Here is a 51717-nt window from a genome sequence, read left to right on the forward strand (position 1 = left end):
GGCGAACGCCACCCGTCGTGGCATCGGCACGTGGTACAGCACCGAGCTGTGGAACACCACCAGCGTCGCATCGGGTGGGGCCTGGGCGGCCAGGGCCGGCAGGTCGTCCACCAGGTCGCCCCGTACGAGCAGCGGCGGGTCGGCTGCGACGACGGCCGCGGCCGCCCGAAGTCTGGCGCGGCGGTGCGTGTGTTCGGGCCAGACGAGGGCGTCGAGCCAGGCGAGATCCGTGGGGTCGGTCACGTCGAGCGGGTTCAGGTCCAGGCCGGCCCGCCACACCACCTGGGGCAGGCTGGTCGGCGGCGCCAGATTGGTTGGCGTGCAGGCGACGACCGGGTCACCGGACCCGACCGTGTGATCGCCGTAGCGGTAGCCGTACCGGTCGGGGTAGAGGCACAGCCCGGCGGACGCGCCGACCTCCAGCAGCGCGAGCGGCTGCGGGAGCGCGTTGAGCACCGGCAGCAGGACGGCACATCGTCCGGCCTCGTTCGTCTGTGTGGTCCGGGTGCGCATCTCCGCCTCGATCACGGGCCAGTTCGCCACCGTGTACTCGTGGAACGCGGCCGGATCGTCGACCGGCCCGCCGAGCAACCGGACCACGCCGAACAGCAGGTTCGGCTGCCGTTTGGCCGGCGGAAGCCCGGCGAGCAGGGCCAAGAGGTCGAGATCCCGCGTCACCGCAGATGCCAGGCGTTCGTACGTGGGCGACACACCGTACGCCTCGCGCGCGGCGAAATCAGCGTAGACCGCAGCGATCGTCATACTCCGATGATGGCAGCGAACTCCTTCCTCACTCAGCGGGACGCGGTCCCGGACACCGGATGAGGGCGAGCTGGGATTGCCGGACAGCAAGTCCGCGGCGCCGCGGCTGGGGCTCGCGTTGCTGTTGAAGTTCTTCTGGCCGGCGGGCGAGCCATGTCCGAAGGAGATGTCGCGCGATCGGACACTCCCTAATGGCCGCTGCGGGCATGGTCGTCCTGGGCGTGCGGGAGCCGGCGCACGGCGGCGGAGGCCAGCGGCAGGACGGCCGCCGCGGCGTAGACGATGCCGGCGGTCGCGGCCACCTGGTAGCCGTCGAACCCGTCGGCGAGCAGTCCCACACCCAGCTGGCCGACGGGGATCGCGATGTAGGACAGCAGGTCGTCGTAGGACGAGACGCGCGAGAGCATGTGTGCGGGAACGTGCTCCTGCAGTGAGGTTTCCCAGCTGACGGTCGCGACCGAGGAGCCCAGTCCGGCGACGAAGGCGACCGTGATCAGCCAGGGGGCGTCCAGGTGCGCACCGAGTGCGAGCAGGGGGATCGCGCCGAGCGCGCTCATCAGCTGGCCCAGCCGCAGCAGGTGCCTGACCACCAGCCGGTAGATCAACGCGCTCATGACCAGCATGCCGACGCCGCGGGCACTGAGCACGAACCCCCAGGTCTCCTCGCCGCCGAGCTGCCTGGTCAGTACGGGTCCCAGGATCTGCCAGGTGCCGACCTGCACCAGGTTGACCACGCAGAAGCACACGGACACCGTCCACACCCAGCGGATGCGGCGGAACTCGGTCCAGCCGTCGCGGATGTCGGCCGGCATCCCTGCGGAGGGCCGTGGCGAGGTCGGCGCCGCGGTGCGGGACAGGCGGGCCAGGCATCCGGCGGCCAGGAGGTAGGTCAGTGCGTCGAAGGCGATGGCGGGGCCGCCGCCGACGACGGCGACCGCGATCCCGGACAGGCTCGGCCCGAGGATCTTCGTGGCGTTACGCACCGATCCCAGCAGGGCGTTCGCCTGCCGTATCCGGCCCCTGGGGACAAGCTGGGGCACGATGCCGCGCAGGGCCGGCGTGGTGAACGCGGCGAGAGCGCCGTTGAGGAACCCCAGCGCGGCCACCGGCAGCAGCGCGTACCTCCCGGTGAGCAGCAGAGCGGCGACGCCGCCCTGGGTGAGGGCTGAGCCCAGGTGGACGGCCACCAGAACCGTCCGGCGCGGGAGGCGATCGGCGACGGCCCCGCCCACCAGGAGAAAGGCAAGCAGCGGCACCATGTAGGCGGTCAGGACGACGCCGAGGTCGCTGGTATTGCCCGAGGCGTCCAGAACCCCGAACGCCAGCGCCACCGGCGCCATCGAACTGCCCAGCAGCGACACCGCCTGCGCGGAGAGGAACCAGCGGAGATCTGTCTGTCGCAGGAGGGCTGAGAGCATGGGCAGGAGTCTGCAGACGTACCGGATCGCACACTATCGTTTCGGCAGGAGGCGAAAGATGACGCTGTTGCGGTTGAGCACTCTGGCCCTCTCGCGGTCCCGGTTCGCGTTGTCCCCGCTCGCCGAGACGCTGGGATCGCTGATGGTGCTCGACAGGCCCTGCACCGATCCGTGGCTGGCGTCCTGGCATCGCCTCCACCGCGGCGCGTTCCGCGCCGTCCTGGAGGCGGACCCCTTCGCCGAGGGCCTGGTCAGATTGCTGAGCTCGACCAAGTGGCTGCCGAGCCACGTGGTGATCCCGCCGGCGGGCGGCATGCGCACCACTCTGGAGAGCGAGCTCGCGTCGGTCGCCCAGGTGTCCGACGCAGAGGTGCGAACCGAGTTGGAGGAGTCGGTGGCGCACAGCTGGAAGCAGCACGATCTGGCCTGGCTGACCGGACGCGGCTGGGCGGCCCGTACCGCCGGCCTGCTCACGTACGTGTGGGAGGCTCATGTGGCCCCCGACTGGCCGCGCCGGCGGGCACTGCTGGAACGCGACGTCACCTACCGGGCGGGGTTGCTGGCCGCCTACGGGTGGCCGCGCGCGCTGCAGCACATGAGCCGCCGCAGCGCCTGGGTCGGCGATGACGCCATCCGCTTCAGCGACCAGGCCTCCCCTGACCGGGTCGTCGGCGACGAGGGCATGCTGTTCGTCCCGGTCAGCGTGCTGAGCAGCGGCACGTGGCTGTGCGAGGCGCCGCCGACGTCGTACGCACTGGTCTACCCGGCCCGCGGATCCGCTGACGGCGCGGCGCGGTCCCCGCGCGCCCGGTCGCTGGAGCGGCTCATCGGTGCCGGTCGGGCGGCCATCCTCCTCGAACTCGAACACCCCGCGACGAGCAGCGAACTCGCCGCACACCTTGGCCTGTCACTCGGCACCGTGGGCGGCCACCTGGCCATCCTGCGCGATGCGGACCTCGTCGTCGGCACGCGGGCCGGTCGGCGCGTGGTCTATCGACGCACCGAGACCGGTCACCTGCTCGCGGGTTCAGGAGAGAACTGAGCAGAACGACGTACCGCTCAGGGGCTGATCAACGGAGATGAGTGCCCCTTGCGTTTTGCTTCCATGCGACGGATCATTTCGATCACCGGCTGGGCTGCTCATGAAGCCGAGGAAACGTTTGTGCTGCTTCGCGCTCAGGAGGGGCGTGCGCACCGTACATCCGGACTGGTCCGACACCCTGTAGCTGATTCCCCCGTTTCCCTGCGAATCAGGAAGGACGATCCATGATCCGTCGCGTACTGGCCGTCGCGGTCCTGGCCGCCGCCACGCTCGCCACCATCCCGGCCGCCGCGCAGGCCGTCCCTGCCTGCCCGGCCGGTTACCTGTGCAACACCCAGTACTTCTCCGACGCCGCGCGCACCAACCTGGTGGGCGTCAGGACGCAGTTCTGCGATGGTTCGGTCTCGACCTGGGGCAGGCTCAGCGGCTACATCACCTGGTCCTCCAGCCCCTGCAACTGATGGAAGGCATCCGGCAGGGCCCGTGCCGGCGGCCCTGCCGGATGCGTTCGATGGCCGCGCTCCGGCCGCCGGCACTCCCCCGGCAGCGGGGAGGGTGGGTTCATTTCAGCCCTGGGCCGTCCACCACCCTGGACTCCAGCCGGGACGTCAGCGTGAGCGGTGTGCCCGCCTTGATGAGGTGGTTCGGGGCGTCGGTGTAGTCCGTTGAGCTGGTAGACGGCCTGGAAGAGCTGCTCGTCCATGGTCAACGGCCCTCCTTGGTGAGATCGGTCGCCCTGCTGTCTCCCGCAGGACGCGACCAGGTTCTCGATCCAGCCGAAAATGTGACGTACGGGCACAGGATCAGGGAGCTGTCCTCGTGCCGGAGCTTTGCGGAGGCCGCGGGCGGCGGCGCGGGCTGGGTTCGCGGCCGGGCGGCTGATGGATCTGCTGCTCCGGCGCCGGCCGCGACGGGTTGGGCCGGGTGACCTCCGTCCCGTTCAGGACGATCTGCTCGCCGTGGTGGGTCACCGTGATCGACGGCCCCTGCAGCAGCCGGTAGACCGTCGCCTCGGGGGCGACGCCGACGCTCAGCAGGCTGCCGCGGTAGCGCAGCCGGAAGGCGAGCCGGCTGATGCCGGGAGGGAGCGACGGGGCGAAGCAGATCCGTCCCTGACCCGCGCGCATCCCGCCGAAGCCGGAGACGAGGGCGATCCACGCCCCGGCCAGCGAGGCCATGTGCACGCCGTCCATGGTGTTCTTCTCCAGATCCGCCAGGTCCATCAGCGCCGCCTCGCCGAGATAGCGATAGGCGAGCTCCAGATGGCCCACCTCCGCGGCGATCACCGCCTGGGTGCAGGCCGACAGGGACGAGTCCCGTACGGTCAGCGCCTCGTAGTAGGCGAAGTTGCGGGACTTCTGCTCCGGCGTGAAGGCCTCCCCGCGCAGATGCATGGCGAGCACCAGGTCCGCCTGCTTGACCACCTGCTTGCGGTAGAGGTCGAAGTACGGGAAGTGCAGCAGCAACGGATACCGGTCGGGCCTGGTGGCCGCGAAGTCCCAGGGCGCGTGCTGGGTGAAGCCCTCGCACTGCGGATGGACGCCGAGCCGCTCGTCGTAGGGCACCGACATCGCCTCCGCCGCGTCCCGCCAGCGGCGGATCTCCTCTGCGGTGACCTGGAGTCGCTCGGCCTGGCCCGGATGGCGGTCCGCGGCCTCGGCCGCCGCGCGGAGGTTCTGCTGGGCCATCAGGTTCGTGTACACGTTGTCGTCGACCACGGCGGTGTACTCGTCGGGGCCGGTCACACCGTCGATGCGGTAGCGCCCGGCCGGGTCGTGGTGGCCGAGGGCGCACCACAGCCGGGCCGTCTCGACCAGCAGCGGCAGGCCGGTCCGCTGTTCGAACGACATGTCCTGGCCGGCGTCCACGTACTGGGTGGCCGCGTGCGCGATGTCGGCGTTGACGTGGAAGGCCGCGGCTCCGGCGGGCCAGTAGCCGGAGCACTCCTCGCCGTGGATGGTCCGCCAGGGGAAGGCGGCGCCGTGCAGGCCGAGTTGCTTCGCGCGCTCGCGGGCCAGGGGGATCGTGGTCCGCCGCCACGACAGCGCGTCCGCGACGGCTGCGGGATAGGTGTAGGTGAGCACCGGCAGCACGAAGATCTCGGTGTCCCAGAAGGCGTGCCCGTCGTAGCCGGAGCCGGTCAGGCCCTTGGCCGGGATGGCGCGCTCCTCCAGGCGCGCGGCCGACTGCAGCAGATGGAACAGCCCGAAGCGCACCGCCTGCTGCACCTCGGCGTCGCCCTCCACCTCGACGTCCGCGCCTTCCCAGAAGTCGTCGAGGAAGCGTCGCTGGTCCGCGTGCAGGCCGTCCCAGCCGTCCAGGCGGGCGGAGGCCAGCGCGGCGGCCACCTGGTCGTGCAGCGCGGCCCGCGAGCGCTGCGCCGACCATCCGTAGGAGAAGAACTTGACCAGCCGCAGCGTCCGGCCGGGCGACAGGTGGGTGGCCACGGTCGTCCGGCTGACGTCTTCGCTGACCTGTGCCTCGACCCGGGTGCCGTCCGGCCCGTCGATCTCGTGGCACATCCCGGCGGCCACGCGCAGGCCGCTGGCCCGGGTGCGGTGAACCATGATCGCCGTTCCGTCGCTGCAGGGGACGTTCTCCTCAGCGACCAGCGGCGCGTGCAACGGGGCGGCGGCGCGCGGGTCGCCGCTCTCGTAGGTCTGGGTCTCGTTGGCGATCAGCTCCGACTGGACGACCACGCGCAACGGCCGGTCCACGGCCTCGACCTCGTACAGGATCGCGGCGACCGCGCGGTGGGTGAAGGACACCAGCCGGGTGGACCTGATCCGGACCGGAGTGCCGGTCGGGGAGCTCCAGTGCGCCGTGCGCGTCAGGGTGCCGGCGCGCAGATCGAGGACCCGCTCGTGCTGGTGCAGCGTCCCGTACCGCAGGTCGAACGGCTCGTCGCCGACCAGCAGCCGGATCACCTTGCCGTTGGTGACGTTCACTACCGTCTGTCCCGATTCCGGGTACCCGTAGCCCGCCTCCGCGTACGGCAGCGGCCGCACCTCGTAGAACCCGTTGAGGTACGTGCCCGGCGCCCCGTGCGGCTCGCCCTCGTCCAGGTTGCCGCGCAGCCCGATATGGCCGTTGGACAGCGCGAACACCGACTCGGTCTGCGCCAGCACCCGCAGGTCGAGATGCCGCTCGCGGACCGCCCACGGCTCGACGGTGAACGCCGGATGCCGGATCATCCGGCCTCCCGGGACGGCGCGTCCCGCTCCAGCAGGTCGGCCAGGTCGGTGACCACGACGTCTGCGCCGTGCTCGCGCAACGCGTCCGCCTGCCCTGCCCGGTCGACGCCGACGACGAAGCCGAACCCTCCCGCCCGGCCGGCCGCGACTCCGGCCAGGGCGTCCTCGAACACCGCCGCCTCGGACGCCCCCAGCCCCAGCGCCTCGGCGCCCGCCAGGTACATGTCCGGAGCCGGCTTGCCGGCGAGCCGCCGATCCCGGGCCACGACGCCGTCGATCCGGGCCTCGAACTGCGCGGAGAGCCCGGCGGCGGCGAGGACCTGCTCGGTGTTGGCGCTGGAGGACACCACCGCGCGGCGCAGCCCCGCGTCCCGGACCGCGGCCAGGTAGCGGACGGAGCCGGGGAACACGTCCACGCCGTCCCGGTCGATGATGGCCTGCACCAGGTCGTTCTTGCGGTTGCTCAGGCCGTACACGGTCATCATGCCGGGCGGGTCGTCCGGCGTCCCCTCGGGCAGGCTGATGCCCCGGGCGTCCAGGAAGCTGCGCGCGCCGTCCGCCCGCTTCCTGCCGTCGACGTAGCGGTCGTAGTCGGCGCCCGCGTCGAAGGGGACGAACGCGGCCCCGGTCTTCTCGCTCCAGGCCCGCAGGAAGTCGTCGAACATCGACTTCCACGCCCTGGCGTGCACGGTGGCGGTACGTGTCAGCACACCGTCCATGTCGAACAGGCACCCCCGAATCCCCTCAGGCAGCCCCAGCATGGATCCCCCGTTCCCCCTCACACCAGCTCCCACCTGCGCATACCCCTCCACCTTCGCTCCTCACCCGCGCGGAGTTTGTGCACTTCGCCCAGGGGCATGTCGGCTGAACGGCGTGAGGTGCCATCGGTGCACCGCATCGGGGGGAAGGGGAGCCCATGCCACTCGTCAACGTGAAGGTGATCGAGGGTGTGTTCAGCGCCACCCAGAAGGCCGAGATGGTGAAGAAGCTGACCGACGCGATCGTCGCCATCGAGGGTGAGCACATGCGTCCCCTGACGGTGGTCGTGGTCGAGGAGATCAAGAGCGGCGACTGGGGCATGGGAGGACAGCCGATTACGGCTGCGGACGTCAAGGCGCTGGCCGCGGGCGGATGACGTCCTTCGGGCGTACGCGTAACCGCGATCGCGGCTAGTGGCTCAACGCCTTATGAAACAGGACCTAGGCGCCCAGTGCGGCCAGCGTTTCCCGTAGCCAGCCGATCTCGGTCCTGCTGGTCGCGGTGGCGATCGTGAACAGCCCCTTGCGGAACGGGTCGTCGAAGTCGGCGGCCCGCAGGGGCCGGTCGCCGTCCCAGAAGAAGCTGGCCGGTTCGGTGAGGAAGGTCAGCCTGCGTCGCAGCACACCCGCCTGGAGCGCGGGCTCGTCGAGGTGGCGCAGGAACGCCAGCATCGTGAACCAGCGGTTCTCGTCGGTGATGAACGGCTCGTCCGGTTCGGCGAGCCGCCGCCGGAGCTCGGCGCGCCCGGCGTCGGTGAGGCTGAGCACGTGCCTGGGCGCGGCCTGAGCGCCGGGCTGGAGGTCACGTCCGAGCAGGCCGTCGCGCTCCAGGCGTTTGATCGCCGGGTAGAGGGTGCCGTCGGCGATGGGCCGGACGTGGCCGGTCAGGGCGGCGACGCGTTTGCGCAGCTCGTACCCGTGGAGCGGTTCGTCGTGGAGGAAGCCCAGGATCGACAGCTCAATCATGTCGCTATGCTATCTCGATGTCTTGGTATATCGACATCTAGGTATCTCGGAGGCGATGGTTGTGAGAGACGTGCAGGTGCTGCCGGACGGGAGCCGCATCCGCTGGGCCGAGGTGGCCGGCCGGCAGCCGGTCCGCGTTTACGTGCACGGGCTGGGCGCGGCGGCGGCGCCGTACTTCCTGGAGGCCGCGAGCCGGCCGGAGCTGGCCGGGCACCGGAGCCTGTTCGTGGACCTGCTGGGGTTCGGGACCAGCGACCGGCCCACCACGTTCGGCTACACCTTGGAGGAGCACGCGGACGCGCTGGCGACCGCGTTGCGGGCGGCGGACGTGCGCGCCGCGCAGGTGGTCGCGCACAGCATGGGCGGGACGATCGCGGTGCACCTGGCCGAGCGGCATCCGGAGCTGGTGGCCGAGCTGGTGCTGGTGGACGCCAATCTGGACCCGACCGAACCCGCGCTGCGGCCGGGCAGTTCGGGCATCGCCACCTACACCGAGGAGGACTTCGTACGGCACGGCTGGGACGAGACGCTGACCCGGGTCGGGCCGCACTGGGCGGCCACGATGAGGCTCGCCGGACGGGAGGCGCTGCACCGCAGCGCGGTCCACCTCGCGCGCGCGGACGTGCGGGAACGACTGCGGAGGCTGCCGATCCCGCGCGCCCACCTCTACCCGGAGGCGGACGGCGAGCTCGACGGGGCGGCCGAGCTGGTGGCCTCCGGGGTACGGCTGATCGCCGTCCCGGACGCCGGCCACAACATCATGATCGACAACGTGGACGGGTTCGCCAGGGAGGTGAGCGGCCTTCTCACCGGACGGTGAGCAGCTTCACCGCCGGCTTCGTGTGCTGGTCCGCGACATCCGGCGAGGACGTGTCAGCGTCTCGCGAGCTGCCCGGTTGGCGAACCGGCCGATCCCGCATCAGGGCGGGACGGCGTCACACCCAGGCTCCTGCCCCTAGCATCCCGCTTCATGATGATCCGCGTGCCGGCTGCCACGGCGGCCGGACTGATGGCGTTCTCCGGGACGGCAGCCGCCTACCCGATCAAGGGCGTTCCCGAGCTGACCTGCCGATCCGCACCCAGGTCGTCCAGGCATGGAGCGGCGTGGTCATGGGCCAGACGGGCATCGGTGAGGCCTACTGGGCCATGCCGAACGACGCCAACGAGAAGCAGCTCGACGAGCAGGGGCGTCGCTTCGACATGCAGCGGCTGTGCCTGTCCGGCGTGACGCTCAAGGCCCTGGGCGCGAAGTCGAAGAACTGGAAGGCCACTCTGAAGGCCGAGGAGCCCACGCCGAAGGACAAGCGCCGGCGCGACCGCTTCAGCAAGGACAAGCTCAGCGCCAATGATCTCTACTGGTTCACGCAGGGCTACACCAAGGGCACTCCTGGCGCGTGCAACACCTGGAAGGCGCCCGAGTCCAAGGTCGCGTGACCGACTCCGCCCCCGGCCTTCTCGTAGACGGCGGGATTCCCGCCCGGCCTGCCCGCGTGCTGTCGTGGATCTTGGCTCTTCATTTGTGAGCAATGCTCATGTATGGTCGCCGTCACTATGAGGAACCGCTGGTTGTCGCCGATCGCCGTCGTGGTACTGGCCGCCGTCATCACGCTGGGAGCGGTGTTCGACCCGTCGGGTCTGGCCGCGCCCTACACCTGGACCGGCGCCGACCTGCTGCCCGTCGCCGGGCTCTGGCAGGTGGCCGCGCCGGCCGTCTACGTGCCGCTGCTGCTGGCGGGGGTGGGAGTGCTGACGTGGGCGGTCGCCCGAGGACGCACCCCGCTGCGTACGGCGCTGCTGGTGTGGGGCGCGGTGGTGTGGTCGGCGATGGCGGCGAAGCTGCTGATGTCGCTGGCGATGACCTTCGATGACGCGGTCTACCTGATGTGGTCGACCGGCTTCACCGGAGTCAAGGCGGCGGTCTTCGGCCTGCCGGTGGCGGCGGCGACCTGGGTCGCCCAGCTCCTGCACCGCCGCCTCGTCCCACCTCCTCCGGCGTCGGCCTCCGCGGGGTCCGGCGCCGGGCCCGCCGCGGCCTCGGGGACGGCTCTCCCACGGTCGTCGGCGGCGGGATGGGCAGCGGCGGGAGTGTCCGTGGTCCTGGCCGCGTCGGTCGGCGGGGTGTGGTGGGGCGGCTCACCCGTCGGCTATGCCATCGGCGACTCCCCGCTGGCCCCCGCGCCCGAGGCGGGACCGCTGGGCTGCCTGGCCGCCGTCACTCTGCTGGGTGTGCTGACCTGGGCGTCGAACCGCCGGCTCAGGGCCACCACCGCGCCCCGGGCCGTCGCGGCCGGACTCTCCGCACTGGGCGCGGCCGCGACGCTGGGCCTGGTCGAGGTGGCCATCGGGATCCCCGGCGACCTGGCGGGCGGCGACCTGGCGGGCGGCGACCTGTTCTGGGCGCCGGCGATCATGCTGCGCCTCGCCCCCGCGCTTTCCTTCGGCGCCCTCCTCGCCCTGGCGACGGCGGTGCTCGTCGCGCTCCTCCCCGCCACCCGGCCGGCGCGCAAGGGGGTCGCCCTGGCCGCACCGATCCCGATGGCGGTCGTCGTGGCCGCGGCGGCGCTCGCCTTACCGCTCCTGCCGTCCGGCGCCACCACCGCGCAGCCACCGCGCACCAAGGGGCTGACCCTCTCGGCCGACCGCAGGATCATCGACGCCGACGGCAACGAGGTGCTGCTGCGCGGCGTGAACGTCAACCAGCTCGAAGACTATTTCCAGCAGCGTCCGGACAAGGCGGTGACGCGACCGCTCACCGAGGCCGACTTCGCCGGCATGGAGCAGATGGGCTTCAACGTCATCCGTCTCGCCCTGTCCTGGTCAGCGCTGGAACCCCGGCCCGGCCACTACGACCCGGCCTACCTCGCCAAGATCTCCTGGGCCGTCGGGACCGCGGCCCGGCACGGCCTGCGCACGGTCATCGACATGCACCAGGACGCGTGGGGTAAGGGCGTCGACGCCGCACCCGGAACCACCTGCCCGAACGGTTCCCCGATGCACGGCTGGGACGGCGCCCCCACCTGGGCCGACCGCTTCGACGGCGCCCCCAGGTGCGAGTTCACCGGACGCGACATCTCACCGGCCGTCGCCCGCGCCTTCACCAACTTCTACCAGGACCGGGACGGCATCCAGACCCGCCTGGTCGCCGCCTGGGGCATGCTGGCGGAGCGGTTCGCGAACGAGCCGATGGTCGCCGGATACGACCTGCTGAACGAGCCGGGCTTCGGCGAGGCGCCGCCGATCACCTCCGGCGTCCTGCTCGGCCGGTACTACGACCGAGCGATCAAGGCCATCCGGGCGGGTGAGCGGCGCGGCTTCCCCCACCTGGTCTTCTTCGAGCCGTCCGTGCTCTGGTCGGGTCTCGGCTTCGAGGTCCCGGTGCCCAAGGACTTCACCGACGACCGGCTGCTCGTCTTCGCTCCCCACCTCTACAACGAGTCGATCACCATCGACCAGGGCACCGGCCTCACCGTCACGAGCATCGAGCGCGGCTTCGAGCTGGCGAGCCGGGCGGCGGAGTACTACGGCGCCGGGCTCTGGTCGGGTGAGTGGGGCTGGTTCGGCGACCCCGCCGCCGCCCCGATCGCGAGATACGCCGACCAGGAGGATCGGCACCGCATCGGAGGCGCGTTCTGGGTCTGGAAGCAGTCCTGCGGCGACGCCCACGCCGACGCCGGGTCCAGGACCGGCGGCAACCTCATGATCGAGGACTGTGTCACCGGGAAGGACCTGCCCCCGCCCGCCGAGTACGTCGCCGAGCTGTCACGTCCCTACCCGCGCTCCGCCCCCGGCCGTCTGACCGGCCTGACGTCGGACCGCGCGAGCCTCACGGCCCGGGGTGAGGGCAGCGGGTGCGGCCTCGACGTCTGGTTCCCGGGCAACGCCCGGCCGGTCGTCCGCGGCACCGGACTCAGCGGCGTCGCCGTCCGGCAGGCGCCGGGCGGCTGGCGCGTCACCGGCTGCACCGCGGGCCTCTACAGCCTGACCGCGGACGTATGACGCTCCCCGGTGGGAGCACCTGATCGGCCGTGAGGACCGGCCACGTCACCGGTCTTCGCCGGCGTAGAAGGCGCGGGCGGCGAAGCCGATCCACTCGGGACGTTCCCAGGTGCTCCAGCGGGCGCGCGCCTGTTCGTCGATCTTCGCGGCCGTCTCGTCGGCGGAGGCTCCGGCCGCCCGCAGCCGTGCGACCTCCCCGTGCACGTGGTCGAGGTAGTCGCGGACGTCGCGGATCAAGGAGACGCCGCCCACCTCCCCGTGGCTGGGCACGACGACCTCGGGGCCGCGGGCGATCAGGTCATCGAGCACGCCGATCCATCCGGCGCCGTCCACGTCCACGTCGTACGGCGGGAAGTACGGCGCGATCGGGAAGATGCGGGTCTCGATCAGGTCGCCGCCGAACAGCACCCGGTCGTCGATGACGATGACCTGGTCGGAGCCCGTGTGTGCCGGCCCGACCGCCCGCAGCGCCGCCTTGCGCCCACCCAGGTCGATCTCGGCCCGGCCCTCGTAGACCAGGTCGGGATCGACGAGCTCGACGCCTTCGAGCTCGGCCGCCGCGGCGGCGCTCAGCCCCTTGAACATCTCGACGTAGGCGGCGCCCTTACGGTGCAGCTCCGCGCGCTGGGAGGCGTTGTAGACGATCGTCGCGGCCCCCTTGAACGCCTGCGCCCCGAACCCGTGCTCGGGGTGGAAATGCGTGATGGTGAGGTACAGCCGCCGGTCGCCGGCCAGGCGCCGGGCCTGCTCCAGGACGTAGTCGCCGTTGCGGCGGCCCATGCCGGTGTCGACGACCAGCGCGGCGTGCTCGCCCACGACGATGCCGACGTTCGGGACGAGCTCGACGCGGTTGTCGGGGATGACGTACACGCCGTCGGACACCTCGACGGGCTCGCCGCGCACGACCGGCGGCGGGCTCGTCCGCACGTCGGGAAGATCGCCCAGGTCAGGGGACGGGTTCGGCGTCACATCGGCGGGGCACATGATCCGGCTCCAATCTGAACACTGTTGAGATGCTTGCGAGCGTAGCAGAGATCTGATCAGTGTTAAGATCGGGCGATGGCGAAGGGGCGATACCACCACGGTGACCTGCGCAGCGCGCTGCTCGATGCCGCCGAGGCTCTCGTACGCGAGCGCGGCGCCGACGGCTGGTCCCTGCGCGAGGCCTCGGCACGCGTCGGCGTCAGCCCCAGTGCCGCCTACCACCACTTCGCCTCCCGCGACACGCTGGTGCGCGCCCTGTCCGAGCGGACGCTCGCCTGGCTCGGGGAGCGCCTGCGACAGGACTGCGAACGCGCGCCCGGCCAGGAGGACGACCCGCAGCGGCGGTTGATCGCCCTGGGGTGCGGCTACGTGCGCTGGTCGCTCGACGACCCGGCCGTCGCCCGGCTCGTGCTGCGCGGCGGCGCCACCGCCCCGGACTCCGCCATCTCCCCCCACCCGCACGACGTCCTCACCACGGAGCTCGACCGGCTCGCCGAGGCCGGCGGCCTGCCGGGGCCCGCCCGCGAGGGGGCGGAGTTCGTGGTGTGGGCCGCGCTGCACGGGCTGGCCGTGCTGCTGGCCGATGGCCTGGTGCACTTCGACGACCCACGCGCGGTCGACCTCCAGACCACGCGCGTGGTCCGCACCACGCTCAACGGCCTGGCTCAGGAGGCGTCGCACGCGGCGGGCCGCCCCGCGGGCCGCTCGGCGCACACCGAGCGCCTGGCCCGCCGCTCCCCCGGCTGACCCCGGCAAGGGATGCGTGCGCGTACACCGATCGGTGTACGCGCAGGTGTCTGCGCATGGACGACGCCGGGCACCAGAGGCCGCTCGTAACGTCTGGGCCATGAAGAAGACAGTTCTTGCCGGTGTCGGCATCGGCGTCGCGGCATTCGCCATCTCGGACGTGGTCAACAGGGAAATGAGCCCGATCGGCGAGACGATCAGCAGGTTCGTCAACACGGGGGCCGGCTGGTTGGTGCCGGTCGGGCTGGTCGCCCTCGCGCTCGGCGCGGCGGCGCTGACGGTGGCGGTGGCTCGTACCCGCACCAGCCGCGCGGGCACCTGGCTGCTGGGCGTCTGGTCGCTGGGGCTGCTGGTGGCCGCGATCTTCCCCGCCGACCCGCCGGGGCGGTGGGACAACCCGTCGGTCTCGGAGAGCGTGCACGGCTTCGCCGCCTGGGCGGCCTTCGCCGCCTTCACCGCCGCCGCCGTGGTGCTGCCCAGGGCGTGGCCGCGGGACGGCCTGCTCACCGGTGCGACCGTGGCCTTGGTGTCTGGAATGATCCTGTTTGTGGTGACTCTCGTCGATGTCATGGTCTCCCGGTCGCTGCCTCCGATGGTGGGACTGACCGAGCGCATCGCCATCGCCGCCAGCGTCGGCTGGATGGCGCTGGCCGCCGTCCGTCTGCCCGGCGCCGGCCGATGATCTCCGCTGTCCTGACCGTCGTGCTGCCGGGGCTGCTCACGACCATCGCCGTCCTGACCGGGACGGCGGCGGTCGGGGCCCCGATCGGCTGGCCGGTGGTCACGATGGCGCTCCTGCTCGGCGGCTTGCTGGTGGTGCGGCGGCGCCGGCCGGTCGGCGTCCTGCTGGCCTCGGCGCTGGTGCTGGTCGCCTTCCAGGGAGCGGGGCTGTTCGAAGGCGGCTGGGTGTGGCCGCTGACCGCGGCCGCCTACACCGTGGCCGCGGCCGGACGGACCCGCTGGGCCGCCGGCGTGGGACTGTTCCTGCTGCTGTACGCGCTGACCTGGGACTGGGCCGTCGCGGGCGGCTCGCCTGCCCGCGCACTGGCCTCCGGCGGCGCCGAGGTGCTCTGGCTGGCGCTGGTGCTGGCGATCGGCAACGCCCGCCACCTCCAGGCGCGCTGGCGGGCGCAACTGGAGCAGGCACGCGAGGCGGACGCCCGCCGCCGCCTCGCCGAACAGCGGCTGGAGATCTCCCGCGAGCTGCACGACATCATCGCCCACACCTTGGCCGTGGTCGGCGTGCATCTCAACGTGGCCGCCGACGCGCTGGACGACTCTCCCGAGGAGACGCGCGCGGCCCTGCGCACCGCGATGGACGTGCGCGGCAAGGCCATGGCCGACCTGCGCTCGCTCATCGGCGTGCTGCGGATCGACGATGACGCCGCCCCGCAGCCGGACCTGGGCGCCATCGCCGATCTGGTCTCCGCCGCCCGGGCCGCCGGCCTGAGGGTGGAGCTGCACGAGGAGGGCGATGCCGCCACGGTCACCGGCCCGCAGGCCGTCGCGGCCCACCGGCTCGTCCAGGAGGCGCTGACCAACACCATCAAGCACGCCCACGCCACCCGGGTGTCGGTGCGGCTGCGCTATGCGAGCGACGCGGTGACGGTCGAGGTGGCCGACGACGGCCGCGGCGCGACCACCACGGCCGATGGCGTCCTCGCCGGGGGCCACGGACTGACCGGCATGCGCGAACGCGTCACCACCCTGGGCGGCACGCTGAGCATCGAAGGGAGCGAGGGGTTCGCCGTGCGCGCGATCATCCCCATGGCAACATGACGATCAAGGTGCTGCTCGCCGACGACCAGGCCCTCGTCCGCGCGGGTTTCCGCAGTCTGCTCAACCGCTCCAAGGACCTGACCGTGGTCGGCGAGGCCGCCACGGGCGACGAGGCCGTCCGGCAGGCCCGCGCCACCGAGCCCGACGTGATCCTGATGGACATCCGCATGCCGGGGATGGACGGCATCGAGGCCACCCACCGGGTGCTGGCCGAACGCCCGGGGACCAAGGTCGTCATCCTGACCACGTTCGACACCGACGACCACGTCTTCGCCGCGCTGCGGGCCGGCGCCAGCGGGTTCCTCACCAAGGAGGTCGGACCCGCCGAGCTGCGCCACGCCGTGGCCGTGGTGGCCGCGGGCGAGGCGCTGCTGTCGCCGAGCGTCACCCGGCGGGTCGTCCAGCAGTTCGCTCACCGGCCCGCCCCGCTGAGCGGCGACCGGCTCACCGCGCTCGCCGTGCTCACCGATCGCGAACGCGAGGTCGTCCGCCTGGTGGCCGAGGGGCTGTCCAACGACCAGATCGCCGCCAGGCTCGTGATCAGCCCGCTGACCGCCAAGACGCACATCACCCGCGCCCTGATGAAACTCGGCGTCCGCGACCGGGTGCAGCTGGTCATCCTCGCCTACGAGACCGGCCTGGTGCAGCCGGGCTCCTGATCCCGGCCTCCGCCGAAGGCGGCTCGCCATTGTCTGATGCGGCGGATGGGGGTTCCGGACAATCGGCCGGTCGCCAAGGCTGGGACGCGTCATCCCCGACTCGTCACAGCCCATAAGGAGACGAAGCGTGATACGCAACCTCGCCACGGCCGCCGCGGCCCTGGCCCTGACCACTACCGGTTTCCTGACCATGTCAACCGGGATCGCGCACGCGGCCCCCGTCAACTGCTGGGCGGACGAGCACTACGGCTCCAGCGGCGAATACGCCCACGCCGGGTGCGGTTCGGGCACCGGCCACGTGCGGGCCGTCGCCTACTGCACGGACAACCCGAGCACCGGCTACGGCGCCTACTACTACGGCAACTGGGCCCGGGTCCCCACCGAGACCTCGAAGGCCCCCTGCCCCAGCAACCGGAGGTACCTCGTGGATGCGGGCTACGAGCCGGCCAACTGGTGAGCCACTTCCGAGAGGGTCGTGCAACAGTAGGGCCTCCGTCCCGATCCTTGGGTTTGTGGAAGATTTCGACGAGTTCGTCCGAGCACGGGGGGACGCGCTCCTTCGGTACGGCTATGTGCTGACCGGCAACTCCGAGGACGCGGCCGATCTCGTGCAGTGCGACGCGCAGTGGTGCGTCGGGATGCTGGACGGGCACGCGATCGTGCAGCGGATCGACGGGGCCGAACGCAGGGCCCTGCCCGAAGGGCTGAGGCCACAGCCCGGACGGACGCTGCTGGGCGGCTCGTACGCGCTGTTCGAGGTGTACGACCCGGACCGCGACAGGAGCGGCGTGCCGATCGCCCTGCTGTACGACCTCACGACGGGCGCGACGGCCGGGATCGGGGCACGATCCGTGGGTGTGACGTCCGGGAACGTGGGTTCGGGTGCGTCCTCCTCCGCACCGTCCACCACCGTCTTCTGGGACGCCGACGAGAAGTCCTACGAGCGGTGCGCGAACAGGGGGTGCCAGGTCAAGACCCGCGGCGGCGGCAAGGAGTACACCGTGCTGAACCTGACGGCCGTCCCCCGGTGAGCACGGTCAGCGGGAGCGTGAGGGCGGCCTCGGTAGGGCTGGCCCTACCTGTTCCGGGCAGCGCGTACGCCTGCGAATAAGCAGGTCAGCGGCATCGTCCGGGGGTACGGGCGCGTCATACGGTTCTTGGCGTCAAGCAGGAACGACACCAAGGAGCAAGTGACATGACCGTTGGCCGGAAGCTTGCCGCCCTCGCGGCGGGCCTGACCCTCGTACCGGTCCTGGCCCAGGCGGCCTTCGCGGCCGAGCCCGCCGCGCCCGCCGAGCCCGTGCGGGCCCTGGAGGCGGCGGCGCACGAACTGCGTTCGACCGAGCCGGGCGCGGAGTCCGGCGACCTGCGGGCCTTCGGCCGGATGGTCGGCGACGCCCAGGTCGTCGGCATGGGCGAGGCGACCCACGGTTCGCATGAGTTCTTCACGGTGAAGGAGCGGGTCTTCCGTTATCTCGTGGAGAAGAAGGGTTTCACCACGTTCGCGCTGGAGGCCAGCTGGTCGGGTGGGGTGCGGCTCGACGAGTACCTGCGCACGGGCAAGGGCGACCTGCGGGCCATCGCCAAGGAGGTGCTGCGGGCTTCGCCGTGGGAGCGCGAGGAACTCGTCGGGATGCTGGAGTGGATGCGCGAGCACAACCGCCGCGACCCCGGCCGGCCGCTGCACGTCATGGGCGACGACTTCGGCGCGCCGAAGATCGGCGAGGAGGTCTTCGCCCGCGTCGCGCAGTACGTGCGGGGCGCCCACCCCGACTCCACCGCTCACCTGGCCGCACTGTACGAGGGGTTGCGCCCGCTCGACGACTTCTTCGCCTACCTGAACCGGCCGCTGGACGAACGGCGGCAGCTCGCCGGCAAGGCCCAGCAGGCGCTCGACCTGCTCCTCACCCTGGGAGGGCCGAAGGCGTCCGCCGCGTACGACAGCGCCGTCCAGGATGCCCGGTTCATCGCCCAGACCGCCAAGTTCGCCGGCTACGACCTGGCCGACAAGTCATGGCTGAGCGTCGTCCAGCGCTACCGCGACCAGGTCATGGCCGACAACACCGTCTGGTGGCTGCGACACCACGGTGGCAAGATTCTCATGTCCGCGCAGAACACCCACGCCGGTTACGTCGCCGACGAGCCGGCGCTCTACCCGAAGACGCAGGGCTCCTACCTGCGCGACACCCTGGGCAAGAAGTACGTCGCCGTGGGCTTCACCTTCGACCGCGGATCCTTCCTGTCGAAGGACGCCGCGCTGGGCGGCGACTGGAAGCAGTTCACCGCCGGCCCCGCCGAGCCCGGCAGCAACGAGCACACCCTCGACCGGGTCCGCTACGACGACTTCTACCTCGACATGCGCACCGCGCCCGCCGCCGCGCGCGACTGGCTGGCGGTGGCCCGCCCGACCCGCAACATCGGCACGCAGTACCCGTACCCGCTGCTCGACACCGCCCTGTCCCGCGCCTTCGACGTGCTGGTCCACCTGCACGAGGTGCGTTCGGCGAAGGTCCTCAAGTAGCGCGCGGGGGCTGCCGGTGTGCGGTGCGGCCCGGGGCAGGCGCCCCGGGCCGCACCTCATTCAGCTGTCCGTCCGGTCATCACCCGGAACGCCGTGGGCGTCCGGACGGCTCAGTACCAGCCACCGGTGGTGGTGATGGTCTGGGTGTTCATGGTGGACCCGCCGCAGTTGACGCTCACGTCGAAGCAGGTCATGTCGCAGTACATGAGGCCGGCCTCGTCGGCGGTCGGCAGCATGTCCAGGGCGGAGACGTTCAGCTCCATGGCAATTCCCTTCCCTATGGTGGTGAGCGGGCGGCCGCCTCGCGCGGCGCCCCTTTTCACGGCCGGTCCCGGAGCGGATCCGTACCGGCCGAGCCGGTGAGCTACGCGCCTGGTCCGGCGCGCAGGAAGTCGACGACGCGGTCCAGGGCCACGGTGTCGCGGACGTCGTGCTGCAGGTCGTGGCCCCCGCCGGGGACCTCCAGATAGGCCGGTGCGGCGTCCTCGGGCCACCGGGCCGCGCGCAGGCGCGCGTACAGGCGGCGGGAGTGCTCGACGGGGATGATCGGGTCGTCCTCGCCGTGCACGATGAGCAGCGGCAGCCGCATGCGGCCGGCGAGTCGCAGCAGGTCGCGGGGGCCGAGTTCGTCGTCGATGTCGGTACGTCCGCCGAGCCGGTCCAGCAGGGCGCGTACCGGGGGTGGACCGTCCTCGTACAGCTCCCGTCCGGACAGGAAGGGCGCGACGACCGCGGCGCGGGACCAGAGGTCCGCCTGGGCCGCGGCGGCCAGCAGCGCGAGGTACGCGCCGTAGCTGGCCCCGTACAACATCGGCCGCGGTTCGCCGGGACCGCGGGCGCCGGCCAGAGCGTGGCCCAGGGCGAGGACGTCGGCGAGGTCGGGGCCGCCCCAGGCGTCGCGGATGGCGTCACGGTGGGCGGCTCCGTAGCCGGTGCTGCCGCGCTGGTTGGGCGCGACGACGGCGACGCCCGCCCCGGACAGGCGCTGGAAGAGCGGTTCGTGGGCGAACCGCCAGGCGGCCTCGGGGCCGCCGTGCAGCGCGACCACCACCCGGCGACTGGTCGCGGGATCGCCGTACACGATCGCCTCGATCGGCCCCGCCGCCCCCGGCCAGGACAGCACCCGGGCCGGGGACGGCCGGATCCCGCCGGCCACGATCGCCGCCGGCGGACGCGACACGGAGCAGCCGGCGAGGTCGACCAGGCCGGCAGGGCGGTCGGGCGCGCTGTGGACGAGGTGCAGGCCACCGGTGTTCCAGCGGGCGGCCGGATGGATCACCCCGGCGGGCAGGGCGGCCTCGGCGCCGGCGTCCTCGGCCAGGTCGTGCAGGACGAGGTGGGAGCGGGTGCGGCGGTTGACCGCGAGGGCCAGCCGCCGTCCCGAGGGGTGCAGCGCCAGCGGCGTCACCTCGCCGTCGAAGGCGTTCAGCCGCTCGGGGTGGCGGGTGGGCCCGTCGTCGTCGCGGTCGCGGACGCCCAGGCGGTACGCGCCCTCGCGGCGCACGGCCGTCAGCAGCACGCCCGCGCCGGGCGCCGCCAGCAGGACGTACTCGTCGCCCGCCGGGCCGGGCAGCGGGGTGAGGGCGCCGTTCGAGGTGTCCAGGACCACGGTGGCCGGCCCGGTTCCGGCCCTGGTCAGGGCGAGCCGGTGGCCGGCCTCGTCGAGCCAGATCCCGCCCCTGACCGGGTACGGCGCCGTGGCGATCCGCTCCGGGCGTTCCGCCCGCCCGGACAGGCGCCACACCGAGGTACGCCCGTCGGCGCCGGTGGCCAGCACCAGGGCGGCGGTCCCCGGAGCCGCGCCCGGCACGATCCTGACCACGCCGCCGCGGAAGACCGCCAGCTCATGTTCCTCGGCGTCCCCGTCCTCGCGTGGCGGCGCGGTGACCAGCGTCAGGCGGTGCGCGTCGGCCCCGGCGCGGCACAGCAGCACGTCGCCGCCGTCCGTGGGCGTCGGCACGCTCGTCGAGGTCTCACCGGCGCGGGTGCGGAGGGTGCGCGGGCGCGCGCCGGCGACGTCCCACACCTCCGGGACGAGGTGGCCGCGGCCCCGCCGGGCGAGGCAGGCGGCGTACCGGCCGTCCCCGGAGAACCGGAAGTTGATGCGGGTGACGTCGGGCAGGCGGCCCTCCTCCGCGGCGGTGTTGCTCATCGGGCGGGCCACCCGGGATCGCCGTCCGCCGCGTCCGCCGTCCAGGGGCGGGGCCCGCCGTGCCGGAGCCTGTCCAGGAAGCTCAGGACGCCCGCCAGCCCGGTGTTCCAGCCGACGCCCGTCGTCGTCCCTCCCTCGTCCGGCGTCACCAGCGACCCGCCGCGCACGACGGCACGGCTCCACAGGACCGCGGCCAGTTCCTCGGCCTGCGCCCGGTAGCCGGGCTCGTCCAGGAAGCCGGCCAGGTCGAGCAGGAACTGCCCGTCACCGGCCAAACCGTGGCAGGCCGAGGTGCCCGAGGCCAGGCGCCGGGCGTACACGGTGGCGGCGGCGCGCTCGGCGGCCTGCCGGAATCGCGGGTCGCCGGTGGTCACGTGCAGGCGGACGAGGAACGTCCCTATACCCGACGATCCGCTGCACCAGTGAGGAATCCTGCCGCCGCCGCCGGGAGAGTCCGGCCACCAGGCCGTCCCGTCTCGGTCTTCCGCCGCGGCCAGCAGCGTCTCCCCCGCCGCCACGGCGGTCTCCAGGCAGTCCGCGCGATCCAGTGCGGTGCCGGCGGCCAGCAGGAACGTCGCGATCCCCGCCACCCCATGGGCGAAGCCGTAGTGCACGAGGCCGGCCAGCGTGGAGTCGAAGTCGCCGGGGACGGGCCACAACACCTCACCGGCGGTGTGCCGGGCCGCCTTCAGCAGCTCGTCGGCGCACTCACCGGCGCGCTCACCGAAGCGGGCCTCGCCCGTCTCCCGCCAGAAGTGCAGCAGGGCCAGCCCCGTTCCCGCCAGGCCGTGGCACACGTCCGGGTTCGGCCAGGTCACCGGCAGGGTGAGCGCCATCTCGACGCCGGCGGCGCGCACGTCCTCGTCGCCGAGCTGACGTCCCGCCTCGAACAGGCCCCAGGCGATGCCTGCCCGGCCGAAGTACAGGCCGGGGGACGGCCGGTGTTCGCCCTCCAGACGGCGGATCGTCCAGGCCGCGGCCTCCCGCAGGACCGTGCCGGCGTCGGCCCGCGCCTCCGGGGTGAGCGCCCGGTCATCCGCCCGGAGGACGGACGCCAGCAGGTGGAGCACCCCCGCCGAGCCGTACTGGACGGCACACGGATCGGCCGTCGCCCCGAACCCGGAGGCGGGCCACAGGGCGCCCGTGGGGCCGGGAGCGGCGAGCGCCTCCGGTGACATCGCGTGCCGGAGATAGGCGAGGCCGTCCCGGAGGAGACGACCCTGCCCCGACACGTCCAGGCGGCGGACGTCGGCCGCCACGGACGGCACGTCGCGTCCGGACAGCTCGCCCAGGAACTCCTCCGCCCGGCGCAGGTCCCACCGCTCCTCGGGGTCCTCCGCCATCAGGCCGAGCAGCAGGGGCGCCATCGCGGTCGCCACGGGATCACCGCCGATGGCGACGCCGACCAGCGTGGCCAGCCGCGCGTCCCGTGACCGCCCGCCGAGGGGGTCGTCGTCCAGCAGCATCGGCGTGGACGCGGTGCACAGGTGGTACAGCGTCGCGCCCAGCGCGTACAGGTCGACGGCGCCACCGGGCGCGGGCGCGTGCACGGCCGCGGCACGCTGCTCGGGAGCCGCGTAGCCCGGCGTGAAGGTCCGCTGGACGGCCGAACCGGGGACGGCGGCCAGTTCCAGGTCGATCAGCCGGCATTCGTGCTCGGGCGTGATCATGACGTTGTTCGGCGTCAGATCGCGCAGCACGTACCCCTGGCCGTGCACGGTGGAGACCAGCGCCACCAGACTTCTGGACAGGCGCAGGACGATCTCCCGCCACGCCGCGTCGGAACCGGCGCGGCGGTGCTCGCCGGCCCAGGTGCTCAGCGCGGTCCCGGGCAGCAGTTCCTGCGCCAGGAACAGGTTGCCGTCCTGCTCGAAGAGAGCCACCTTGCGCGCCGTGACGCCCGGCGGGGCGAACAGGTCGAGCATGCGCGCCTCGTGACGGAGCAGGTCGCGCATGTCGCGCCCGTCGATCGACGCGCCGAGATGGGGGCGGGCCTGCTTGATGACCACCTCTCCCCCCTCGTGCCGGTCCTCGGCCAGGAAGACACCGCCCTTGGCGCTGTGCCGGATGGCCTTGCGCACCACGAACCGGCCGGCGAGCAGCACCTGATCCGGGCGGGCCGCCTCCGGCGACGCCTGTTCCGGCTCGAAGGGGCACACCGCCCACGCCGGCGGGGAGTACCACGCCGCACGCCGGTCGATCTCCTTGGTGCCGTCGGGCGCGGTCAGCCGGGAGACGTAGGTGCCGTCGTGGCCGAGTTCGCTCGGGGCGGCGAACACCCCGTAGCGGTAGTGCACGAGACTTCCCGTCCGGTACGCGCGGTCGGACAGGATCGGCGGCCCGCTCAGGGCGTAGGTGGCCGCGTGCAGCTCCGCGGCGATCGCCGCGGCGGCCCGGTCGTCCGGCGGGTACACGGTGACGAACTTGCCGACCGAGCCGCGCGGGGTCTCACGGGAGAGGAGCCCGGTCACCTCCTGAAGGCTGGAGGCGAACTTGAACGCGCACCGGTGGCGGCTCAGCACGCCGACGACCCGGGTCAGCACCAGGGGCGCCGACAGCGGGGTGGCCGACACGTGCAGCTTCCAGCCCTGCGCCCGCTGGACGGAGTCCGCCGGGGTCACGTAGGTCCACGGAGTGCCGGGGTGGATCTCCCAGCCGGCGATCGCCGCCTGCCCGGTCGCCGGCTGCCCGGTCGCCCGTGCCAGTGCCGCCCTGGCGACATCCTGGAGCAGGAAACGATCCCCCTCGGGGCGCTCACCGTTGTCCATGGGCTCACTTCCGTCCTCACATCTGTTCACTCGACCTGTGACGAAGGTATGGCGACGAGTTGTGGCCGGCTTGTGGCCGAGCTCGGCTTCCTGGACCGCCGGGGTCCTCCAGGGCGGCCGGTCGCCACAAGTGATTCCAAGGTTCTGCGGGCCGCCGCGGACAGCGGCCGGGAAGGCTCGGCTCAGGGCCGTGGTGAGGGTCGCCGGAACAGACGGAAGCCCGCGCGCCGGAATCGACGCGCGGGCTTCACCGCCAGGCGGGAGACGGGGACGGCGGAACCGTCACCGTCGTATGGAGGCGCCTTCTTCCGGCGCCGCGGCCGTCAGTACAGGTCGAACATCACCAGCCCCTCCACCACGGTCCTTCCGCAGCCGGTGAACCCGCAGCTCATCATGCAACCGGAGAGCTGGGCTTCCTCCTGGGCGGGCAGCATGTCCAAGGCGAAGATGTCGAGATCCATGCGGACGACTGTTCAGCATTGACCTTGTGGCTCACATGTGGCCACATGCGCCTCGCGGACGGCTCACTTCTCGGCGATGAACCCGTGGTACCGGCCCAGCCAGTACGGAAGCAGGTAGGAGGTGCCGTCGTTCTCGCCGTAGCCGTCGCCGCCCTGGTCCAGCTTGTACGGGTCGTGGTTCCAGTGGCTGATCACCCGCTCGTCGATCGGCAGCACGGTGCCGCTGCGGAGCATGCCGAGCTTCTTCGGGTCGGCGTCGGGCCGGATGTGCCGGCCGAGGTTGACGATGTCGAGGCGCTGGCTGTTGCTCTGCTTCCAGTCGATCATGTTGATCGGGAAGCGCTTCAGGGTGTCGATCGACTGCTGCAGCCAGGGCCCGTTCATCTCCAGGGGGAAGGGGCCGTAGGCGTCGGTCCAGACCTGGTCCTTCAGGGTGACGCCGGCGATGAAGTTGAAGAACGGGTTGAGCTCGTACTGCTCCTGCTGCCAGTAGTCGTAGAGGGAGCGGGCCCAGGTGGCCTTCAGGTCGGCGTCCTGCTCGTAGCGGAGCAGGTGGTAGTAGTTCATGAAGGCCATCTCGTCGTCGGACTGGTTGCCGCCGCCGACCCCTGGGGTGATCTTGGGTTGCTGGGTGTTCAGGTCGTAGCCGTGTTCGTCGATGAGCTTGGCCTTGGCCTGCGCGTATTTTTCTGGATTTTTCGCGACATGCTGGGCGATGGTGAGGAAGGTGATGATCGTCTGGCTGTTGAGGCCGCGCTCCTCCCTCCGCCACGGGTTGCCGTTGAGCTCCTTCGGGTTGAAGAAGCCCCAGCGGGTGGGCTTGCCGTCATGGTCGACCAGCGAGAAGTCGTGGTCGATCAGGTGGTCGGTGAGCCTGGTGACGACACCCGCCACCTCGTCCTTCTCCGCGCCGGTCGCGACCAGGTCGTAGTAGAGGGCGTAGAGGAAGTAGTGGCCGACCAGCTCGTCCGAGCTGGCGTCGGTCTTCCAGAACCACTTGCCGTCGGCGCTCTTGGGCCAGCGCGGGACCAGGATCTTCCAGTACGCGTCGCCCTTCTGCTTGTCGCGGTCGTGCTGCTCGTTGTCCTTGATGTTGGGGTCGGTGGCCGTGGTCTCCAGGATCGTGCGGGCGATGAAGCCCTTGGGCGCCGGGTTGGTGCCCGCCTGGGTGACGTCGCCGAGGAACTTCAGCGCCTCGAACGCCTTGCGCGCGCCGGCCTTGGCCGTGCCGTCCTTGGTGGCGGCGTACCTGAACGCCTCGGCCGCGCCGTACATGCCCGTCCAGAGGCCGTCGTTGTCGCTCGCGCCCTGGCCGTACTGGGTCAGGTCGCCCGGCCTGGCCAGCCCGATGCCCTCGACGAAGCCGTACGGGGTGCGCTTGTGCCGGGCGTCGATGGCCTGCTCGTAGACGGCCGCCTTGTCCTCCAGCGTGGTACGGCGGGCCTCGATGACCCCGGCGGCCGTGGCGGTGCCGAAGTAGGCGTTGGCGTTCTTGTCCACGGCGATCGCGGCGACCGTGTCGTCGGGCAGCCAGCGGCGGCCCTGCCGGTACTCCCAGGTGACGCCGTCGAAGTGCACGGCGCCCTTGGCCGTGCCGAGCCAGACGTCGCCGCCGGCGCCGGGGGCGATCGCGGTGAAGCCGAGCATGGGCAGCCCCTCGGCGGGGCCGTACTGCTTGAGCGTGGCGCCGTCCCTGAGCGTGAGGCCGGTGGGGCCGGCCAGCCAGAGGCGGCCCTTGGAGTCGTAGGCCAGGTGGGTGGTGCCGGGGGCGGGTGAGATCTGGGCCCACGACCGGCCGGTCTGCTCGAAGACGGCGGTGGCGGTGGCGACGGCCACGGCCCCGGATCCGGCGCGGGCGGCGGCGGTGGCCTGTCCGGGCAGCCGGTCGGGACGCCACGAGCCGCCGGGGCCCTTGCGGTAGAGGCGGTCGCCCTGGACGAGGATCACGTCGTCACCGCCGAGCAGCAGGGCAGTGGCCGGATCGACGCCCGGCGGCAGCCGATCGGCGCCGCCCTTGGCGGGGTCGGCCCGGTCGTCGCCCTCCCCCGCCGGCCGGCCGGCCTTCGCCGCGTTCCTGATCGTCAGCAGGCCGCCGGCGGTGAGGGCGACGAGGTCGTCGCCGCGCCAGACGACCTTGTGGGCGGCGGTGGCCGACAGGGAGGTCCAGGCGCCGGCGGCGTACCGGGCCAGGCCCTTGTCGTGGGCGGCTGCGACGACGCCACCGGGGCCGACGGCGAGTGCGGTGATCCTGCCTGGCAGAGCCGGCAGCGTGGCGCCGACCTGGAGGACGAAGGGGTCGACGACCGTGGCGGCCGACGCGGGTGCGGCGATGACGGCCGGTCCCGCGCTGAGCGCGACGGTCGCGGCGAGCAGGAGGTTCTGGAGTCGTGCCATGGGGTTCCTCCGGATGAGGGGGCTGCGAGATACAGTAAAGAGTCTTTATTGCATCCGGGCAAGAGTCTTTACTAGAATTCGGGCCATGTCCCAGCATGCGACGCTCACCACCCTGCGCGAGATCAACGCATCCGTGGTCCTGGAGGCCATTCGAGCCGACCCGCCGATCTCACGGGCCGAGGTGAGCCGCCGCACCGGCATGACCAAGCCGACGGTGGCCAACGCCCTCGACCTCCTCGCCTCCGCCGGTCTGGTCCGCCAGGCCGAACCGCCCGGCGAGATGCATTACGGCGCCGTCTACTTCGAGCCGGTCCACACGTTGGCCCACGTCCTGGCCCTGGACATCGGCACCCGCTTCGTCCGCGGCGCGCTGTGCGACCTGCGCGGCACGATGCTGGCCAGGCACGACGAACGCATCGACGACTCCGATCCGGCGACGATCCTGCGCGCCGCCGTGGCCGTCCGCGACACCCTGTCCCCCGGCGGCCCGGCGGCGCGGAGCGGGGGGATCGAGCTGGTCGCGGCCGGGGTGCCGGGCGTGGTGGACCCCGAGGAGGGGGTCATCCGGCAGAGCAACCGGCCCGCGCTGGAGGGCATGGCGATCCGATCGGGGCTGGAGGCCGCGCTCGGGGTGCCCGCCGAGGTCGAGACCGACGTCAACCTGGCGGTCATCGGCGAGCACGCCCTGGGCGCCGGGCAGGGGGTCGCCGACTTCGCGTTCCTGTCCATCGGCGCCGGCGTCGGGGCCGGGCTGATCCTGGGGAACCGGGCCCATCGAGGGCATCGCGGGGCCGCCGGCGAGGTCGACGACCCCGCGCCCGGCGAGGAGGAGCTGCCCGACAGCCCCTCGGGGGACGCGCTGATGAAATGGGCCCGCGCCTGGATCGCGGCAGGTCTGCGCGACGGGGACACCGCGCTGCGGCTCGACGCCACGCCGGAGGCCATCTTCGCCGCCGCGTCCCGCGGAGACGGGCTGGCCTCGGCCATCGTCGCCGAAGAGGCCCGGCGGATCGCGTTGCGGATCGCCACCATCTCCCGGGTCGCCGACGTCGAGCTGGTCGTGCTCGGCGGGGGCATCGGGCTGGCCTGCGCGAGCATCCTGCCGGAGATCAGCGCCGCGCTGGCGGGCATGCTGCGCCACCCGCCCGCCGTCGAGGTCTCGGCGCTCGGTAACGCGCCCGTGCTGACCGGCGGGCTGGCCCACGGCACACGCCTGCTCAGGGAGTCGGTCGCCACCCGCCGCATCTCGGCCGCGGCCAAGGTCTCCGGGGCGGCGAAGGCCGCCGGTTCCGGGGCGGAGGCCCGATGAAGGTCACCGTCGTCGGAGGCGGCTCCACCTACACCCCCGAGCTCGCCGGCGGCCTGGCCGCCCTGGAGCTGGACGAACTCGTCCTCATGGACCCCGACCAGGAACGCCTCGCCGTCGTCGGCGGCCTGGCCACCCGCATGCTGCGCGGCAGGGCGGGACGCGTCCGGCTCACCACCGTCCTGGACGACGCCGTCGAAGGCGCGGACGCCGTGCTGCTGCAGTTGCGCGTCGGCGGCCAGCGAGCGCGGCACGGCGACGAGACCTGGCCGCTGGAGTGCGGCTGCGTCGGCCAGGAGACCACCGGCGCGGGCGGCCTGGCCAAGGCCCTGCGGACCGTTCCCGAAGTGCTGCGCATCGCCGAACGGGTCCGCGCCCTCGCCCCCGGCGCCTGGCTGATCGACTTCACGAACCCCGTCGGGCTCGTCACCCGCGCGCTGCTCGACGCCGGTCATCGCGCCGTCGGCCTGTGCAACGTGGCCATCGGGTTCCAGCGGCTGTTCGCCCGGCTGCACGGCTGCGCGCCCTCGGAGCTCACGCTGGGACATGTCGGGCTCAATCACTTGTCGTGGGAGCGTTCGGCCTGGGTGGACGGGGTCGACGTGCTGCCGGGGCTGATCGAGCGGCACGTCGCCGAGCTGGCCGGGGAGTGCGAGCTGCCCGCCGAGCTGATCACCGCTCTGGGCGTCGTGCCGTCGTACTACCTGCGCTTCTACTACGCCCACGACCAGGTGGTGGCCGAGCAGCTCGGGCGTCCGACGCGGGCGCAGGAGGTGCTGGAGCTGGAGCGGCGGCTGCTGGCGATGTACCCGGCGCTGGACGACAAGCCGGAGCTCCTGGAGCAGCGGGGCGGCGCGTTCTACTCGACGGCCGCGGTCGACCTGCTCGCCTCGCTGCTCCATGATCGGGGGGATGTCCAGGTGGTCAACGTCCGCAACGAGGGCACCTTGCCCTTCCTGCCCGCTTCGGCGGTGATCGAGACGCCGGCGCGGATCACCGCCGCCGGGGCCGTGCCGCTGGCCGTGCCGGCGGTGGAGCCGTTGCAGGCCGGGCTGATCGCGCACGTCAGCGCGTACGAGGAGCTGGCGGTGCGGGCGGCGGCGTGCCCCGATCGGGCGCACGTGGAGGCGGCGCTGCTGGCCCATCCGCTGGTGGGGCAGTACGACCTGGCGCAGGGGCTCGCCGACCGGCTGCTCGCGGCCCACCAGGTCTGGGTCTCGTGACCGGGGCTGCGGTCCTGGCGATCGACGCGGGCAACAGCAAGACCGACGTGGCGCTGGTCGGCGCCGATGGCGAGTTGCTCGGCTGGGTGCGCGGCGGCGGGTTCCAGCCGCACGGGCCGCGGCTGCCCGCCGCGATCGACCTGCTCGCCGACCTCGTGGCGGCGGCCGTACGGCAGGCGGACCCGCACCAGGAGAGCGCCCGCGGCGGGTTCGCGGCCGAGCGGGTGTCGGCGTTCCTGGCGCACTGCGACCTGCCGGTCGAGCAGGAGATCCTGCAGCGGGCCGTCGAGGCGCGGCGGTGGGCGCCCGAGGTCACCGTGGACAACGACACCTTCGCGATCCTGCGGGCGGGGGCGGGCGTGCCGTACGGCGTGGCGGTGGTGTGCGGCGGCGGGATGAACTGCGTGGCGCGCGGCCCCGGCGGCCAGGTCGCGCGGTGGCCGGCGCTGGGACGGCGCTCGGGCGACTGGGGCGGCGGGGAATGGCTGGGCGAGGAGGTGCTGTGGTGGGCCGTGCGCGACGAGGACGGCCGCGGACCGCGCACCCTGCTCCGCGAGGCCGCGGCCGCCCGCTTCGGCATGCCGGACGTCACCTCGGTGTGCGTGGGGTTCCACCTCGGGCACCTGCCCGAGGAACGGCTGCACGAGCTGGTGCCGGTGCTGTTCGAGGTGGCGGCACGAGGGGACGCCGTCGCCGTCTCGCTGGTGGAGCGCCTGGGCGACGAGGTCGCCGCCTGGGCCGGCGCGGCGATCGAGCGGCTGGACTGGGGCGGGCTGAGCGTGCCCGTCGTGCTCGGGGGTGGGGTGCTGACCGGCCGGGACGTCCGGCTGCTGGCCCGGATCGGCAAGGGGCTGCCCGGGGTGGACGTCCGGGTGCTGGACGCGCCGCCGATCGTGGGGTCGGCCCTGCACGGGCTGGACCGCCTCGGCGCGACGTCCGAGGCGGTGGAGCGGCGGCTCAGAGCCGGATTCGCCACTCGGCGGCCGTCATGCCCATGAACACGACCGAGTCCTCCCGTTCGAGCTCGGTGAAGCCGAGCTTGGCGTAGAACGCCACGGCCCGGGTGTTCCGTGCGGAGACGCCCAGGTGGACGCCCCGGGAGCCGCGTTCGTCGAGGGCCTGGAGGAGCGTGGCGATGAGCCTGCTCCCCCAGCCCGCGCCCTGCATGCGGGGCAGCAGGTCGATGTGCAGGTGCGAGGGGTGGCCTGCGACGATCTCGGCGGGGGCCGGACGAGGGGCGGCCAGGTGGTCGGCCAGCCAGCGTTCGGGCTCGGTGATGTGCCGGTACCGCGCGCGCAGCGCCGGCCACCACAGGCGTTCGCAGTCGGCCTCGAAGGCCCGCGTGTCCAGGGCCCCGAGCACGTATCCCCCCGGCCCGCCCGGCCCGTGGCCGGGATCGTCGTCGAGCACCCAGGCCAGGGACGGCTGCAAGGCCAGGTAGGGGCCCACGTAGACGTCCGCCAGCAGGTGTGGTGTCGGATAGACGGCCGAGGCGTCCTGGCCGTCGAGGCCGGTACGCAGGCAGACTTCGTACAGGGCCGGTTCGTCGCCCGGTCGGTATTTCCTGATTCTCATGAGTCTAGTAAAGACTCTTGCCTAGATGAGATAAAGACTCTTTACTGTCTTCATGAAGTCAGCAGGCTTTGCGGTCCGCGGGGTCATCGAAGGGTTCTACGGCCGTCCATGGAGTCACGAGCAGCGGCTCGACCTGCTCGGCTTCCTCGGCGCCCGGGGCATGAACACCTACGTCCACGCCCCCAAGGCCGACCGGCCGTCGTGGCGGGAGGCCGACGTGGAGAGGCTGGGCGAGCTGGCCACGCGCGGCAGGCAGGCGGGGGTGGACGTCATCCACTGTCTCTCGCCCGGCCTGTCCCTGCGATACTCCGACGCCGACGACGTCCAGGCGTTGTGCGTGGCGTTCGAGCGGGCCATGGAGGCCGGGGCCGCCGGCGTGGGACTGCTGCTCGACGACATCCCCCTGCGGTTGCGGCACCCGCGGGACGCCGCCGCCTTCGACGACCTCGCCACCGCGCAGGTCGCGCTCATCGAGGCCGTCTTCGCGCGCACCGGACGGCTGATCGTCTGCCCCACCGTCTACTGCGGCACCGGCGACGACCCGTACGTACGGGCCCTCGGCCTGATCGACGCCCGGATCGACCTGTTCTGGACCGGCCGGAGCATCTGCTCGGCCACCATCGACCTGGCCGACGCCGCCGCCGTCACCCGCACGCTGAACCGGGCCCCGCTCTACTGGGACAACTACCCGGTCAACGACGTCGCGATGGGCCACGAGCTGCACATCGGCCCGTACCGGGGCCGGGACCGGCACCTGTACCGGTTCGCGACCGGTGTCGTGGCCAACGGCATGGAGCTCTACGAGTCATCGAAGATCGCCTTCGCCACGGTCGCCGACTACCTGCGCGATCCGGAGGGCTACGACCCGGAGGAGAGCTGGCAGCGGGCCCTGGCCGACGTCGTCGGAGATGGCGCGGATCTGGCCGCCTACCGGCTCTTCGCCGACAACGTGCGTGGCTCCTGCCTGGAACCGTACGACGCGCCCAGGCTCACGGGGGTGCTGGAGCAGTGGGCGTTCGAGCGCGAGTCCGGCGACGCCGCGGCGGCCGACCGGCTGCTGGCCGAACACGCGCGGGAGCTGCTGGCCGCGGCCGAGCACCTGCTGCGCGGGCCGGTGCGGCGCCGCGCGCTGGTGGCGGAGGCCCGGCCCTGGCTGGAGGAGTTCGAGCGGGGCGCGCTGGCGCTGCTGGCCACCGCTCGTCAGAACGTACGACCGCACCCCCGTCGCCCCGCACCCAAGCGGGTGTTCGGCGACTGTCTCGAGGAGTTCTCATGGTGAACAGGACGGCCGGGGCGCTCGCCCTGATGCTGCTGGTGTCGGCCTGCGGTGGCGGCGGGCAGAGCGCGGCCACCGACAAAGTGTTACGGATCGCGATGAGCTCCCCTGGCGAGGAGCAGATCAAGGTGTGGAAGGACGTCGCGGCCCAGTACGAGAAGGCACACCCGGGCGCCAAGGTCGAGCTCAACTTCCAGGAGGACGACCTCTACCAGACCATCGGCCTGCAGAACCTGCTCAACGGCCGGCAGGCGCCCGACGTCTACTTCGAGTGGGCGGGCGACCGGCTGCGCACCCGGGTCAAGGACGGCTTCGCCGCCGACATCTCCTCCCAAGTCACCACAGGGCCTCTCAAGGGCCTCATCCCGGACGAGGCGTACAAGCGCACCACGGTCGACGGCAAGACGGTCATGGTGCCGTTCGCGGCCGATGTCACCAACGTCCTCTGGTACAACACCAAGATCCTGGCCGACGCCGGCGTGCGGCCGCCCAGGACGTTCGAGGAGCTGCTCACGGCCTGCGACACGCTCAACGCCAAGGGCGTCACCCCGATCGCCTCGGGCAACAAGGACCTGTGGGCCGCCGGCAACTGGCTGTCCCACCTGGTCTCCCGGGTCGTCGGCGAGCAGTCCTACCAGGACGTGCTGTCGGGCAAGTCCCCCATGACCGACCCCGCCTGGGAACGCGCGCTCGGCCACGTCGCCCAGCTGCACGACCACAAGTGCGTCAACAGCAGCGCCAACGCCGCCAACGACAACGAGGGCGCGCAGCTGTTCTTCCAGGGCAAGGCCGCCATGCACCCGATCGGGGCGTGGCTGGTCAGCTGGGCCCTGGACGAGGCCCCGAAGCTGGACTTCGACTACGTCAACCTGCCGGCGATGACCGGCGGCGCCGGCGACCAGGACAGCGTGATCGGCGTCGTCACCGGCTACGTGATCAACGCCAGGAGCAAGAAGGTCAAGGAGTCGGCCGAGTTCCTGGCGCTGCTGAACTCCCCCGCCAACGCCGCCGCGTTCGTCAAGGCGGGCACGGTGCCCCAGGCCAGGGCGGAGGGCGCCGGGCAGATCGACGCGCGCACCACCCGGCTCAACGACCTGCTGGCCGACGCCAGAACCGTGGTCTCCCCGCCGGACACCGGCTATGACCTCAAGCGCGCCGACGCGCTCTACCGCGCGCTGGCCGCGGTGCTCGGCGGGGTGAAGTCTCCCAAGGAAGCGCTGGCCGTCGCGGGATGAGACGCAAGCTCACGCCGTACCTGTTCGCCGCCCCGGCGCTGCTGGTGTTCGGCTTCGCGGTGCTGGTGCCCGCGCTGGCGACCGGGGCGTTCAGCCTGACAGAGTGGACCGGTTTCGGGCCGATGGAGTTCGTCGGCCTCGACAATTTCCTCAGAGCAGCCCAGGACACGATTTTTCTGGATTCGTTCGTCCATGTCGGCATCTACATTCTGGTGACCATCGTCCTGGAGGTCGCCGTGGGCCTCGTCCTCGCCGGGCTGCTGGTCACCCGGCGCGGCGGGGCGCCCTGGTTCCGCGTCGCCCTGTTCACCCCGGTCATGTTGCCGATGGTGGTCGTGGCGGTGCTCTGGGCGTTCGTCTACAACGCCGACTTCGGCCTGGTCAACGCGCTGCTGGAGCTCGTCGGCGTGCCGGGCGGGGTCTGGCTGGGCGACGAGAGCACGGCGCTGCTCGCCGTCTGCGTCGTCTCCGGCTGGGTGTACGCCGGCTTCTACATGGCGATCTTCTACGCCGCCTTCGCCCAGATCCCGTCGGACGTGATCGAGGCCGCCCGCCTCGACGGCGCCGGTGAGCCGGCCATCTTCCGCCGGATCAAGGTGCCGATGATCAGGGACGCGGTCGAGGTCTGCCTGCTGCTCTGCGTCACGGGCGGCTTCCAGACCTTCGACCTGTTCTACGTCATGACGGGCGGCGGGCCGTACAACGCGACGGAGATCCCCACCACCTACCTGACCCGGGTGGTCTTCCGCGACGGCGAGGTCGGCTACGGCTCTGCCATGGCGGTGCTGATGACCGCGGCCGTCGTGCTCATCGGGCTGGCCTTCATGCGCCTGCGCAGGAGGTCGGCCCGATGAGAAGGCTCTCGACCGCGCTGCTGGCCGTGGTGTCGGCGGCGTTCTTCCTGCCGCTGCTGTGGATGGTGGCCTCCAGCTTCAAGTCCAACGCGCAGATCTTCGCCGACCCGTTCGCCCTGCCCGAGGCGCTGGACTTCGGCCGCTGGGCCGAGGCATGGGAGGTCGGCGGCATCGGCGGGTACGCGCTCAACAGCGTGATCGTGACGTCGGTGTCGGTGTTGCTGATCCTGGCGCTGTCGTCGGCGGCGGCGTTCGCGTTCAGCCGCTTCGACTTCCGCGGGCGCGGGCTGCTCATGGGCCTGCTGGCGCTCGGGCTGCTGCTGCCGCTGCAGTCGTACTTCATCGCCCAGAGCACGATGTTCACCGAGCTGGCGCTGAGCGACACCCGATGGGCGCTGATCATCCCGTACACGGCCATGGGGCTGCCGCTGGCCACGTACCTGATCAAGGTCTACCTGGACGCGCTGCCACCGGAGCTGTTCGAGGCCGCGCACATCGACGGCGCCTCCGACCTGCGGGTCTACCTGCTGATCGCGCTGCCGCTGCTGCGGCCGGGACTGGCGACCGTGGCGGTGTTCTCGGCGCTGTCCTGCTGGAACGAGTTCCTGCTGGCCCTGCTCTACATCCAGGACGACTCGCTCAAGACGATCCCGACCGGCCTGCTGGCCTTCTCCAGCCGCTACGTGACCGACTACGGCCTGCTGTTCTCGGCCCTGTCGATCATCACCCTGCCGATGATCGCGGTCTACGTGGTGTTCAACCGTCAGGTGGTGAGCGGCATCACGGCGGGCAGCCTCAAGTGAGCCCGGCGCCGTTCGCTGTCAGGAGCTCTCCCCGGTGATGCGCAACGCGAAGTCCGCGTAGGTGTCCGCAACTTCGTCCGGTTCGTACGGCAGGGCGGAGTCGTACCAGTTCGCCACGCGCATCCCCATCCCGCTGATCGCGGTCACCGCGAGAAAGGCGTCGGGCACGGCGAAGACGCCCGCGGCGATGCCCTCGTCGATGATGTCGATGAGCAGTTGCCGGCCGGCCGCGCGCAGTATGAGCGCGGGGCCGGCCAGCTCGGGAGACAGGGCGTGCAGCTCGTTGTCGGCCACGACGGCCAGCATGGGGAACTCCGCGTGCGCCAGGACGTGGGCGCGGACCACCCGGCGCAGGCGCGACGCGGGATCCGCCGGGCCCGCCGCGGCCGCCTCGGTCAGCCGCCGGTGGTGCTCCTCGTGACCGATGCGCACCAGCTCCGCCAGGACCTTCTCCTTGGTGGGGTAATGCGAGTAGAGCGTCGCCGAGCGGATCTCGCAGGCCACCGCGAGGTCGCGGATGGAGGTGCCGTAGAAGCCCCGCTCGGCGAAGAGCTGCAGCGCCTCGCGCAGGATCCGGCCGGAGGTGCCCCGGAGCAGGATGTGCTCGGGCAGCCGGATGTCGGAGGCGGCGATCCGGCGCTGGGTCGCCAGAGCCGCCGATCGGTCGTCAGTCACGCGCCCATTCTGCCAAGACGCCGCTCCGGCCGGTCTCCTCGCACGTCAGGACGCCGACGTGGCCACGGCCGGAGGGCCCTTCGGTCACCGCGGCACGAGCGCGTTGCGGCGCACGTCCGACCAGGTGCCGCGGTCCAGGCAGATGCCGCAGTCCGGGCCGTGGAACAGGGCCCGCGCCTCGGGGTCGTCCATGAGCTGGAAGCGCCACCAGGCGGTGGTGGGCGCGGCGAACGGCCCGGGGTCGCCGACGACGGTGAAGTGGTCGGCGCCGCGCACCTCGCCGTAGATCGCCGGGATGTGGTCCGCGTCGTCGTAGAAGGACCTGACCAGCCAGGGCCGGACGATGGAGTCGTTCTGGCCGGCCATGAGGAAGGCTGGCCCGTGCACGCCGTCGATGTCGGCCAGCGGGCCCGGCTGGATGGGCAGGACGGTGTCCACCCGGGCGTCGGCGCCGACGACGATGGCCGCCGCGCCGCCCTGGGAGTGCCCGGAGGCGCCGATGCGGGTCAGGTCGACCTTGCCGTGGAAGGGGCTCGACGGGTCGGCGTCGCGGCGGGCGAGCGCGTCGATCCCGGCACGCATGGAGACGCCGAGGTTCGACATCGGGGTGTTGGCGGCCGAGACGATGAAGCCGTGGCTGGCCCACTGCAGCAGCAGGTCGCGGTAGACGAGCGGGGCCCCGCCCGTGCCGTTGCCCCACACGATCACCGGGTGGCGGCGGTCGCTGCTCGCGATGTCGCGCGGGTAGTAGAGGGTGTTGACCACGCCGACCTCCACGGCGGTCGCGTAGGGGCCGGGCGCGCCCCAGTCCGTGGTCGCGGCGTGGGCGGGAGCCGTGCCGAGTGCGTACACGACAAGCAGGGCGATGAGCAGGCGTCGGAACAAGGCGGCCTCCTGACTGGGGGGTTTGCACGAATCCTGTACACGACGGAGGCCGCCGTCTCTCCGCATTCGGGCCAAGAATTGACGCGCCGGTTTGGGCAATGTGACGATCACGGGATGTCCGACCTGCACAGCCGGATGCAGCCGAGGGTGCGCGGGCTCACCGCCGCGGTGATCGCCCGGTGCGCCGCCGAAGTGCCGTTCTACCGGGAGTTGCCGCCCGAGACGCTGCACGGCGAGGTGGCCCACTCGGTCTCGGCCGTCCTGACGATCCTGCTGCGGACGCTCGGTCGCCCCGACGCCATGGGCCCGGCCGACCTCACCCGCGTCATCGAGTGGTCCGCCCGCCGCGCCGAGGACCACCTGCCGCTGGACGCGGCGGTGACCGCCTACCTCATCGGCGCCGAGGTCTGGTGGCAGGCGCTGACCGAGGTGGCCGCGCCGGAGGAACTGGCCTCGGCCGGCCGGCGGATGCTCGGCTGCCTGCGCACGGCGATGCCCGCCGTCGCCCTGGCGCACCAGCAGGCCCAGGAGGACATCAGGAGCGAGGACAAACGGGTGCGACGCGCGCTGATCGGCGCGTTGCTGAGCGGCCACCCGTACGAGAGCCTGGCCGGGGCGGCGGGGGTCGAGGTGGGCCAGGAGCACGAGGTTCTGCTCCTCGACCTGGGGCAGCCCGCGCCGCCGGCCCGGCTCGTGCAGTCGGCGCTGGACGCGCACACCGGGACGCTGGTCCTGATGGACCACGTCGAAGGAGTCGCGCTGCTGCCCGGTGGACACGCCCTGGACGCGCTCCCGGGCAGGCTGGCCAAGGCCGTGGGACGGCCCGTGCTGGCCGCCGCGGCCCGCGCCGGGGCGCCCGCGGCGATCCCCGACGCGGCGCGGGAGGCCCGCGAGGTGCTGGACCTGGTGCGCAGGCTCGACCGGCCGCCCGGCCTCTACCGCCTGGACGACGTGCTGCTCGAACACCAGCTCGCCCGTCCGGGCGCGGGGCTGGCCCGGCTGGCCGCCAAGCTCGCGCCACTCGACGGCCATCCCCACCTGCTGGAGACGCTGCGGGCCTTCGTCGACCGCGGCCACAACCGCCGCCGGACCGCGCTCGACCTGCACATCCACCGCAACACGCTGGACTACCGGCTGCGCCGGGTGAGCGTGCTGACCGGGCTCGACCTCGCCGAACCCGCGCAGGCGCGGCTGCTGGCGGCGGCGATCACCGCGCGCGAGCTGACCAGACCCTGAGCTCCTCGTCGCGCGGCGCGTGCACGACGCCCGAGCCCGGCGAGTCGAAGATCATGACGGGCCGGGAGGAGTCCCACGGCTGCCAGCCCGGATCGCCGGTCGCGGCGAAGGCGACCCAGGCCCGGTGCATGGTGTCGGCCAGTTCCTGCGGAGGCTCCTCGCCGGCCAGCTCGCGGGAGTGCCGCAGGTTGTCGAAGACGAAGCCCATCTCCAGGGCGTGACAGGCGCGCAGGTCCATGACCTTCGACCGCCACGCGAACTCGTAGACGTGGGCCCGCTCCACGCTGTCGGCCAGGCGGTTGACCGGAGCGCGCAGGAGCAGGTCGGTGGCCATCTCGCCGAGCAGCTCACCGGGCGTGGCGCCGGGGCGGGCGGACCGGTAGAGCCGCAGGGCCCGTCCCGGGACGCGCAGCTTCAGCAGGGCCAGGCGGAGCATGAGCCGGCCGACCCGGTCCACGGCTCCGCTCGGGACGAACCAGAGCCGGTACTCCTCCCGGTTGGCGCCGATGAGCAGGGCGGCCTCGACCGGACCGGCGTCCGGCTCGGTCACGATGTGGAAGCCGGGCCCGCCGCTGATCGGGTCCGCCTTGCCGACCACCTCGCTCTGGACGTCGAGCAGCCGCTCCCGGTCGATCGCGGCGAACGCCTCGGCCGTGGCCGGCACCTTCAGCCGGGCCGCCATCAGCTGCGCCGTCCGGGCGGCCTCGGCCCGCGTGACGGTGTGCGGCGGACCGCTCTGCATGATCGCCCGGCGGAACAGGCCCCTGGCGCGCGGGCTGGTGAGCAGCGCGCCGATGCTGATGGCGCCCGCCGACTCGCCGAAGACGGTGACGTTGCCGGGGTCGCCGCCGAAGGCCGCGATGTTGTCGCGCACCCATTCCAGCGCGGCGATCTGGTCGAGCAGGCCGCGGTTGTCCGGCGCGTCGGGGAAGACGCCGAAGCCCTCGACGCCGAGCCGGTAGTTGATCGAGACCAGGACGACGCCGTCCCTGGCGAAGGCGTGGCCGTCGTACAGGGGCAGGCTGGACGAGCCGTTGCGCAGGGAGCCGCCGTGGATCCACACCATCACGGGACGCGCGCCGCCGTCCGCGCCGGGGGTCCACACGTTCAGGTTGAGGCACTCGTCGCCGGGGATCTGCTCCTCGGGGATGAGCCGGTCGAGCGGCGGCCGGTAGGGCCGTTTGGGGGCGGTCGGGCCGAACTCCGCCGCGTCCCGGACGCCGTCCCAGCACTCGACGGGCGCGGGGGCGCGGAAGCGGTGGGCGCCGAACGGCGGCGCCGCATAGGGGATGCCCCGGAAGACCTGGATCCCGTCGTGGAGTCGGCCGCGCACCTTGCCGTGCCGGGTGGCCGCGATGATGTCCATGCGCCGGATCCTACCGATCGATCGGTCGGGAGCCGAGAGGTCGGACCGGAGGAGCCTGCCGCGGGCCCGCCGGGGCCGGCAAACTCGCGTGGAAGGGTGGGCGGCGACCGGGCAATCAGTAGTGTCCGACATCCCCGGTGAGAGAGACCCATGCATGACCACGTCCCTCGACGGAGCGGTCGCCGATCCCGAGCGATTCTCCGCCCTCTTCGACGCCCACTACGAGGAGATCCGCAGCTACATCGGCCGCCGCCTCGACCTCGACGTCGCCGAGGACCTCGCCGCCGAGACCTTCCTGATCGCCTTCCGCCGGCGTGACGGATTCGACGCCGCCAAAGGCGGCATCAGACCTTGGCTGTACGGCATCGCCACCAAGCTCATCGGCCGGCACCGGCGTGCCGAGCTCCGGCGATACCGGGCGCTGGCCAGGTCGGGGCCGCCTGCCGACGAGGACAACCACGACCAGCGGGTGGTCGATCGGGTCGCGGCGCGGGTGACCGTACAGCAACTGTCGGCCGCGCTGGCCGGGCTGTCGCGCGGTGAGCGCGACGTGGTGCTGCTCGTCGCCTACGGCGAGCTGACCTACGACGAGGTGGCGGCGGCGCTCGGCATCGCCTACGGCACCGTCGCCTCCCGGCTGAGCCGGGCCAGGACCAAACTTCGTGACGCGTTGGGAGTTGAGGTGTGATGAGGGAATTCCAGCTCATCGACGAGGTGATGCCGCAGGTGCCGCCCGCCGACCACGCCACGATGACGGCCGCCCGCGCCCGGATGACAGGCGCCGCCCGGCGGCGTCCCCGGCCGGTCTGGCCCAGGGTGATGCTCGCCGCGGTGGCGGTCAGCGCGGTGATGGCCGGGGGTTTCGTGGCGGTGCCCCTCCTGGGCGGGACGGGCGTCCAGACCGTGGCGATCCCGGAAGCGGACGCGGTGCTCGACGCGGCGGCCGACCGGCTGGCCGCCCAGCCGCCGGGAACCGGTGCGTGGTGGCGACGCGAGATGACGCAGGTGCTGCGGACGAAGATCGCGGCCTACACCGTCGAGCAGCGGGTCAGAGACGTGCTGTGGGCGAACCGGGACCTCGGATATCGGACACAGCGCGGACCCGTCTCCGCCAAGCCGCTCACGCCCGCCGACGAACAGGCGTGGAAGGCTGCGGGCTCGCCCGACCTGTGCGACGGCTGCCTGTCCGGAAAGACCTACTTCACCCCGCTGAAGTTGACGAGAAAGCCGGTGACGGAGCTGCCCACCGAACCCCAGGCGCTCAAGGCCGAGATGCTGCGGGCCAACGACGAGGACGCCCCGGAGGCCTGGTTGTGGGGAGCGGGCAAATGGCTGCTCCTCGACGTCGAGAGCACACCGGCCACCAGAGCCGCGCTCTACCGCGTGCTCGCCGGGCTGCCGGGGGTGCGGGTGGAGAACGACGTCACCGACATCGACGGCCGTACGGGGGTCGCGCTGACCTACGGCGAGGCGCTCACCCGTCAGCAGATCATCATCGATCGGGGCAGCGGGCAGCTGCTCGCCGTCCAGGAGGCCGACGGGTCCTCGGCGTACGTGATCGAACGGCTGGGCTGGACCGACGACCCGGCGCCCAAGGAGTCGACCTTCTCCTGACGTGATAGGCGGGTAGGGGCCCAGCAGCAGCTGGGCGGCCCGCTCGCCCATCCACGAGTTCCGCACGGGCGGCGGCCTGGGGCATGGTGTTCCATCAGCTTGCCCTCCGGAGACCAACTGCTGCCACATAATCGGTGTCATGGATCCCGCGTGGATAGCAGTGGTCGGAACCGCGATCGGAGCCACAGGTGCTACAGGCGCAGCACTGATCGCGGGATGGGCCGCCCGACGGCAGGCCAACGTGCAGAGCGTCAGCCAACGAGCACAGTGGCGCCGTCAAACGAGACGAGACGCCTACAGCGCCTTCCTGGACGCCGGAGTACAGGCGCGCGATGAGCTGATGGTCGTGTGGCGCCTGCTCCGGGAGGCCGATCCCGATGTGCCGAGGATTGCTGAACAGATGGCGAGTGTCGAGCCTCACATCAACGCGGTGAAGCGAGCGAGCGCAACGGTCTTCGTGGAGGGCCCGCAAGCCATTCTGGAGCCGACTCGCCGCACGGAGGAGAACATCACGCTGTTTCGCACCCTTCTTCGCAGGACGCTGACGGACCTGCGTGAGGGGCGGGACGTCAAGGAGTACCTCTCCTTGTGCGACCGGCAGGATCACCAGGTCCGCGACCTGCTCGACCGCTTCGCCGCGTTCGCGCGCGCGGTGCTCGACGAGGTCGAACCCGACTGGAACCTGCTCAGTATCGTCGAGGTGTCCGACGTCAACGAGGAGTTGCAATGGCTGAAGAAGGCCATGAGCGAGCAGCTCGAAAGAGACGAGAGTGACATTGACGTCAAGGGGAGGCTGACGGGCCAGGGCTACGATTCGCTCGCCGTCTTCGTCCTGTTCAGTCGAATCCAGGCACAACGGGGAGTGGCTCCGGACGGTGGCTGGCCGATCTCCTCGCTTTTCGACAAGTCTGTCGAAGAAATCGCCGGCTATATAGCGGCACAACGCAACCATGCCAACTCCAGGAGTTTGCCAAGGAGTTGACAGCGCGCTTCGGCCACCTTCCCCAGCAGGCTTGTGAAGCCGACATCCAGGAGCCCGAACCGCCCCCCAGCGCTCCGGTCCTGTCGTGGCGACGGTCGCGCTCTTGTGTCCGGTGCCACCCCGGGCGGTGGGCCTGACCGGGCTGGTCAGGCTGGCGCGGGCGGGCGGGTGGTCCTTCCGCCGGCACGTACTCATCCCCTCCCCCTACACCGACGAGCAGATCCGCGAGGTGGCCGTGCCCGTGCAGGTGCTGCTGGGCGCCCGCAGCGCGCTGCACGACGCGCAGGCGGTGGCCGCGCGGCTGGCCGACATCGCGCCGTCCTGGCGCGTGGAGATCGTGCCCGGCACCGGCCATTCGCTGCCCATCGAAGCTCCGGACCTGGCCGTCGAGCGGATCCTCAGCTTTCCCGCCCAGGGGCGTCCCGGGACCGCGGCACCGAACCACAACAGGAACAGCAGGTAGGAAAGGGCATGCCCCGGCAGGTCGATCACGACGAGCGGCGGCGCCAGTTGACCGAGGCGCTGCTGCGCATCGCCGGCACCCGCGGCCTGCAGGCCGTGTCGATGCGCGAGGTCGCCGCCGAGGCCGGGGTCTCCCTGCGTGTCGTCCAGTACTCCTTCACGAACAAGCGGGCCCTGATCGAGTCCGGCCTCACCGAGCTGGGCGCCCGCATGGACCGCCGGGTCAGGCAGCGGGCCGCCGCCGTCACGGGCGAGCTGACACCACGAGACGTCTTCGCCGCCGTCCTCGACGCGGCCCTCCCCTGCGACGAGCAGAGCCGCCTGGACTCCATGGCCTGGACCGCCTACTACACCGCCGCCCTCACCGACCCGGTGCTCGCCGCGGTCGGGGTCACCCTGCCCAACGCGTTGGAGAACCTCCTCACCGTACGGCTGACCGCCGCGCAGCAGGCCGGGGACATCGCCCCCGATCGTGACCCGCGTACCGAGGTCGCCGGCCTGCTGGCCCTCGCCACCGGCCTGACCCAAAGGGTCCTGAGCGGGCAGCGCAGCCGCGAGTCCGCCGCCGAGATCATCGACTACCACCTGGACCGGCTGTTCAGGCCCGCATCGGCTTGACCCAGCAGGGCCTCCGCCCGTTGGCGGCCGAGACCATGTCCTGGTGCCACGCCGAGCACGATCCCGCAGCTCGCCGTATGTGGGAAGCGCCCGTCGTGTCACCGCGGGGCGTCTCCGGAGTGTTCCAGGTCGAAGGCGACCGCTCGGACCGCGTCCACGATCGGCAGCAGCTTCTCGCCGAACGGGGTCAGGGCGTAGACGGTCGACTGTCTGCCGCGTGACTCGACGGTCCGGCTGACGATGCCGGCCTCTTCCAGCTTCTTGAGCCGGTTGGTCAGCGTCACCGCGTTCACCCGTGGGATAGCCCGCTGCAGCTCGTTGAACCGCATCTCCGACTTCTGCAGCGTCATCACGACAGCAAGCGTCCACAGATCGCCGATGACGGACAGGATCTGCATGCACCGCGCCACCTGTGGATCGCTCACTTGCTCCATGTTGACAGCCATCCTCGACCACTATAATTTCTTTACCACTAAAGATTATATAGCACTTTGCGCTCGAACAGGCAGGAGAACACCTTGAGGATCACAGTGTTCGGGGCCACCGGCCGGACGGGGCACTTGCTGGTACGCCAGGCCCTCGACGCCGGCCACACCGTCACCGCCTACGCCCGCAACCCCCAACGGCTCACCATCGAGCACCCGAACCTGGCAGTCGTGGCCGGACAACTCGACGACGACGCGGCCGTTCTCGCCGCCGTCCAGGACGCCGACGGGGTGATCGAAGGGGTCGGCGCGGTCAGCGACGGCACCCGCCGCATCGTCGCAGCGATCGGCAAGAGTGCCGTCCGGCGGCTCGTGGTCGTCTCCACATGCAGCGTCGCGGACCCGCAGGACCGCCCCGACGCCAGGTTCAAGGCCCTCGTCCAGTTCGTCAAGACCGCCGCACCCACGGCCTACCAGGAGGTACGCCGCGCGGCCGAGATCGTACGCGCATCCGACGTGGACTGGACGCTGGTCCGCGTGGCCAAGCTCAACAACAAGAACGCAACCGGCAAGATCAAGGTCGGCCACTACGGACACGGCATCGTCGGACTGTCCATCACCCGTGCCGACATGGCCACCTTCCTGCTTGATCAGGTCGCGGACCTCACGTACCTGCGCCAGGCGCCCGCCATCAGCAACTGATGAGCGACGCCGGCAGCGCGCTCTTCCTCGGCACCGCATCGTGACCCGCCCCTTCCAGCGGCGGGCAGGTCCGGCTTCCTGCCGACAGGATGCGCCGCCACGGGGCTACCGATCTCTACGCTCATGAAGGTGACGGCCGATCGGCTGCCGTACGGGGCCACGCGCCGCCAGCCGGAGGGCGTGCCTACGTCTGCGGCGCCCGCGCCTCTGAAGTCAGCGGTCTTTGCGTGGAGCATCTCGACCTGCGCTTGGACGACGAACACGTCCGCATCCACGGCAAGAGCGGCAGCGTGCGCACCGTCCTGCTGGACGACCGCGGCTACGTCACACTGCTCAAGCCGCACATCCAACGACAACCCGCCCCGAGACCCCGCGTGCGCGCGGTCGACCGGCCGGGAAAGTCGGAAAACCGGAACCACCGCCCGCTCGTAGCTTCAGGGGGGCTGGGGGTGCTCGACGGTTCTGGTGGTTGGATGCTGAGGGCGTCCAAGGCCGGTAGGGACGGTCCCGGCCACCCTTACTGGGTCAGCACCGGGGCAGGTGCGCGTGCCGGTGGTCGCCGTCGACCGCCTGGCCGTGCTCGAGCAGCCGGGCGGCGAGGATCTCAACCGGTGGGCAGCAGGACGGTCAGCAGCCAGCCGCCGTCCTCGTCCGGGCCGGCGGTGAGGGTGCCGCCGAGCGCGTGGGCACGTTCGCGCATGCCCCGCAGCCCTTGCCCGGAGGAGGGCAAGCTGAGCAGGGCGGCGGGTGGGGGGCCGTTGCGCACCTGGATGGCCAGCCCGCCGGGGGCCGCGGTGAGGCTCACCCGCACCCAGGTGCCCGTCCCCGCGTGTTTGAGGACGTTGGTGAGCCCCTCCTGGACGATCCTGGCAGCCGAGGCGCGGGCCATCAGAGGCGCCCGCGCCACTTCGGGGCCGATGTCGAGCTCGACGAGCAGCCCCGCCGCGCTCATGCGTTCGGCCGATTGGCGCATCACGGTGGCCGGGTCGGCCAGCAGGTCGGGCTGCTTGTCGGGGTCACGCAGCAGATCGAGCAGGCCGCGGAGGTCTTCGAGCACCTGGTGGCCGGTGTCGCGGATGTCGGTGAGCGCCTGGCCGGAGGGCCCGCCGGGGTCGGCGTAGCGGGCGGCGCCGGCCCGCAGGACCATGGCGCCGACGTGGTGGGCGACGATGTCGTGCATCTCGCGGGCGATGCTCTCGCGCTCGGCCAGCTGGTCGGCGCGCACCTGAGCCAGCGCGCGCCGTTGCGACTCGCGACGGCGCAGCCGTTCCGACTGGCTCGCGGCCTGCCGGGCCTGCAGGTAGCGGCCGCTCGCCACGGGGGCCATGACGAGCGTCATCAGCGCCAGGACGCGCGTCGGCTGCCTCTCGGCGGCGGGCCCGGCGTCGGCCATCGCGGCGGTGAAGGCGGCGACGGCGAGAACGGCGACGAGGTAGACGACGAACGTCCAGAGGCAGGAGGCCACGCGCATGGCGAACACGCCCACGGCGACGAGAACGAGCATGACACAGGTGCCCGTCGCCTCCTCGAAGTACTGGTCGGCCAGCAGCATGAGGATGGCCTGAAGGACGAACACCAGCCCCGGCAGCCGCCGCGCGACGCCCAGGGACAGGCCCGCGAGCACCACCACCGATGCGGTGACCCAGACCGGCCCGCCGGCGGCGTCCCAGTCCGTCCAGGTGTTCAGGACGGTCAGGGTGAGCCCGCCGCCGGCCAGCAGCACGTCCGGAGCGACGTCGCGCTCGGGAAGGCGTCCGGCCGGGCCGCGCAGGTAGAGGCCGATCAGGACGGGCACCACGACGGCTCCGGCGCAGTACCACCAGGCGTTGGCCGTGAGGGGGTGGCCGGGATCGGCCAGGTTGACCGCGGTGGCCACACCCACGACCAGGGCCGAGCAGGACACGGTGAGCGGCCGCGTCCTGTGGGCGACGACTCCGAGGGCCGCCATGAGCAGGATCTGCACGGTGTTGACGGTGAACGCGCCGAGCTGGTCGGTGAGGACGAGCAGCCCCGCCAGGTAGCCCGTCACCGCCACCGGCCACCGCCGCAGGAACCCCATGGGAGCCCCGGCCAGCACCGAGAAGGCGCCGCAGATCACCACGGGCGCTGACGCGGTCCCCCAGGTATGCCACGTGGTTAGGACGTCGAAGCCGATGGCGGCCGTCACCAGCAGGACATCCAGCGCCTTGCCACGCCATCGCATGCGTCAACGGTATCCAGACACGCCTCGGGGGTTGATACTCCTGTAGGAGGAGACCCCCCTCCTCCTACTGGCCGGGCGAGCCGGTGCCGGCCGAACGCCCGGCTGGGCTCTGCGTACTCATGTACGAGAGCACCATGGGGGGTCAGAAGGTCGCACCGTGGCAGGCGCTTCGTACGCCATAAAAGAGGGCTGGAACGCGTCGCTCGGCCTGGGCCAACTGGAGGCATATAAGGCTCGATGGATGCTCATCAAATACCACAACACCAAGAAAAAAGACTGGTCAAAAGCGGGCGAGGATGGCGGCGCGTTTGTCGTCGTCGACCACGGGTCGGCGGCCTCCGACCCGGCCGCGGCGGCGGGCCGCCTCCAGGCCGTTCTTGGTCTTGCGGACGATGTCGCGGCGCCGGTCCTCCGACAGGGCCAGGGCCAGGTCGAGGATCAGGGAGCGCTCGGTGTGCTCGCCGGCCGCGATGCCCTCCAGCACCTTGACCGCGATGCCGCGTTGGAACAGGTAGTTGAGGACGATGAGCCCTTCCAGGAGGTTGCGGCCGAGCCGGTCGACCTCCTGGACGGTCAGCATGTCCCCGTGGCGGATGCAGGACAGCGCGTCCAGCAGGACGGGCCGGTCGTCGGTGGCGAGCTTGCCGCTGATCTTCTCCTCCAACACCTTCAGGCAGATCGGGTCGAGGGCGTCGTGCTGACGTTGGGTCTTCTGCTTGTCGGTGCTGACCCGGACCAAGCCGATGAGCGCCACGGAGGCCGCCTTCCGTTCATCAAACGCCACGCGCGAAGAATATGAACAAGAGCAAGGATCGGTTGAAAATGAACGGCAAAATGAACGCCCGAACCGGACACTGCGGACCGAGGCCCTCCTCCGGCGAGGCATCCGGCGCGCGTTCGTCAAACGGTCGTTTATGGGAAACTTCTTTCAAACCATGGTCCCGGGGAAGACCGCCTCAAGGGTGATCTGGTCCAGTTCCGGGTCACGGCCCCAGTGCTGTCTCCGAGGACACCAGAGCTGCGAATCGTCCATGCAGCTTCGAGGTCAGCGCGAGCGGAGAAAGGTCAGCGCGGCGAGCACTCTGCGGTGGTCGTCGGCGTCCGGGCCAAGGTTCAGCTTGGTGTATACGCCGGTGACGTGCTTGGCCACGGCGGCCTCTGACACGTACAGGCGCTGGGCGATCGCACTGTTCGACCGACCCTCGGCAACCAGCGCGAGCACCTCGCGTTCGCGTGGCGAGAGCGCGTCCAGCGGATCGTGCGCGCGATGGTGGACCAGCAGCTGGTGGACCACGTCAGGATCGATGACCGTGCCCCCGGCGGCGACCTCACGTACCGCCTCCACGAACTGGCTGATCGCGCCGATCCGGTCCTTGAGCAGGTAACCGACGCCGCGCGTGCCGGCCTCCAGCAGTTCCCCGGCCGCTGCCGCCTCGACGAACTGCGACAGGACGAGGATGCCGAGCCGGGGATGCTCGCCACGCAGCTGAATGGCGGCCCGCAGCCCCTCGTCGTGGAAGCTCGGCGGCATGCGGACGTCCACCACGACGACGTCGGGCAGGTCTCGGGCGATGACGCGCAGCAGCTCGTCGGCGCTGCCCACGGCGGCGACCACCTCGCAGCCGAACCGGGTGAAGATGCCGGTCAGCCCCTCCCGCAGGAGCACCGAATCCTCGGCGATCATCAACCGCATGGCAGCTCCACCCGGATCGCCGTGGGCCCTCCCTGCGGGCTGCTGAGCAACAGGGTTCCCTCGAGCACACCGATCCGATCGGCCAGCCCGGTGAGCCCGCTCCCCTTCGCGGCGTCGGCTCCGCCGATGCCGTCGTCGTGCATGTCGAGGGCGAGAAGATGATCCGACAGTTTCGCTTTGATCGCGATGTTCTGTGCCTTGCTGTGTTTGATCGCGTTGGTGAGGGTTTCCGAGATGCAGAAGTAGGCCGCCGCCTCCACGCCCGCAGGCGGACGGCGGGGTAGGTCGAGGTCCAGGGTCACCGGGATGGGGCAGTGCCGGGCCAGGTCGGTGACGGCGACCCCGAGCCCCCGGTCGGTGAGCGCGGAGGGATGGATGCCTCTGATGACGCGGCGCAACTCGTCCAGCGCGGTCTGCGTGTGGTCGTAGGCCAGGCTGATGGCTTTCGCCGTACGTTCCGGGTCTTCCCGTACGTCCAGCTGAGCGAGACCGAGTTGCATGAGCACGGCGGTGAGCTGGTGCTGAGTGCCGTCGTGCAGATCCCGTTCGATGCGCCGCCGCTCGGCTTCGAAGGCGTCCACCAACCGGGCCCGCGACCGGGTCAACTCGATCATCCGCTCCTCGAGGGGCGCGGCGAGCAGACCCCGCGTCAGCGCCCCCTGCGCCGCGGCCACCACCGTGAACAGGTACGCGCAACCGGCCAGCCCGACCAGCACCACGACGACGGCCAACAACACCACCAGCGGTGAGGCGCCAGACGGGAGAGCCGAGGCGTAGGAAAAGACGGTCAACGCCGCCAAAGAGATGACGAGGCCGTTGACCGCAGGCAGGATCGTCGCCCACAGCAGCGCGTAGCCGATCTCGCGCCTGGCCGTCGGGTTCGCGAAGGAGATCGGCGTTCTCGGCTTCGGCGTAGGCACCGCCGCCGGGTCGATCAGCCTCAGCCGCCAGCGCTCGAGGGAGGCGATCGGTCCACTCAGCATGACGGCGACGATCAACAACGTGATCATCGCGATCAGCATTGCGGTCTGCCGTCCGAAGGCGGCCACCACGGCCACCGCAACGCCGCCGGGCAGACTGGTCAGCAGGTAGGCGAGCGCCCGCCAGGGCCATGGCGACCCGAGGAACCGCAGCGGGTTCCCCGTGATCGCCTGCCAGAGGGAGGTGACGTTCTTCATCAGCCCTTGATCGTCCGAGTGACCTTGCCTTTGGCGTTCAGGAACTGGATCTGGGGGTTGCCGTCCTGATCGACCCGCATCACGATACGCGGCGTGCCCTTGCCGTCGGCGAGCGTCACGGCCGACGACTTGTCGGGGTTCTTGCCGATGAAGACCCTCTGCGGGCTCGGGTACTTTTTCCGGTACGCGGCCATCGCCTGGTCCCGCGCCGGACCAGGGGGCATCTGCTCGATCTTCTTGTACTCCTCGTAGGACTCCGGAAGGGGCGCCTCGGGCCGGTCATTGACCGCCAGGCCGACGCCTCGGACGCCGACTTGTTCCATGTACCGGAGAACGAGGGTCTGGTCCTGCTTGTACTGGTCGAAGGAGAGCTGCCCGACCGCCCACGGCTTTCCGTCGTTGACACCGTTGTCGGTGCCCAGGCCGCCGGACTCGTCTCCCTCGCCGTTGTACAGGGTCATACCCGGCCGCGTGCCGGCGTTGCCCAGATCGACGCCGTTCACGACCACGCCCGGCGACCTTTCCTTGTTACTCAAGACCATGCGCGGCTTGCCGTCCGGCTCCACCACGTTGATCCGCTGGACCTCGATCTCGTCGAACTTGGCCTTACCGCCGTCCTGTGCGACGGCTTCCCCACTGTTGGCCACGACCACCGCCGTGGCGACCGCGGTGGCCACTGCGGTGATCAGGCAAACCTGCATCCGCCGAAGTTGCCGCTTGACCTTCAAGATTTCCAGTGACGCATCCATGCCTTCATGATCTTTGCTGCCTTGATGGTTGACGATAGGGCTGCTTACCGATCAGGGGTAGAGATCCTTCTACCTCGGTAACTTTCATGGGTGGTTCTTCAAGGCCGACCGGTCCACCATGCTCGCCCTGGCCGCCGCGTTGAGGTTCAAGGCGACCTCCGCCGACCGCAGCGTGCTGGAGGTTCTGGAGCACGCCCTCACCTACTGGGGCAAGACCAGAGATCTCATCCCCGCTCACGGCGCGAATGGCCGCCGCCTGGATCCGGGGTTCGCCTCGGCCAACTGGCTGCGCGCGATCCGGGACCGCAAGCATCCGGGCATGCTGGTCAAACGACACTTTGAGGCGATGGTGTTCGCCTACCTGGCCGAGGAGTTACGCACCGGGGACATCGCGGTAACCGGGGCGGCGGAGTACGGCGACCGGAGCTCGTACCTGCTGACCTTCGATCAGTGCCGGCCCCTGCTGGCGGCCTACTGCACCGAGGCGGGCCTGCCGGCGAGCGCCGGCCGAGCTGAAGGAGCGCCCGGCCAGCCCCACACACAGGGCGGGGGCTGCCGGCCGTGTAGATCAACGGGACAGTCGACGCAGGGCGATCTCGCAGGGCCCCCGGTGGCCGACCCGGCGCATCCAGTCGGCCAGCACGATCGACAGCAGCCAGACCGCCACGCCGATGGCGTGTGCGGCGGCGCCGCCCATGGCATCGGCCAGGTCCAGCGTGAAGGGATAGAACAGGGCGTAGAACACGACGGACTGGAAGAGGTAGAAGCTCAGCGAGCGCTGGCCGAGCGCCACCAGCGCGGTCGTGAGGCGGCCGCGGTTGCCGCCGATCTTGACGGCGATCAGCCCCATGGCGGCGGCCAGTCCGATGCCGCCGGCGTATCCGGCGATCGTGTGCGCGATCGCCGGCAGCCAGGTCGAGTCGGTCGTCCACGCCCCGGTCGAGATCAGCGCCATCGGGAGCCTGCCGACAACGGCCAGGGCGAGGAAGGAGACGGTGACGCGGCGGAGCAAGACCACGTGCAGCTCGGGGTCGTCGATGATCCGGCGCCGGGCGGCCCAGATGCCGATGGCGACGCCGGGCACCACGAGCAGGACCATTCCCGGTGCTTTCGCCGGCCACATCACCAGGTGGAAGAGCAGCTGACTGGCGAAGTCGTCCTTCATCAGCGGCGGCAGCGACTCCGGGTGGCCGCCGGCCGCCGCGGCGTGCGCCCGGACGGTCGTCCATGCCACGATGGCCGTCGCGGGGACAAAGGAGATCGCTGCGGTCCAGAGCAGGACCGAGTCACGGGCGCGGATCATGGGCGCCATGATCAGTAACGCCATGCCGTACGTCGCGACGATGTCGATCGGCACCAGCAGCGTCGCGTGCAGGAACCCGATGACGAGCAGCCAGAACCCCCGGCGGCGCAGCAGCTTGCGGACCGAGGGCCAATCGCTGCCCTGAGCGAACTGGCTGCCGGCCAGCTGGCCCAGCCCGTAGCCGAACAGGAACACGAACATCGTGCGCGCCAGGTTGTCGGCGACCAAGACCTTGAGGAACTGGCTGACGGTGTTGAGCGCCGATGGGCCGAGGTCGGCGTGGCTGACAAAGGTCGGCACATGCGCTAGCGCGATCAACAACAGCATGACGCCGCGCGCCAGGTCGGGGGCAAGCGCGCGGACCCGTGTCGGAGGCGGCGCCTGCACGCTTCCCGAAGGGACGGTAGACATGGATCACTCCTGGAAGAAGGGAGAAGAGGAGAAGGGAGAGAGGATTCTGGGCATGACGCCATGCCCCCGCGATGGGCCTGCCACGGGAGGGCAAGGGGTGACGACCCTGCCATCAGGTCAGCACCAGACGTTGGTGTGGCAGATGTTGGTGTTATGTGCGAAGTCGGGGGAACGGGCCGGCCTGTCCGGCGTGCCCGTCGAGCCGGCCGGACGGGGTGAGTTGGGTTACGCCGCGCCGGCTAGGTCTTGTTTCATAAGGCGTTGAGCCACTGGTTGATCGCGGCGATGACGATGACGGCTTCGTAGCGGACTGCGAGTTTGTCGTAGCGGGTTGCCATGCCG

General features: G+C 71.5%; 49 protein-coding genes (1 of these 49 running past the window's edge). 27 read left to right on the forward strand and 22 right to left on the reverse strand.

What is annotated here, in order from left to right; translation table 11 throughout:
- Positions 1-762 carry the 5' portion of a DUF2332 domain-containing protein gene (locus ABZ444_RS19420; RefSeq protein WP_357998407.1) on the reverse strand. The gene continues 174 nt to the left of window position 1, outside the view, so 762 of the gene's 936 nt are visible here — the first part of the coding sequence; the start codon lies at positions 760-762; its stop codon lies off the left edge, out of view.
- A 188-nt stretch (positions 763-950) separates the two neighbouring features.
- Positions 951-2180 carry an MFS transporter gene (locus tag ABZ444_RS19425; protein WP_357998410.1) on the reverse strand — a complete coding sequence of 410 codons (1230 nt, stop codon included), beginning with the start codon at positions 2178-2180 and terminating at the stop codon, positions 951-953.
- Positions 2181-2238: 58 nt separating this feature from the next.
- On the opposite strand from ABZ444_RS19425, the gene ABZ444_RS19430 reads away from it, so the two are divergent.
- Positions 2239-3222 (forward strand): winged helix-turn-helix domain-containing protein, encoded by a 984-nt coding sequence (locus ABZ444_RS19430; RefSeq protein WP_357998413.1) that lies wholly within the window; start codon positions 2239-2241, stop codon positions 3220-3222.
- A 224-nt stretch (positions 3223-3446) separates the two neighbouring features.
- Positions 3447-3683 (forward strand): DUF6289 family protein, encoded by a 237-nt coding sequence (locus ABZ444_RS19435; RefSeq protein ID WP_357980381.1) that lies wholly within the window; start codon positions 3447-3449, stop codon positions 3681-3683.
- Positions 3684-4025: 342 nt separating this feature from the next.
- On the opposite strand, the gene ABZ444_RS19440 is transcribed toward ABZ444_RS19435, so the two are convergent.
- Both ABZ444_RS19440 and ABZ444_RS19445 read right to left on the reverse strand, forming a co-directional pair.
- Positions 4026-6416 (reverse strand): glycoside hydrolase family 65 protein, encoded by a 2391-nt coding sequence (locus tag ABZ444_RS19440; protein ID WP_357998416.1) that lies wholly within the window; start codon positions 6414-6416, stop codon positions 4026-4028.
- Positions 6413-7177 (reverse strand): beta-phosphoglucomutase family hydrolase, encoded by a 765-nt coding sequence (locus ABZ444_RS19445; RefSeq protein ID WP_357998419.1) that lies wholly within the window; start codon positions 7175-7177, stop codon positions 6413-6415. The genes ABZ444_RS19440 and ABZ444_RS19445 overlap by 4 nt, the downstream gene beginning before the upstream one ends.
- Positions 7178-7332: 155 nt before the next feature.
- On the opposite strand from ABZ444_RS19445, the gene ABZ444_RS19450 reads away from it, so the two are divergent.
- Positions 7333-7551: a tautomerase family protein gene (locus tag ABZ444_RS19450; protein ID WP_357998422.1), complete on the forward strand. Its 219-nt coding sequence runs from the start codon at positions 7333-7335 to the stop codon at positions 7549-7551.
- 64 nt (positions 7552-7615) lie between these two features.
- On the opposite strand, the gene ABZ444_RS19455 is transcribed toward ABZ444_RS19450, so the two are convergent.
- Positions 7616-8140: a PadR family transcriptional regulator gene (locus tag ABZ444_RS19455; protein WP_357998425.1), complete on the reverse strand. Its 525-nt coding sequence runs from the start codon at positions 8138-8140 to the stop codon at positions 7616-7618.
- A gap of 61 nt (positions 8141-8201) precedes the next feature.
- On the opposite strand from ABZ444_RS19455, the gene ABZ444_RS19460 reads away from it, so the two are divergent.
- From ABZ444_RS19460 to ABZ444_RS19470, 3 genes are all read left to right on the forward strand, one after another.
- Positions 8202-8960, forward strand: a complete 759-nt coding sequence (locus ABZ444_RS19460) for an alpha/beta hydrolase (protein WP_357998428.1) — start codon at positions 8202-8204, stop codon at positions 8958-8960.
- Positions 8961-9250: 290 nt separating this feature from the next.
- Positions 9251-9574 (forward strand): hypothetical protein, encoded by a 324-nt coding sequence (locus ABZ444_RS19465; protein ID WP_357998431.1) that lies wholly within the window; start codon positions 9251-9253, stop codon positions 9572-9574.
- Between the two features lie 117 nt (positions 9575-9691).
- Entirely contained in the window at positions 9692-12136 is a 2445-nt protein-coding gene (locus ABZ444_RS19470; RefSeq protein WP_357998434.1) for a cellulase family glycosylhydrolase, read from the forward strand.
- A gap of 45 nt (positions 12137-12181) precedes the next feature.
- Here ABZ444_RS19470 and ABZ444_RS19475 read toward each other — a convergent pair whose 3' ends face one another.
- Positions 12182-13120 carry an MBL fold metallo-hydrolase gene (locus tag ABZ444_RS19475; protein ID WP_357998437.1) on the reverse strand — a complete coding sequence of 313 codons (939 nt, stop codon included), beginning with the start codon at positions 13118-13120 and terminating at the stop codon, positions 12182-12184.
- Positions 13121-13195: 75 nt separating this feature from the next.
- On the opposite strand from ABZ444_RS19475, the gene ABZ444_RS19480 reads away from it, so the two are divergent.
- The 7 genes from ABZ444_RS19480 to ABZ444_RS19510 all read left to right on the forward strand — a co-directional run bounded on the left by ABZ444_RS19480 (position 13196) and on the right by ABZ444_RS19510 (position 18826).
- Positions 13196-13867 carry a TetR/AcrR family transcriptional regulator gene (locus tag ABZ444_RS19480; RefSeq protein ID WP_357998440.1) on the forward strand — a complete coding sequence of 224 codons (672 nt, stop codon included), beginning with the start codon at positions 13196-13198 and terminating at the stop codon, positions 13865-13867.
- Positions 13868-13967: 100 nt separating this feature from the next.
- Entirely contained in the window at positions 13968-14549 is a 582-nt protein-coding gene (locus ABZ444_RS19485) for a DUF998 domain-containing protein (protein ID WP_357998443.1), read from the forward strand.
- Entirely contained in the window at positions 14546-15646 is a 1101-nt protein-coding gene (locus ABZ444_RS19490; protein ID WP_357998445.1) for a histidine kinase, read from the forward strand. Before ABZ444_RS19485 ends, ABZ444_RS19490 begins: the two co-directional genes overlap by 4 nt.
- Complete coding sequence (locus ABZ444_RS19495; RefSeq protein WP_357998448.1) at positions 15643-16305, forward strand: response regulator transcription factor; 663 nt, start codon at positions 15643-15645, stop codon at positions 16303-16305. Before ABZ444_RS19490 ends, ABZ444_RS19495 begins: the two co-directional genes overlap by 4 nt.
- A gap of 127 nt (positions 16306-16432) precedes the next feature.
- Complete coding sequence (locus ABZ444_RS19500; protein WP_357998451.1) at positions 16433-16762, forward strand: hypothetical protein; 330 nt, start codon at positions 16433-16435, stop codon at positions 16760-16762.
- A 55-nt stretch (positions 16763-16817) separates the two neighbouring features.
- On the forward strand, positions 16818-17336 hold the full coding sequence (locus ABZ444_RS19505; RefSeq protein ID WP_357998454.1) for a hypothetical protein: 519 nt from the start codon (positions 16818-16820) through the stop codon (positions 17334-17336).
- Positions 17337-17500: 164 nt separating this feature from the next.
- Entirely contained in the window at positions 17501-18826 is a 1326-nt protein-coding gene (locus ABZ444_RS19510) for an erythromycin esterase family protein (RefSeq protein WP_357998457.1), read from the forward strand.
- Positions 18827-18936: 110 nt separating this feature from the next.
- Here the strand turns inward: ABZ444_RS19510 and ABZ444_RS19515 are convergent, their stop codons facing one another.
- The 5 genes from ABZ444_RS19515 to ABZ444_RS19535 form a co-directional block, all read right to left on the reverse strand.
- Positions 18937-19089 carry a hypothetical protein gene (locus ABZ444_RS19515; protein ID WP_357987662.1) on the reverse strand — a complete coding sequence of 51 codons (153 nt, stop codon included), beginning with the start codon at positions 19087-19089 and terminating at the stop codon, positions 18937-18939.
- 101 nt (positions 19090-19190) lie between these two features.
- Positions 19191-20978 (reverse strand): prolyl oligopeptidase family serine peptidase, encoded by a 1788-nt coding sequence (locus ABZ444_RS19520; protein ID WP_357998460.1) that lies wholly within the window; start codon positions 20976-20978, stop codon positions 19191-19193.
- Positions 20975-23746, reverse strand: coding sequence for a class IV lanthionine synthetase LanL (lanL, locus tag ABZ444_RS19525; RefSeq protein ID WP_357998463.1), 2772 nt, complete (start codon positions 23744-23746; stop codon positions 20975-20977). Before lanL ends, ABZ444_RS19520 begins: the two co-directional genes overlap by 4 nt.
- Before the next feature lie 323 nt (positions 23747-24069).
- The gene (locus ABZ444_RS19530; RefSeq protein ID WP_357998466.1) at positions 24070-24207 is read right to left on the reverse strand and encodes a hypothetical protein; all 138 of its coding nucleotides are present in this window, start codon (positions 24205-24207) and stop codon (positions 24070-24072) included.
- Positions 24208-24270: 63 nt separating this feature from the next.
- Positions 24271-26601 (reverse strand): hypothetical protein, encoded by a 2331-nt coding sequence (locus ABZ444_RS19535; RefSeq protein WP_357998469.1) that lies wholly within the window; start codon positions 26599-26601, stop codon positions 24271-24273.
- Between the two features lie 85 nt (positions 26602-26686).
- Between ABZ444_RS19535 and ABZ444_RS19540 the strand changes: the two genes are divergently transcribed.
- Genes ABZ444_RS19540 through ABZ444_RS19550 form a run of 3 tightly spaced genes read left to right on the forward strand, consistent with a single transcriptional unit; the run spans position 26687 to position 30128 of the window.
- The gene (locus ABZ444_RS19540) at positions 26687-27910 is read left to right on the forward strand and encodes an ROK family transcriptional regulator (RefSeq protein ID WP_357998472.1); all 1224 of its coding nucleotides are present in this window, start codon (positions 26687-26689) and stop codon (positions 27908-27910) included.
- A complete protein-coding gene (locus tag ABZ444_RS19545) occupies positions 27907-29130 on the forward strand; it encodes a 6-phospho-beta-glucosidase (RefSeq protein ID WP_357998475.1) in 1224 nt (407 codons plus the stop codon). The genes ABZ444_RS19540 and ABZ444_RS19545 overlap by 4 nt, the downstream gene beginning before the upstream one ends.
- Positions 29127-30128 (forward strand): BadF/BadG/BcrA/BcrD ATPase family protein, encoded by a 1002-nt coding sequence (locus ABZ444_RS19550; protein ID WP_357998478.1) that lies wholly within the window; start codon positions 29127-29129, stop codon positions 30126-30128. Before ABZ444_RS19545 ends, ABZ444_RS19550 begins: the two co-directional genes overlap by 4 nt.
- On the opposite strand, the gene ABZ444_RS19555 is transcribed toward ABZ444_RS19550, so the two are convergent.
- Positions 30088-30705 carry a GNAT family N-acetyltransferase gene (locus ABZ444_RS19555; RefSeq protein ID WP_357998481.1) on the reverse strand — a complete coding sequence of 206 codons (618 nt, stop codon included), beginning with the start codon at positions 30703-30705 and terminating at the stop codon, positions 30088-30090. The genes ABZ444_RS19550 and ABZ444_RS19555 overlap by 41 nt on opposite strands.
- 52 nt (positions 30706-30757) lie before the next feature.
- Here ABZ444_RS19555 and ABZ444_RS19560 point away from each other — a divergent pair, with 52 nt between their 5' ends.
- Genes ABZ444_RS19560 through ABZ444_RS19575 form a run of 4 tightly spaced genes read left to right on the forward strand, consistent with a single transcriptional unit; the run spans position 30758 to position 34873 of the window.
- Positions 30758-31984 (forward strand): protein O-GlcNAcase, encoded by a 1227-nt coding sequence (locus ABZ444_RS19560; RefSeq protein WP_357998484.1) that lies wholly within the window; start codon positions 30758-30760, stop codon positions 31982-31984.
- A complete protein-coding gene (locus tag ABZ444_RS19565) occupies positions 31978-33216 on the forward strand; it encodes an extracellular solute-binding protein (protein WP_357998487.1) in 1239 nt (412 codons plus the stop codon). The genes ABZ444_RS19560 and ABZ444_RS19565 overlap by 7 nt, the downstream gene beginning before the upstream one ends.
- Positions 33213-34070: a sugar ABC transporter permease gene (locus ABZ444_RS19570; protein WP_357998490.1), complete on the forward strand. Its 858-nt coding sequence runs from the start codon at positions 33213-33215 to the stop codon at positions 34068-34070. The genes ABZ444_RS19565 and ABZ444_RS19570 overlap by 4 nt, the downstream gene beginning before the upstream one ends.
- Complete coding sequence (locus ABZ444_RS19575) at positions 34067-34873, forward strand: carbohydrate ABC transporter permease (RefSeq protein WP_357998493.1); 807 nt, start codon at positions 34067-34069, stop codon at positions 34871-34873. The genes ABZ444_RS19570 and ABZ444_RS19575 overlap by 4 nt, the downstream gene beginning before the upstream one ends.
- Before the next feature lie 18 nt (positions 34874-34891).
- Here ABZ444_RS19575 and ABZ444_RS19580 read toward each other — a convergent pair whose 3' ends face one another.
- Together ABZ444_RS19580 and ABZ444_RS19585 are read right to left on the reverse strand one after the other, a co-directional pair.
- Positions 34892-35548, reverse strand: a complete 657-nt coding sequence (locus tag ABZ444_RS19580; RefSeq protein WP_357998496.1) for a TetR/AcrR family transcriptional regulator — start codon at positions 35546-35548, stop codon at positions 34892-34894.
- Between the two features lie 84 nt (positions 35549-35632).
- Entirely contained in the window at positions 35633-36433 is an 801-nt protein-coding gene (locus ABZ444_RS19585; protein ID WP_357998499.1) for an acetylxylan esterase, read from the reverse strand.
- Positions 36434-36547: 114 nt separating this feature from the next.
- Between ABZ444_RS19585 and ABZ444_RS19590 the strand changes: the two genes are divergently transcribed.
- The gene (locus tag ABZ444_RS19590; RefSeq protein WP_357998502.1) at positions 36548-37669 is read left to right on the forward strand and encodes a helix-turn-helix domain-containing protein; all 1122 of its coding nucleotides are present in this window, start codon (positions 36548-36550) and stop codon (positions 37667-37669) included.
- Here ABZ444_RS19590 and ABZ444_RS19595 read toward each other — a convergent pair.
- Complete coding sequence (locus ABZ444_RS19595; protein WP_357998505.1) at positions 37641-39035, reverse strand: carboxylesterase family protein; 1395 nt, start codon at positions 39033-39035, stop codon at positions 37641-37643. The two genes, ABZ444_RS19590 and ABZ444_RS19595, sit on opposite strands and share 29 nt — an antisense overlap.
- Positions 39036-39189: 154 nt before the next feature.
- On the opposite strand from ABZ444_RS19595, the gene ABZ444_RS19600 reads away from it, so the two are divergent.
- The 5 genes from ABZ444_RS19600 to ABZ444_RS19620 all read left to right on the forward strand — a co-directional run bounded on the left by ABZ444_RS19600 (position 39190) and on the right by ABZ444_RS19620 (position 42711).
- Positions 39190-39723 carry an RNA polymerase sigma factor gene (locus ABZ444_RS19600; RefSeq protein WP_357998508.1) on the forward strand — a complete coding sequence of 178 codons (534 nt, stop codon included), beginning with the start codon at positions 39190-39192 and terminating at the stop codon, positions 39721-39723.
- Positions 39723-40649 (forward strand): CU044_5270 family protein, encoded by a 927-nt coding sequence (locus ABZ444_RS19605; protein WP_357998511.1) that lies wholly within the window; start codon positions 39723-39725, stop codon positions 40647-40649. The genes ABZ444_RS19600 and ABZ444_RS19605 overlap by 1 nt, the downstream gene beginning before the upstream one ends.
- A gap of 139 nt (positions 40650-40788) precedes the next feature.
- The gene (locus ABZ444_RS19610; RefSeq protein ID WP_357998514.1) at positions 40789-41631 is read left to right on the forward strand and encodes an acyl carrier protein; all 843 of its coding nucleotides are present in this window, start codon (positions 40789-40791) and stop codon (positions 41629-41631) included.
- A gap of 112 nt (positions 41632-41743) precedes the next feature.
- Positions 41744-42094 carry an alpha/beta hydrolase gene (locus ABZ444_RS19615; protein ID WP_357998517.1) on the forward strand — a complete coding sequence of 117 codons (351 nt, stop codon included), beginning with the start codon at positions 41744-41746 and terminating at the stop codon, positions 42092-42094.
- 8 nt (positions 42095-42102) lie between these two features.
- On the forward strand, positions 42103-42711 hold the full coding sequence (locus tag ABZ444_RS19620; RefSeq protein WP_357998520.1) for a TetR/AcrR family transcriptional regulator: 609 nt from the start codon (positions 42103-42105) through the stop codon (positions 42709-42711).
- 98 nt (positions 42712-42809) lie between these two features.
- Here ABZ444_RS19620 and ABZ444_RS19625 read toward each other — a convergent pair whose 3' ends face one another.
- Positions 42810-43157 carry a helix-turn-helix domain-containing protein gene (locus ABZ444_RS19625; protein ID WP_357998523.1) on the reverse strand — a complete coding sequence of 116 codons (348 nt, stop codon included), beginning with the start codon at positions 43155-43157 and terminating at the stop codon, positions 42810-42812.
- 72 nt (positions 43158-43229) lie between these two features.
- Here ABZ444_RS19625 and ABZ444_RS19630 point away from each other — a divergent pair, with 72 nt between their 5' ends.
- Positions 43230-43838 (forward strand): NAD(P)H-binding protein, encoded by a 609-nt coding sequence (locus ABZ444_RS19630; protein ID WP_357998526.1) that lies wholly within the window; start codon positions 43230-43232, stop codon positions 43836-43838.
- Positions 43839-44442: 604 nt separating this feature from the next.
- On the opposite strand, the gene ABZ444_RS19635 is transcribed toward ABZ444_RS19630, so the two are convergent.
- From ABZ444_RS19635 to ABZ444_RS19660, 6 genes are all read right to left on the reverse strand, one after another.
- Positions 44443-46041, reverse strand: a complete 1599-nt coding sequence (locus tag ABZ444_RS19635) for a histidine kinase (RefSeq protein ID WP_357998529.1) — start codon at positions 46039-46041, stop codon at positions 44443-44445.
- Positions 46042-46321: 280 nt separating this feature from the next.
- A complete protein-coding gene (locus ABZ444_RS19640; RefSeq protein WP_357998532.1) occupies positions 46322-46825 on the reverse strand; it encodes a recombinase family protein in 504 nt (167 codons plus the stop codon).
- Positions 46826-47086: 261 nt separating this feature from the next.
- Positions 47087-47734 (reverse strand): response regulator transcription factor, encoded by a 648-nt coding sequence (locus ABZ444_RS19645; RefSeq protein WP_357998535.1) that lies wholly within the window; start codon positions 47732-47734, stop codon positions 47087-47089.
- Entirely contained in the window at positions 47725-48912 is a 1188-nt protein-coding gene (locus ABZ444_RS19650) for a histidine kinase (protein ID WP_357998538.1), read from the reverse strand. Before ABZ444_RS19650 ends, ABZ444_RS19645 begins: the two co-directional genes overlap by 10 nt.
- Positions 48912-49661 (reverse strand): hypothetical protein, encoded by a 750-nt coding sequence (locus ABZ444_RS19655; protein WP_357998541.1) that lies wholly within the window; start codon positions 49659-49661, stop codon positions 48912-48914. Before ABZ444_RS19655 ends, ABZ444_RS19650 begins: the two co-directional genes overlap by 1 nt.
- 568 nt (positions 49662-50229) lie before the next feature.
- Positions 50230-51264 (reverse strand): DUF418 domain-containing protein, encoded by a 1035-nt coding sequence (locus tag ABZ444_RS19660; protein WP_357998544.1) that lies wholly within the window; start codon positions 51262-51264, stop codon positions 50230-50232.
- Positions 51265-51717 lie beyond the last annotated feature (453 nt).

It is taken from the genome of Nonomuraea sp. NPDC005730 (assembly GCF_040630865.1).
Lineage (GTDB): Bacteria > Actinomycetota > Actinomycetes > Streptosporangiales > Streptosporangiaceae > Nonomuraea.

What these genes read in the sequence shown, in the direction of transcription:
- ABZ444_RS19425 (WP_357998410.1), bottom strand. Translation starts at nt 2,180, where the DNA reads ATGCTCTCAGCCCTCCTGCGACAGACAGATCTCCGCTGGTTCCTCTCC.
- ABZ444_RS19430 (WP_357998413.1), top strand. Translation starts at nt 2,239, where the DNA reads ATGACGCTGTTGCGGTTGAGCACTCTGGCCCTCTCGCGGTCCCGGTTC.
- ABZ444_RS19435 (WP_357980381.1), top strand. Translation starts at nt 3,447, where the DNA reads ATGATCCGTCGCGTACTGGCCGTCGCGGTCCTGGCCGCCGCCACGCTC.
- ABZ444_RS19440 (WP_357998416.1), bottom strand. Translation starts at nt 6,416, where the DNA reads ATGATCCGGCATCCGGCGTTCACCGTCGAGCCGTGGGCGGTCCGCGAG.
- ABZ444_RS19445 (WP_357998419.1), bottom strand. Translation starts at nt 7,177, where the DNA reads ATGCTGGGGCTGCCTGAGGGGATTCGGGGGTGCCTGTTCGACATGGAC.
- ABZ444_RS19450 (WP_357998422.1), top strand. Translation starts at nt 7,333, where the DNA reads ATGCCACTCGTCAACGTGAAGGTGATCGAGGGTGTGTTCAGCGCCACC.
- ABZ444_RS19455 (WP_357998425.1), bottom strand. Translation starts at nt 8,140, where the DNA reads ATGATTGAGCTGTCGATCCTGGGCTTCCTCCACGACGAACCGCTCCAC.
- ABZ444_RS19465 (WP_357998431.1), top strand. Translation starts at nt 9,251, where the DNA reads ATGGGCCAGACGGGCATCGGTGAGGCCTACTGGGCCATGCCGAACGAC.
- ABZ444_RS19470 (WP_357998434.1), top strand. Translation starts at nt 9,692, where the DNA reads ATGAGGAACCGCTGGTTGTCGCCGATCGCCGTCGTGGTACTGGCCGCC.
- ABZ444_RS19475 (WP_357998437.1), bottom strand. Translation starts at nt 13,120, where the DNA reads ATGTGCCCCGCCGATGTGACGCCGAACCCGTCCCCTGACCTGGGCGAT.
- ABZ444_RS19480 (WP_357998440.1), top strand. Translation starts at nt 13,196, where the DNA reads ATGGCGAAGGGGCGATACCACCACGGTGACCTGCGCAGCGCGCTGCTC.
- ABZ444_RS19485 (WP_357998443.1), top strand. Translation starts at nt 13,968, where the DNA reads ATGAAGAAGACAGTTCTTGCCGGTGTCGGCATCGGCGTCGCGGCATTC.
- ABZ444_RS19490 (WP_357998445.1), top strand. Translation starts at nt 14,546, where the DNA reads ATGATCTCCGCTGTCCTGACCGTCGTGCTGCCGGGGCTGCTCACGACC.
- ABZ444_RS19495 (WP_357998448.1), top strand. Translation starts at nt 15,643, where the DNA reads ATGACGATCAAGGTGCTGCTCGCCGACGACCAGGCCCTCGTCCGCGCG.
- ABZ444_RS19510 (WP_357998457.1), top strand. Translation starts at nt 17,501, where the DNA reads ATGACCGTTGGCCGGAAGCTTGCCGCCCTCGCGGCGGGCCTGACCCTC.
- ABZ444_RS19515 (WP_357987662.1), bottom strand. Translation starts at nt 19,089, where the DNA reads ATGGAGCTGAACGTCTCCGCCCTGGACATGCTGCCGACCGCCGACGAG.
- ABZ444_RS19520 (WP_357998460.1), bottom strand. Translation starts at nt 20,978, where the DNA reads ATGAGCAACACCGCCGCGGAGGAGGGCCGCCTGCCCGACGTCACCCGC.
- lanL (WP_357998463.1), bottom strand. Translation starts at nt 23,746, where the DNA reads ATGGACAACGGTGAGCGCCCCGAGGGGGATCGTTTCCTGCTCCAGGAT.
- ABZ444_RS19530 (WP_357998466.1), bottom strand. Translation starts at nt 24,207, where the DNA reads ATGGATCTCGACATCTTCGCCTTGGACATGCTGCCCGCCCAGGAGGAA.
- ABZ444_RS19535 (WP_357998469.1), bottom strand. Translation starts at nt 26,601, where the DNA reads ATGGCACGACTCCAGAACCTCCTGCTCGCCGCGACCGTCGCGCTCAGC.
- ABZ444_RS19540 (WP_357998472.1), top strand. Translation starts at nt 26,687, where the DNA reads ATGTCCCAGCATGCGACGCTCACCACCCTGCGCGAGATCAACGCATCC.
- ABZ444_RS19545 (WP_357998475.1), top strand. Translation starts at nt 27,907, where the DNA reads ATGAAGGTCACCGTCGTCGGAGGCGGCTCCACCTACACCCCCGAGCTC.
- ABZ444_RS19555 (WP_357998481.1), bottom strand. Translation starts at nt 30,705, where the DNA reads ATGAGAATCAGGAAATACCGACCGGGCGACGAACCGGCCCTGTACGAA.
- ABZ444_RS19560 (WP_357998484.1), top strand. Translation starts at nt 30,758, where the DNA reads ATGAAGTCAGCAGGCTTTGCGGTCCGCGGGGTCATCGAAGGGTTCTAC.
- ABZ444_RS19565 (WP_357998487.1), top strand. Translation starts at nt 31,978, where the DNA reads ATGGTGAACAGGACGGCCGGGGCGCTCGCCCTGATGCTGCTGGTGTCG.
- ABZ444_RS19570 (WP_357998490.1), top strand. Translation starts at nt 33,213, where the DNA reads ATGAGACGCAAGCTCACGCCGTACCTGTTCGCCGCCCCGGCGCTGCTG.
- ABZ444_RS19575 (WP_357998493.1), top strand. Translation starts at nt 34,067, where the DNA reads ATGAGAAGGCTCTCGACCGCGCTGCTGGCCGTGGTGTCGGCGGCGTTC.
- ABZ444_RS19590 (WP_357998502.1), top strand. Translation starts at nt 36,548, where the DNA reads ATGTCCGACCTGCACAGCCGGATGCAGCCGAGGGTGCGCGGGCTCACC.
- ABZ444_RS19595 (WP_357998505.1), bottom strand. Translation starts at nt 39,035, where the DNA reads ATGGACATCATCGCGGCCACCCGGCACGGCAAGGTGCGCGGCCGACTC.
- ABZ444_RS19600 (WP_357998508.1), top strand. Translation starts at nt 39,190, where the DNA reads ATGACCACGTCCCTCGACGGAGCGGTCGCCGATCCCGAGCGATTCTCC.
- ABZ444_RS19605 (WP_357998511.1), top strand. Translation starts at nt 39,723, where the DNA reads ATGAGGGAATTCCAGCTCATCGACGAGGTGATGCCGCAGGTGCCGCCC.
- ABZ444_RS19610 (WP_357998514.1), top strand. Translation starts at nt 40,789, where the DNA reads ATGGATCCCGCGTGGATAGCAGTGGTCGGAACCGCGATCGGAGCCACA.
- ABZ444_RS19620 (WP_357998520.1), top strand. Translation starts at nt 42,103, where the DNA reads ATGCCCCGGCAGGTCGATCACGACGAGCGGCGGCGCCAGTTGACCGAG.
- ABZ444_RS19625 (WP_357998523.1), bottom strand. Translation starts at nt 43,157, where the DNA reads ATGGCTGTCAACATGGAGCAAGTGAGCGATCCACAGGTGGCGCGGTGC.
- ABZ444_RS19635 (WP_357998529.1), bottom strand. Translation starts at nt 46,041, where the DNA reads ATGCGATGGCGTGGCAAGGCGCTGGATGTCCTGCTGGTGACGGCCGCC.
- ABZ444_RS19645 (WP_357998535.1), bottom strand. Translation starts at nt 47,734, where the DNA reads ATGCGGTTGATGATCGCCGAGGATTCGGTGCTCCTGCGGGAGGGGCTG.
- ABZ444_RS19650 (WP_357998538.1), bottom strand. Translation starts at nt 48,912, where the DNA reads ATGAAGAACGTCACCTCCCTCTGGCAGGCGATCACGGGGAACCCGCTG.
- ABZ444_RS19655 (WP_357998541.1), bottom strand. Translation starts at nt 49,661, where the DNA reads ATGGATGCGTCACTGGAAATCTTGAAGGTCAAGCGGCAACTTCGGCGG.